Source organism: Hydrogenophaga sp. (assembly GCF_048549895.1).
Classification (GTDB): Bacteria; Pseudomonadota; Gammaproteobacteria; order Burkholderiales; family Burkholderiaceae_C; genus Hydrogenophaga.
Map to the genome: position 1 here is coordinate 1 of NZ_JBLYYB010000248.1, position 46,976 is coordinate 46,976.

The window sequence follows — 46,976 nt, forward strand, 5'->3', positions numbered from 1 at the left end:
ACCCCTGATCCGCCTGCAACAGCAGGCTCCCTCCCCCATCGGCCGGCGGGTGCTGTGGTGCCTGCTGGCACTGCTGGTGTTCCTCATCGTCTGGGCTTCGGTGGGTCGACTCGACATCGTGGCCGTGGCCGAAGGCAAGCTGGTGCCCGAGGACTACCTCAAGATCGTGCAACCGTCAGAGGCGGGCATCGTCAGCGCCATCCTCGTGCGCGAAGGGCAGACGGTTCAGAAAGACCAGGTGCTCATGCGCATGGACGCGCTCACCACCGACACCGACCTCAGCGCGCTCACCACCGAACGCGGGCGCAAGCGGCTCGCGTTGCGCCGCGTGGACGCTGAACTGGCCGAACAGCGGCTGAAGATCGACGCCGATGAATTGCAACCGTTGGCGCAAGAGGCCTTGGCCCAGCAACTGGCAAACGAAGCGGCACTGGCAAGCGCACTGGCCGAAGAGCGCAGCCGCATGCTCAAGGCGCAACAAGAGCTGGCTGCCGCTCAGCAGCAAAGCCAGCGGTTGCAAGCGGTCTTGCCCCACTTTCAGGCGCAGGAAACGGCCTATGCGCAACTCGCCGACCAGGGCTTCACCGGCCAGCTCATGGTCAGCGACAAACGGCGCGAACGCATCGAGAAAGAACAGGAACTCGCCACCCAACAGCACGTGATCGCCTCGGCGCGGGCGAGCATCGACCAGTCGGTGAAGAAACTGGAACAGATACAGGCCGAGCACCGCCAGCGCCTGCACACCGAGCGCGCCGAGACCCGTTCGCAGCTGGAACGGCTGGAGGCGGACTGGCAGAAACAGCAGCACCGCCGCGCCCTGATGGAACTGCGCGCGCCGCACGAAGGCATCGTGAAGGAGTTGGCCACGCACACCGTGGGAACAGTGGTGCAGCCCGGCACCGTGCTGGCCACGCTGGTGCCGCAGCAGGCGCCGCTGAAGGTGGAGGTCTGGATCGCCAACGACGATGTGGGCTTCGTTCGGCCAGGCCAGTCCGTCAAGTTGAAGTTTGCGGCCTATCCGTTCCAGAAGTACGGCATGGCGCACGGCGATCTGCAGTGGGTGAACGCCGATGCACAGACCGAAGAGCCGGGTCGATCGCCGGCGCCCGATGGCGCCCTGCCGCCGCCGCTGCGTTACAAAGCCACGGTGAGCCTGCGCGACGCGGCGCTGGTGCGCGACGATCGACGCCACGAACTCACCGCCGGCATGCAGGCCCAGGCCGAAATCCTGCTGGGCCAACGCACCGTGATGCAGTACCTGCTGTCACCGGTGCAGCGGGCGTGGCACGAGGCTGGGCGGGAGCGCTGAGGCGGTTCAGTCAGCGTCCACCGCCACGGGCACCAACCACTGCACCAGTTGCTGCGCCACCACCGGGCTGGAGAGCAGCTCCAGGTGACCCGTGCGGTGCACGGTGCGCTGGCTGTCTCGGGCAAACACCAGCCTTCGCGCGGCCTCGTCGTGCTGGCCCAGCGCGCTGCGCAGCGGCACCAGGCCGTCGCCGGTGAGGCGGTCGGCCAGCAGGCCGCGCTGCGGCGCGAGCGTGGCGGCCACGGTGAAGCAGGCCACGCCTTCGGGCAGCGGCAGCGGCACGCGGTGGTCATGCGGGGAATCGAACCGTCCCCGCCCCTGCCAGTCGTCGTCCAGCACATGGCCATGGCGCAGGTCGGTGATGCCGGCGCTGCGCAGCATGCCCAGGCGCGTGAACGGCAGGGTGAAAGGCGAAGCGGCGAGCAACACGTCCACGCCGTGACCCGCCCGCTCCAGCGGCGCGCCGTGGTGCGGCGTGCCCAGAAACACCAGGTGCTTGAGTTGCGCGGGCCAGCGGTGGCCCATCTGCCGGCCGTAGAACACAGCGGCGCGCGCCAGCAACCCGCCCATGCTGTGGCTCAGCACGGTGATGGATTCGAGCGCCGGCCAATGCGCCGCCAGGCGTTCGAGCTGGCCGGCGAGTTCGCGGCCGTTGATCGAGGTGTGCAGGCCGCTGTTGTAGCGCGCATAAACCGGCGTGCAGTCCAGCGCTTGGGCCAGAAAGGCACCGTGGTCGTGGCCGTTGCGATGCCACTGCGTGTCGTTCATGCACAGGCCGTGCACCAGCAGCAGCAGGTGGGGCGAGGCGCCGGCCAGCCGTTCGCGCAGGTGGGTGGGTCGCTCCATCGGCAGGGCCTGCCCGGCCAGGCGCAGCTCCATGTGCTGCACCAGCGGGTTGTTGTGTGCCAACAGGCGGTCGCCCATCACGCCGTTGAGCGCGGCGAGCACGGCTTCTCGGCCGGGTGAGGGCGCGGGGTGGGTGGAAGGGTCGTCCAGGATGGGCAACAGGGTGGAGAGCGCGCCGTCCAGCCCGTGGCCGACCATGGCCGTGACGCCGCGAATGCCGCGGTAGATCTGCCCGGTGAAGCCACCCGTGCGGTCGTCTTCCGTGCCCGCCGACAGGCCCAGCTTGCGGCGCACCGACTGGTGCACGCCCTCGGCGATGCCGATCACACCGGTGGTGGCCTGCGTGGCCAGCCGCACCGCGGCCTGCAGGTCACTGGGCCGCAGGTGGCGCAGCACGGCCTGGCGGGTGGCGGAGGGTTTGGCGCGGGTCATGGGGCATTGTGGCCCTCAGGGCTTTGCTTTTGTGCGTCAGGGACTGGCGTGCTCGGGTTTCACTCGGCTTTTTGTGCGAGGGCGGACGGAGCGGGTGCGCGTTCTCCGGCCCTGCTCGCGGGGGTCTGCCCGGCGATTCATAGACCGCTGTGTCAACACGGTGGCTGGCGCTCTGGCTCTGTGGCAACCGCGAATGGGGGCCTGCGCCCGCGCACCCGCTCCATCCGCCCCACGAGGTGTGGGCGCGCAAAGATGGGCGTGCCCACGTTTGCTCACAGGACGGTGGCGGTGCCCGCGGGCGCAGGCCCCCATTCGCGGTTGCCACAGAGGCAGCGCCCAAGAAACGGTGTTGACGAAGCAGCCCATGAACCGCCGGGCAGACCCCCGCGAGCAGGGCCGGAGAACGCGGGCGCCGCCACCGGCCTGGCGCGAGGTCTCAGAGCGAAATCAACGAATCAAAAAGCTTCGTCAGCCCGCAAATACCGCCATTGCCCCACCGGCAGATTGCCCAGCACCACCTGGCCGATGCGCACCCGCTTCAAACCCACCACGTGCAGGCCGACCTGCTCGCACATGCGGCGGATCTGGCGTTTCTTGCCTTCCACCAGCACAAAACGCAGCTGCTCCGGGTTCTGCCATTCCACCTGCGCGGGCTTCAAGGGCTGGTCGTCCAGGCTCAGGCCGTGGCGCAGCCGGGCCAGCTGGTGTGGCGGAAAGATCGCCTGCACGTTTTCCGCGATCACGCCTGCACCCATCGGGCCGTTGGGCGCGAACTGAACACGCACCAGGTATTCCTTTTCCACGCCGCTGCTCTCGCCGATCAGCGTGCGTGCCACGCGGCCGTCTTGCGTGAGCACGAGCAGACCGGTGGAGTCGATGTCGAGCCGGCCGGCCGGGGCCAGGCCGCGTGTGTGTTCGGGTGCGAAACGCCGGCCATCGGCGGGGGTCTTGGCGTCGCCGCGCCACTGGCTCGGTGCGCCGATCAGCGTGGCGGCGGCCTCGTGGCCGTCTTCGGGCTGACCGCTCACATAACCCACCGGTTTGTTGAGCAGGATGGTGACCTGCCCGGCCTGCTGGTGGCGCGCTTGCGGTAACACGGCCACCTGCGCGTCGGGCGCCACCGGCATGCCCATCACCGCGGGTTCGCCGTTGACCAGCACCCAGCCGCGCGCGATCCATTCGTCGGCTTCGCGACGCGAGCACAGGCCGAGGTCGGCCATGCGTTTGTTGAGGCGGATTTCACCGCGCACGTTGCCCACGCGGGCGAGGTCGGGCCGGTGCGGCTGAGGGCGTGGTGCTGGAGCGGGGCTGCGTTGTGGACGCTCAGGCGCTGCGAAACGATCGTCCGCGCGGCGTGGCGCCGGGCGTTCACTCCAGCCACGGTCATCACCACGCGGAGCCGCGCCGGGGCCCGAGCGGGGGCGGTCTGCGCTGTAGCGCGGGCGTTCGCCCTCGGGGCCGCCACGCGGGGTGCCGTAGGGCTTGGCCGGTTCACGTGGAGGTTTGGGCGCCGAGGCTGAAACGCTCTTGGCGCGGGCCGGGCCGGGTGGGCGCACCGGCGCGCGGCGCGGTGCGAACGGATCGGCGGGTTTTTTCTGAGCGGCGCCCGGGGTGAGCTTGAGCGTGCGGGCGGGTTTGTCGGTGGTCATGGGTCGATCATCCCTCATCAAGAACGCCGGAGCGCAGCGCCGCGAGGTCGAGCACGCGCAAACCGCCGTATTCCACGCGTATCCAGCCCTTGGCCGCCAGCGTGGTCAGCGCCTCGTTGGTGCGCTGGCGCGACAGGCCCACCAGGTAGGCCAGCTCTTGCTGGGTGATGCGCAAGATACCGGCCACGTTGGGCGAGAGCAGGGGGTGGAACAGCGCGGCCAGGTTGCGCGCCACGCGCAAATCCGGGCTGTTCAGGCGGTCGATCTCGCGCGCCGCGATGAACTGGCCCAGGCGTTCGTTGAGCTGGTGCATCACAAAACGGTTGAAGCCGATCGAGTGGTCGAGCAGCCAGTCGAAGGTCTCCACCGGCAGACCGGCCACGCGGCTCTTGCGCAGCGCCTGGATGTTGTAGCGGTACTGCTCGTGTTTGAGCACCGTGCCTTCGCCAAACCAGCCACCCGGCGCCACGCCGGTGAAGGTGATCACCGGGCCTTGTGAATCGTCGTTGCTCATCTTGAGCAGGCCGTCCACCAGGCCGAACCAGTAGGTCACCGGCCGGCCGAAGCGGCAGATGATGTCGCCCGCGTCCGCCTCGCCCACCACCAGCGCGTCCACCGCACGCTGCCGATCGCTCGGCGTGAGGCGTTGCAGCCAGGGAATTTCGGCCAGTTCGGCCTCGGTGGGCGCGCGCGCGCGGGTGCGCAGGTCGTTGCCGGAACGGTGGGGGCTGAAGAGGCTCATGGCGGTCTGGGAGGCGCAAACCCGTACGGGAAAGTCCTAGGAGGGATGACCCGCAATTGTCGTCGTACGGACAACATGGCGTCAAACGAAGTCCTACGATCCGCTGCATCAAGACGTGTCCGGTGCGGGACACGCCAGACGCCGACGAAGCGATCGGCTCCAGGAGACACACATGCAAACGACGTTCCCCCAGCTCTTGCTGGACCACGCCCAGCGCCGCCCCGGCGCCCCGGCGATGCGCGAGAAGGAATACGGCATCTGGCAGACCACGAGCTGGGCCAACATGGCCCGCCTCGTCGAGGCGCTGGCTTGCGGTCTGCACCAGGCCGGCTTGAAGCGCGGTGAACACATGGTGGTGATCGGCGCCAACCGGCCCCGCCTCTACGCCACCATGCTGGCCGCGCAGTCGCTGGGTGCGATCCCGATTCCGCTCTACCAGGACGCGGTGGGTGGTGAATGCGTGTTCCCGATCAACAACGCCGAGGTGCGTTTCTGCGTGGTGGAAGACCAGGAGCAGGTCGACAAGATGCTGGAGATCCGTGAGCAGTGCCCGCAGCTCTCACACATTTACTACGACGACCCGCGCGGCCTGCGCAACTACGACCAGCCCGGCCTGGGTGGTGTGGAAGAGCTGATCGCCGCCGGCCAGGCACACGCCAAGGCCCACCCGCAGTTGTTCCGCGAGCAGGTGGCGGCGTGCAAACCCGACGACGTGGCCGCCATGTTTTTCACCAGCGGTACCACCGGCAACCCCAAGGGCGTGGTGCACACCCACCACACGCTGATCAACCGCGCCGACGTGGGCGCGCGCTTCGACAAGCTCACCCCTGCCGACGAGGTGCTGGCCTACATGCCGCCGGCCTGGATCGGGCAGAACATCTTTTCCTACGCGCAGTGGCTGGTGGCCGGCTACGTGGTGAACTGCCCGGAGTCCGGCGCCACGGTCACCATCGACCTCAAGGAAGTCGGCCCCACCTACTACTTCGCGCCGCCGCGCGTGTTTGAAGGCCTGCTCACCAGCGTGATGATCCGCATGGACGACGCCGGCGCCTTGAAGCGCGGCATGTTCCATTACTTCATGGACGTGGCCCAGCGCGTGGGCCCCACGCGCATGGACGGCCAATCCATCGGGCTGGTCGACGCCATCAAATACAAGCTCGGCGACTGGCTGGTCTACGGCCCGCTGCGCAACAACCTGGGCATGAGCCGCGTGCGCGTGGCCTACACCGCCGGAGAAGCCATCGGCCCCGACCTGTTCAGCTTCTACCGCTCCATCGGCATCAACTTGAAGCAGCTCTACGGCTCCACCGAAACAGCCGTGTTTGTCTGCCTGCAGCCCGACCACGAAGCCCGTGCCGACACCGTGGGCGTACCCTGCGAAGGCGTGGAGATCAAGCTCAGCGACAGTGGCGAGATCCTGGTGAAGTCGCCCGGGCTGCTCAAGGGTTACTACAAGAACCCGAGCGCCACCGCCGAGGTGTTGACCGCTGACGGCTGGTACCACACGAGTGATGCCGGCTTCATCGATGCATCCGGCCATCTGAAGATCATCGACCGCGTGAAAGACGTGGGCCGCATCATGGGCGGCGTGCACGACGGCGCCATGTTTGCGCCCAAGTACGTGGAGAACAAACTCAAGTTCTTCAGCTACATCAAGGAGGCGGTGGCCCTGGGCGACAAGCGCGAGCGCGTGTGCGTGATGCTCAACATCGACTTCGAGGCGGTGGGCAACTGGGCCGAGCGGCGCAACCTCTCGTACGCCGGCTACACCGATCTGGCGCAGAAGCCCGAGGTATACGAACTCATCCGCGACTGCGTTGAAAAGGTCAACGCCGACCTGAGCCGCGACGAGCTGCTCGCGGGCAGCCAGATCAGCCGCTTCCTGGTGCTGCACAAGGAACTGGACGCCGACGACGGTGAACTCACCCGCACGAACAAGGTACGCCGCGGCTTCATCAGCGAGCGGTATGCCGCGCTGGTGGATGCGCTCTACAGCGGCAAGACCGAGCAGTACATCGAAACCCAGGTGAAGTTCGAAGACGGGCGCAGCGGCTCGGTGAGCGCCACGCTCAAGCTGGGTGACGCCAAGACCTTCGCCCCGGTGAAAGCCGCAGCCTGAACACCACACCATGAGCAAAAAAATCGGCGACGTCATCCTCGACGTGCACAACATCAGCCTGCGCTTCGGCGGCGTCAAGGCGCTCACCGACATCAGCTTCAACGTGCGCGAGCACGAGGTGCGCGCCATCATCGGCCCCAACGGCGCGGGCAAGAGCTCCATGCTCAACTGCATCAACGGCGTGTACCAGCCGCAAGAGGGTTCGATCAGCTTTCGCGGCCAGACCTTCAAGCACATGAACAGCCGCCAGGTGGCCGAGATGGGCATCGCGCGCACCTTCCAGAACCTCGCGCTCTTCAAGGGCATGAGCGTGATCGACAACATCATGACCGGGCGCAACCTGCGCATCAAAAGCAACATCCTCGCGCAGGCGTTTCGCAATCCCTTCGCAGGCTTGAAATTTTTGGGCGGCGCGCAGAAAGAAGAAGAACAACACCGCGAGTTTGTCGAACACATCATCGACTTCCTGGAGATCCAGGCCTTTCGCAAGACGCCCGTGGGCACCCTGCCCTATGGCCTGCAGAAACGCGTGGACCTGGGCCGGGCGTTGGCCATGGAGCCGCAGGTGCTGCTGCTGGACGAGCCCATGGCCGGCATGAACGTGGAAGAGAAGCAGGACATGAGTCGCTTCATCCTGGATGTGAACGACGAGTTCGGCACCACCATCGTGCTGATCGAGCACGACATGGGCGTGGTGATGGACATCTCCGACCGCGTGGTGGTGCTCGACTACGGCAAGAAGATCGGCGACGGCACGCCCGAAGAAGTTCGCAACAACGAGGAGGTCATCAGCGCCTACCTTGGAACCTCCCACTGAGATGAACCGAAACCCCGTTCGGGCTGAGCCTGTCGAAGCCCTCCACACCAACACCGCCAGAGCCCTTCGACAGGCTCAGGGCGAACGGCCATAAAGGCACTTGATATGGCTTTCTTTCTTGAAGCGCTTCTCGGCGGCCTCATGGCCGGCATGCTGTATTCGCTGGTGGCGCTGGGCTTCGTGCTCATCTACAAAGCCTCCGGCGTCTTCAACTTCGCGCAAGGCGCCATGGTGCTGTTCGCGGCGCTGGCCATGGCGCGCTTCTCCGGCTGGGTGCCGGGCTGGCTGGGCATCGAGGACAAGTTCCTGGGCAACCTGATCGCCTTCGTCATGGCCGGTGCGCTCATGTTCGTGCTGGCCTGGCTGATCGAGCGCCTGGTGCTGCGCCATCTGGTCAACCAGGAAGGTGTGACGCTGCTCATGGCCACGCTGGGCATCACCTACTTTCTGGACGGCCTGGGCCAGACCATCTTCGGCTCGGACATCTACCAGATCGACGTGGGCATGCCCAAGGACCCGATCTTCCTGTTCGAAGGTGTCTTTGAAGGCGGCGTGCTGGTCAACCTCGAAGACGTGTACGCGGCCTGCGTGGCGGCGCTGCTGGTGGCCGTGCTCTCGCTGTTCTTCCAGAAAACGTCCACCGGACGCGCACTGCGCGCCGTGGCCGACGACCACCAGGCCGCGCAATCCATCGGCATTCCGCTCAACCGCATCTGGGTCATCGTCTGGTTCGTCGCCGGCATCACCGCGCTGGTGGCCGGGATCATCTGGGGCTCCAAGCTCGGTGTGCAGTTTTCGCTCACCACCGTGGCGCTACGCGCCCTGCCCGTGATCATCCTGGGCGGCCTGACCTCGGTGCCCGGCGCCATCATCGGCGGCCTGATCATCGGCGTGGGCGAGAAGCTCTCCGAGGTCTACCTCGGCCCCTATGTGGGCGGGGGCATCGAGATCTGGTTTGCGTATGTGCTGGCGCTGGTGTTCCTGCTGTTCAGGCCGCAGGGCTTGTTCGGCGAGAAGATCATTGACAGGGTATGAAGCACCCCCTGCGCCGCTTCGCGTCTTCCCCCTCTCTCGCCTTCGGCGGGAGGGGAACGCTCCCTGTGGCCCGGCAAAGCCGGTTCCACGGAAGCCCCGTGCAAGGCACGGCTCGCCGGACACATTGAGGAGAAGAAAAACATGTTCTACAGAGAAAACGGTCAGTTCAAGACCTCCTACCGCGCCGACCAGCAGATCTTCCCGATCGCGCAGGACCGCTGGGTCATCCTGGCCTTCATCGCGTTTGCCTTCATCGGCGTGCCGCTGCTGGTGGACGAGTACATGTTCCGCGCCATCCTCATCCCCTTCCTGATCCTGGCGCTGGCCGCGCTCGGCGTGAACATCCTCGTGGGTTACTGCGGGCAGATCAGCCTGGGCTCGGGCGCCTTCATGGCGGTGGGCGCCTACATGGCCTACAACACCTATGTGCGCATCGACGGCATGCCGGTGATCATCGCCCTGCTCTCGGGCGGCTTCTTCGCCACGCTGGTGGGCATCTTCTTCGGCATCCCCAGCCTGCGCGTCAAGGGGCTGTATCTGGCGGTGGCCACGCTGGCCGCACAGTTCTTCTGCGACTGGGCGTTCCTGCGCATCGGCTGGTTCACCAACAACACCGCCTCGGGTTCGGTCTCGGTCTCCAACCTCTCGGTGCTGGGCTGGATCATCAACACGCCGATGGAGAAGTACCTCTTCTGCCTGGGCTTTCTGGTGGTGTTTGCGCTGCTGGCCAAGAACCTGGTGCGCTCGGCCATCGGGCGCGAATGGATGGCCATCCGCGACATGGACGTGGCGGCTTCTGTGATCGGCATCCGCCCGATGTACGCCAAGCTCAGCGCCTTTGCGGTCAGCTCTTTCATCATCGGGGTGGCCGGCGGTCTGTGGGGCTTCGTGCACCTGGGTTCGTGGGAGCCCGCGGCCTTCTCCATCGACCGCAGTTTCCAGCTGCTCTTCATGGTGATCATCGGCGGCATGGGCTCCATCATGGGCAGCTTCTTCGGCGCGGCCTTCATCGTGGTGCTGCCCATTTTCCTCAACCAGTTCCTGCCCGCGGTGGGCTCACTTGTCGGCGTGGAAATTTCCACCGCCACGGTGTCCCACACCGAGTTCATGGTTTTCGGCGCGCTCATCGTCTGGTTCCTGATCGTGGAACCCCACGGTCTGGCCAAGCTCTGGAGCATCGCCAAACAGAAGTTGCGGCTCTGGCCCTTTCCGCACTGAGTTCGGAACGGCGTGGGCCGTCCGACATCCAAGGGTCATGGTGTGTTGTGTGTTGATCGGTGTTTGATTCTTACTAGGAGACAACGAAATGAAGCTGCGAAATCTTGTTCTGTCCGTGTCCATTGCCTGTGCGGGCGTGTCCGCTGCGTTGGTGGCGCCGAGTGCCATGGCGCAAGCCAAGGAACAGTTCTTCCCCGTGCTGGTGTACCGCACCGGCGCCTACGCGCCCAACGGTGTGCCGTTCGCCAACGGCTACGTGGACTACCTCAAGCTCGTCAACGAGCGCGGTGGCATCAACGGTGTGAAGGTGTCGTTTGAAGAGTGCGAGACCGGCTACGCCACCGACCGCGGCGTCGAATGCTACGAACGCCTCAAGGGCAAGAACGGTGGTGCCACGGTGTTCCAGCCGCTGTCCACCGGCATCACCTTTGCGCTGACCGAAAAGGCCCCGGGCGACAAGATCCCGCTGATCACCGCCGGTTATGGCCGCAGCGAGTCCGCCGATGGTGGCGTGTTCAAGTGGAACTTCCCGCTCTCGGGCACCTACTGGGTGGCCGCCGACACGCTGATCCAGCACATCGCCAAAAAAGAAGGCGGCATGGACAAGCTCAAGGGCAAGAAGATCGCGCTGGTCTACCACGACAGCCCGTTCGGCAAGGAGCCGATTCCGCTGCTGCAGGAGCGTGCCGCCCAACTCGGCTTCACCCTGAGCCTGCTGCCCGTCACGCACCCCGGCGTCGAACAGAAAGCCACCTGGCTGCAGATTCGCCAGAACCGCCCGGACTACGTGCTCAACTGGGGCTGGGGCGTGATGAACTCCACCGCGTTGAAAGAGGCCCAGGCCACCGGCTACCCGCGCGAGAAGATGTATGGCGTGTGGTGGGCCGGTGCCGAGCCGGACGTGAAAGACGTGGGCGCGGGCGCCAAGGGCTACAACGCGATCATGATGCAGCACGGCTCGCAAGCCGATGCGGCCGTGGCGCAGGAAATCCTGGCCAAGGTGCACGGCAAGAACCAGGGCACCGGACCGAAGGAAGAAGTCGGCCAGGTGCTGTACCTGCGCGGCGTGCAAGCTGCCATGTTCGCGGTGGAAGGCGTGCGCGCTGCGCAAGAGCGCTACGGCAAGGGCAAGGTCATGACGGGTGAACAAGCCCGCTGGGGTTACGAGAACCTGAACCTGACCCAGGCCAAGCTCGACGCGCTGGGCTTCAAGGGTGTGATGCGCCCGATCTCCACCAGCTGCCAGGACCACATGGGTGCTTCGTGGGCCCGCGTGCACACCTGGGACGGCACCAAGTTCGAGTGGACCTCCGACTGGCTGCAGGGCGATGAGCAGATCATCCGCCCGATGGTCAAGGCTGCGGCCGACAAGTACGCCGCCGAGAAAAAACTGACCCGCCGCACCGGCGCGGATTGCCAGAGCTGATGACGGGCTGAACCTGACGGCTCGCAAGAGCCGCCAATTCAAAGACCTGCGCACAGCCGGTCTTTGAATTGGCCACACAGGACACTCCCATGACCACCCCAGAGAGCACCCCCACCAACGTCCTCAACGTGCAAGGCATCGAGGTCATCTACAACCACGTGATCCTCGTGCTCAAGGGCGTTTCGCTCAACGTGCCCGACGGCAAGATCGCGGCCGTGCTCGGCGGCAACGGCGCGGGCAAGACCACCACCTTGCGCGCCATCTCCAACCTGTTGAAGGCCGAGCGCGGTGAAGTCACCAAGGGCAGCATCGAGCTGCGTGGCGAACGCATCGAAAACCTCAGCACCTCCGATCTGGTGCAGCGCGGCGTGGTGCAGGTGATGGAAGGGCGGCATTGTTTTGCGCACCTCACCATCGAAGAAAACCTCATGACCGGCTCCTACACCCGCAAGGACAAGGCCGAGATCGCGCGCAACCTGGAGAAGGTCTACAACTACTTTCCGCGCCTGAAAACCCGGCGCACCAGCCAGGCCGCCTACACCTCGGGTGGCGAGCAGCAGATGTGCGCCATTGGCCGGGCGCTGATGACCAACCCCAGCGTGATGCTGCTGGACGAGCCCTCCATGGGGCTGGCGCCGCAGATCGTGGAAGAGGTGTTCGAGATCGTGAAAGACCTCAACCAGAAAGAGAAGGTCACCTTCCTGCTGGCCGAGCAGAACACCAACATGGCGCTGAAGTACGCCGACTACGGCTACATCATGGAGAGCGGCCGCATCGTGATGGACGGTCTGGCCAGCGACCTGCGCAACAACGAGGACGTGAAGGAGTTCTACCTCGGCATGGGGGGAGGCGAGCGCAAGTCGTTCAAAGACGTGAAGAGCTACAAGCGCAGAAAACGCTGGCTTGCTTAGCCCACCCCCGCGCCGCGCTTTCAGCGCGTCACCCCCTCAAGGGGGCGATGCCTGCGGCCCGGCGAAGCCGGTTCCGTCGTCATCCCTGAAATCACTCCCCCTCACACAGACGTATCTGGATCGCCATGAACGAATTTTTCGACGCTCTTGAAACCCGGTCTAGCGATCAGCGCGAAGCAGCTCAAATGGCCGCGCTGCCTTTGCAGATCGCGCACGCACAGCGCAACAGCCCGGCGTTTGCCGACATCCTGAAAGGCGTGGACGCCGCCAGCATCACCAGCCGCGCGGCGCTCGCCCGCCTGCCGGTCACGCGCAAGAGCGAACTGCTGGAGCGCCAGAAGGCCTCGCGTGCGCAAGGCGGTGATGCGTTTGGTGGCTTTGCCGCGCTGGTGCGTGGCCCGGCCATGTCGCGCGTGTTTGCCAGCCCTGGCCCGATCTACGAACCCGAGGGCACGGGGCGCGACTACTGGCGCGCTGGCCGCGCCTTGTTCGCCGCGGGCTTTCGCGCGGGCGAGCTGGTGCACAACAGCTTCAGTTACCACATGACCCCCGGCGCCTTCATCCTGGAGTCGGGTGCGCACGCCGTGGGTTGCACCGTGTTCCCCGCCGGCACCGGCCAGACCGAGCAGCAGCTCGACGCCATGGTCGACCTCAAGCCCGACGCCTACACCGGCACGCCGAGCTTTCTGCGCATCCTGCTGGAGAAAGCGAAGGAAGCGGGCACCGACATCCGCAGCCTCAACAAGGCCTCGGTGGGCGGCGAAGCCTGTCCGCCCAGCCTCACGGCCTGGTTCAAGGAACAGGGCGTGGACGTGTACCAGACCTACGCCACGGCCGACCTGGGCCTGGTGGCCTACGAGACCGCGTCGCGACAGGGCCTGGTGCTCGACGAAGGCGTGATCGTGGAGATCGTGCGCCCGGGCACGGGCGACCCGGTGCCCGAGGGCGAGGTGGGTGAACTGGTGGTGACCACGCTGAACACCGCGTACCCGCTGGTCCGTTTCGGCACCGGGGACCTCTCGGCCATCTTGCCGGGCACCTGCCCCACCGGCCGCACCGCCCCGCGCATCAAGGGCTGGATGGGCCGCGCCGACCAGACCACCAAGGTGCGGGGCATGTTTGTGCACGCCGCGCAGGTGGCCGACATCGCGCGGCGGTTTCCGCAAGTGCACAAGGCACGTCTGGTGGTCAGTGGCGAAATGGCCAACGACCAGATGTGCCTGAAGGTCGAGGCCAGCGAGGCCGATGAGGCCCTGCGCGACCTGATCGCCGCAGCCGTGCGCGACATCACCAAACTGCGCAGCGATGTGCAACTGGTGCCCCCCGGCAGCCTGCCCAACGACGGCAAGGTGATCGAGGACGCGCGCAGCTACCAGTAATACCGAAGTCATCAAAGAGCGCCCGGCTGCGGTGCAGCAAAGGGTTTTCCCATGCAGCCGGCTAAGTAATTTCCGCGATTTCCTGCTGTCACGTGGGGGATACCATGACGGGCACTTAAACCCCGTTGGAGACCTCCATGAAAAAACTGCTCGCCGTCGCCCTGGCAGCCACCGTCTCGGTTGGCGCCTATGCACAGGCCTTCCCCGCCAAGCCCATCACCTTCGTGGTGCCCTTCGCCGCTGGTGGCCCGACCGACCTGGTGGCCCGCCGCCTGGCCGAGGCGATGCGCAAACCCCTGGGTGGCGCCAACATCGTGGTGGAAAACGCGGCAGGTGCCGGCGGCACCATCGCGGGCACCAAGGTGGCCCGCGCCAACCCGGACGGCTACACCCTGCTCGTGTGGCACATCGGCATGGCCGCCACCACCAGCCTCTACCGCAAGCAGCAGTTCAAGCCACTCGAAGACTTCGAGTACCTGGGCATGATCAACGACGTGCCCATGACCTTGCTGGGCACCAACAAGCTCAACGCCAACACCTACCGCGACTTCGAAGCCTACATCCGCGCCAACGGCGGCAAGCTCAACCTGGCGCACGCCGGTCTGGGATCGGCCTCGCACATCTGCGGCCTGATGTGGCAGTCGGCCGTGAAGCTGGACAAGTCCATGACCACCATCGCCTACCGTGGCACCGGCCCGGCCATGAACGACCTCATCGGCGGCCAGGTCGACGTGATGTGCGACCAGACCACCAACACCACCTCGCAAATCGAAGGCGGGCGTGTGAAGGCTTTCGCCGTGACCACCGCCAAGCGCCTGGACGGCCACAAGCTGCTCAAGGACTACCCATCGCTGCAGGAAATGGGCCTCAAGGGCTTCAACCTGACCATCTGGCACGGTCTGTACGCACCCAAGGGCACGCCTCCCGAGGTCACCAAGCGACTGAACGACGCACTGCAGGTGGCCTTGAAGGACCCCGAGTTCATCAAGAGCCAGGAAGACCTGGGCGCCATCGTGGTGACCGACAACCGCGTGACCCCCGCCGGTCACAAGGCTTTTGTGGCCAACGAGATCACCAAGCTCAAGACCGCCATCGACGCCGCCGGCCAGTTCGCCGACTGAGCGTTGACCGCCCCTGAATACAGCCCGCCCGTGCGGGCTGTATTTGTTTGGGCCGTGCGCGTGCTGTCTCAAAGGAGCACACACACCGCACAAGCCGCCGCTACATTCACCCGACAAACACAGCAGGAGACAACCATGACCCTTTCACGTCGCACCCTCATCGCCCTGGCCGTTGCCACCTCCACCCTGCCCGGCCTGGTTGCAGCCCAGGCGGCCTGGCCGGGCAAACCGATCCGCATCGTGGTGCCGTTTGCCCCGGGCGGCACCACCGACATCCTGGCCCGCACGCTGGCGCCCGAGCTGACCAAGGTGCTGGGGCAGCCGGTGGTGGTGGAAAACCGCGCCGGCGCGGGTGGCAACATCGGCGCAGACATCGTCGCCAAATCACCCAACGATGGGTACACCCTGCTCATGGGCACGGTGGGCACGCACGGCATCAACAAGTCGCTGTATTCGAAACTGCCCTACGACCCGCAGAAAGACTTCGCGCCCATCACACTGGTGGCCGGCGTGCCCAACGTGATGGTGATGAACACCAAGCGCGCACAGGAACTGGGCATCAACAACGTGGCCGACTTCATCAAGTACGCCAAGTCCCGCCCCGGCAAGCTCAACATGGCCTCCAGCGGCAACGGCACCTCGATCCACCTGGCGGGCGAGCTGTTCAAGTCGCGCACCGGCATCTTCATGACGCACATCCCCTACCGCGGCTCCGGCCCGGCCATCACCGACCTGCTGGTGGGCGCGGTGGACGTGATGTTCGACAACCTGCCCTCGGCCATGCCGCACATCCAGTCGGGCGGCTTGAAGGCCTTTGCGGTCACCAGCGCCGTGCGCTCCAGCGCCCTGCCCGACACCCCCACCGTGGCCGAAGCCGGCGCGCTCGCCGGCTTTGAAGCCAGCTCCTGGTTCGGCCTGCTGGCCCCCGCCGGCACCCCACCCGAGGTGGTGAACCGCCTGCAACAGGAAACCGCCAAAGCGCTGGGCCTGCCCGCAGTGAAAGAACGCCTGGTGGGCCAGGGCGCCATCCCCAGCGGCAACACGCCCCAGGAATTCGCCAAGCTGATCGAGGCCGAGATTGCGAAGTGGGCGCCGGTGGTGAAGGCCTCAGGCGCGAAAGTCGACTGACCCCCGCCGCGCTTCGCGCGCCCCCCTGAAGGGGGCGATGCCTGCGGCCCGGCAAAGCCGGTTCCGCGGCATCTCTGGGTGAAGGCACCCCGCTCCGGAAGCCGCCCAGTCACCGGCATTCTTTCGAAGCAAAAAAATGCACCTCGGCGCACGTGTCCCAACCCAGGGACACCGAGGGTCCGGCTCCGCCGGCCCCAGGTGTCGCCCCCCTCCCGCCGCAGGCGAGAGAGGGGGGAGCGGCGAAGCCGCGCGGGGGGTGCTTCCCCTACACCCCCCAGACGATGTCCACGCCCGCCTTCTCGCAGCGCTGCATCATCTCGATGAACGGCGCACTGCGCATGCGCAGGCTCACCTGATCGAACTCGGGTGGCACATCGCCACGCTCAGCGGCTTCTTCGCGAAGCCGCTTCTGCTCGGCTTCTTCCAGCACGATGGCATCGCGGATGGCCTGCTGGGCCGCCGGCATCTGCTGGTGCATCACCACGCCCGGACCTGACGGGTCCTTGCCGAGGATTTCCAGGAGGCGCTTGCCGTGCTGCGCCAGCATCACCAGATCGCCGGTTTCGCGGGATTTGAATCGGTACACGGACATAGGGGCCTCCTTGGGGCTGTGCTTCATTGTTGCACCGAAGTGCGCCATACGGGCACGGGTACCCATGGGATGCGGGTAAACCCGATTGAAGCTGAATAATTCAAGTCTAAACTAATTAGGCATGAACACTCCAGACTCAGCGCTCCAACGCATCCTGTGCATCGGCGGTGGCCCGGCCGGCCTGTATTTCGCCTTGCTGATGAAGCGGCGAGATCCCTCGCTCACCGTGACCGTGGTCGAGCGCAACCGGCCATTCGACACCTTCGGCTGGGGCGTGGTGCTCTCCGACCAGACGCTGGGCAACCTGCGCGCGGCCGACCCCGAATCGGCCACGCTGATCGGTGAAGCCTTCAACCACTGGGACGACATCGAGGTCTTCTACAAGGGCGGGCGCGTGCGCTCGGGCGGCCATGGCTTCTGCGGCATCGGCCGCAAAAAGCTGCTCAACATCCTGCAAGACCGTTGCCTGGCCCTGGGTGTGAACCTCGTTTTCGAAACCGATGTGACCGACGACCAGGCGCTCGCCGCGCAGTACAACGCCGACCTGGTGATCGCCAGCGATGGCCTCAACAGCCGCATCCGCACGCGCTACGCCGAGACCTTCCAGCCCGACATCGACACGCGCGAATGCCGCTTCGTGTGGCTCGGCACCAGGAAGACGTTCGACGCCTTCACCTTCGACTTCGTGCAGACCGAACACGGCTGGTTCCAGGCACACGCCTACAAGTTCGACGGCGAGACCTCGACCTTCATCGTGGAAACGCCCGAGGCGGTGTGGAAGGCACACGGCATCGACCAGATGGAGCAGGCCGAGGGCGTGGCCTTCTGCGAGAAATTGTTCGCCGACCGGCTGGAAGGCCACGCGCTCATCAGCAACGCGCAGCACCTGCGTGGCTCGGCCAACTGGATCCGTTTTCCGCGCGTGATCTGCAAGACATGGGTGCACAAGACTGAGGTGGCTGGACGTCAGATCCCCATCGTGCTCATGGGCGACTCAGCGCACACCGCGCACTTTTCGATTGGCAGCGGCACCAAGCTCGCGCTGGAAGACGCGATCGACCTGGCCAACGAGTTCACGCGCCACGCCAATGCCGATGTGGCCGAGGTGCTGCAGGGCTACGAAGCGCGCCGCAGCGTGGAGGTGCTCAAGATCCAGAACGCCGCGCGCAACTCCACCGAGTGGTTCGAGAACGTGGACCGCTACACCGGCATGGAAGTCGAGCAGTTCGCCTACTCGTTGCTCACGCGCAGCCAGCGCATCAGCCATGAAAATTTGCGCTTGCGCGATGCCGGTTGGCTCGAAGGCTACGAAGCCTGGCTTGAAGCCCAGGTCAAGCCCGACGCGCCGGTGAAAAAACACCCTACTCCGCCCATGCTGCTGCCGCTCACGGTGCGCGGCCTCACGTTGAAGAACCGCATCGTCGTCTCGCCCATGGCGCAGTACAGCGCGGTCGACGGCGCGGTGGGCGACTACCACCTGGTGCACCTGGGTGCGCGCGCGCTCGGTGGCGCCGCGCTGGTGATGGTGGAGATGACCAGCCCCACACCCGAAGGCCGCATCACACCGGGCTGCCCCGGCTTGTGGAACGACGCGCAGCAAGCGGGCTTCAAGCGCATCGTGGACTTCACCCACGCGAGCCACGCGCACATCGGCATCCAGCTCGGCCACAGCGGCCCCAAGGGTTCCACGCAGCTCGGCTGGGAGCGCATCGACGAACCGCTGGAGGCTGGCAACTGGCCCGTGATCTCGGCGAGTGCCGTGCCCTACGGCCCGCAAAACCAGGTGCCGCGCGCCATGACCCGCGCCGACATGGACGCGCTCACGGCCGCCTTCGTCGAGTCCACCCGACGCGCAGCCGCCGCCGGCTTCGACTGGCTCGAACTGCACGCCGCGCACGGCTACCTGCTCTCGGCCTTCATCTGCCCGCTGACCAACCTGCGCACCGACGAGTACGGCGGCACACTGGCCAACCGCTGCCGCTACCCGCTGGAGGTGTTCACCGCCATGCGCGCCGCGTGGCCGGCGGACCGGCCCATGAGCGTGCGCATCTCCGCGCACGACTGGGCGCCCGGTGGCAACACGCCGGACGACGCGGTGGAGATCGCGCGGCTGTTCAAGGCCGCGGGCTGCGACGTGATCGACGTGTCCTCGGGCCAGACCACGCGCGCGGCCAAGCCCGTCTACGGCCGCATGTACCAGACGCCGTTTGCCGACCGTGTGCGCAACGAGGCCGGCATCCTCACCATGGCGGTGGGAGCCATCAGCGAGGCCGACCACGCCAACAGCATCATCGCCGCCGGCCGCGCGGACCTCTGCGCCGTGGCCCGCCCGCACCTGGCCGACCCGGCCTGGACACTGCACGAGGCCGCCAAGCTGCAAACCCGCGCCCTGCAATGGCCCCGCCCGTATGAGAGCGGGCGTGACCAGCTCTACCGCGAAACTGCCCGCCTGCAAGCCTTGAAAGACAACACCCCATGAACGATTCACCCCTGGACCTGGAAGCCCGTGCCCACAGCGAACACGCGCACGAGTTGCGCCTGTGGCTGCGCCTGCTCACCTGCTCGCAGCTGATCGAAAAACGCGTGCGCGCCGGCCTGCGCGAGCAGTTCGACACCACGCTGCCGCGCTTCGACCTCATGGCCCAGCTGGAGCGCCACCCCGAGGGTTTGAAGATGAAGGAGCTCTCGCACCGGCTCATGGTCACCGGCGGCAATGTGACCGGCATCACCGACCAGTTGGTCAACGAAGGCCTGGTGGAGCGGCTGGACGTGGACGGCGACCGCCGTGCGTTTCGCGTGGCCCTCACCGACCACGGCCGCACCACCTTCACCGCGATGGCGCGCCAGCACGAAGAGTGGATCGTGGACGCCTTCGAAGGCCTGAGCCCGCGCGACCTGGAGAGCCTGCACAAGCTGCTGGGCAAGGTGAAAGCGCACCAACTCGACATCAACCAACGCATCGAAGAATGAAACACCCCATCCCCGACCACAACCCCATGCGCGGTCAGTACACCGCCATGGCCGATGCACGCCCCAGCCACTTCGCGCTCAGCGTGAACGACGGCGTGGCCACCGTCACGCTCAACCGGCCCGAGCGCAAGAACCCGCTGACCTTCGAGTCGTATGCCGAGCTGCGCGACTGGTTTCTGGCCCTGCAGAAAAGCACCGACATCAAGGCGGTGGTGCTCACCGGCGCGGGCAACAACTTCTGCTCGGGCGGTGACGTGCACGAGATCATCGGCCCGCTCACCACCATGACCATGCCCGAGCTGCTGGCCTTCACGCGCATGACCGGCGCCCTGGTGAGCGCCATGCGCGCCTGCCCGCAGCCCATCGTGGCTGCGCTCGACGGTGTGTGCGCCGGCGCCGGCGCCATGATGGCGCTGGCTTCCGACCTGCGGCTGGGCACGCCGCAGGCCACCGTGGCTTTCCTCTTCACCCGCGTGGGCCTGGCGGGTGCCGACATGGGCGCCTGTGCGCTGCTGCCCCGCATGATCGGCCAGGGCCGCGCGAGCGAGCTGCTGTTCACCGGCCGCGCCATGACCGCCGCTGAAGGCCACGCCTGGGGTTTCTTCAACGCGCTGCACGAGAACGCCGCGCTGCTGACCGCCGCGCACCAGCTCGCCACCCAGCTCGCGCAAGGCCCCACCTTCGCGCACGGCATGACCAAGACCATGCTGCACCAGGAATGGGCCATGACGCTGGACCAGGCCATCGAGGCCGAGGCGCAGGCGCAGGCGATCTGCATGCAGACGCAGGATTTCAAGCGCGCGTACGAAGCGTTCGCGGCCAAGCAGCGCCCAGTCTTTGAGGGAGATTGAGATGACGCAATATCCGTTCGGGCTGAGCCTGTCGAAGCCCCTCCAGCCCACATCGCAAAAGCCCTTCGACAGGCTCAGGGCGAACGGGAACGAGGGTGTCTGAGATGGTCGCCTTCGAACACCCCCACGGCATGCACCCACCGCAAGCGCAGTGGGAACTGCCCTTCTTCGACGCGCACCACCGCGCCATGGCGCCTCGCCTGGCCGACTGGGCTGCGCTGCAACAGGTGGACGAGGCCGACGACCGCGCCGCCTGCAAGGACTGGGTGGCGCGCCTGGGGCGTGACGGCTGGCTGCGCTACTGCGTGCCCGCGGCGCACGGCGGGGAGCTGCCTGCACTCGATTCGCGCTCGCTGGTGGTCCTGCGCGAGACGCTCGCTTTCCATTCGCCCCTGGCCGACTTTGCGTTTGCGATGCAGGGCCTGGGCAGCGGCGTGATCACGCTGGCGGGAACACCCGCGCAACAAGCCAAATACCTGAGCGCCGTGGCCAGTGGCCAGAAGATCGCGGCCTTTGCCTTGAGTGAACCCGACGCCGGCTCCGACGTGGCCGCCATGGCCACACAAGCCGTGCAGACCACCAGCGGCTGGACATTGAACGGCACCAAGACCTGGATCAGCAACGGCGACCTGGCCGACTTCTATGTGGTCTTCGCCAAGACCGACCCGCAGGCCGGCGCGCGCGGCATCAGCGCCTTCATCGTCGATGCCGCGCAGCCCGGCCTGGACAGCAGCGAACACATCCACGTGATGGCGCCGCACCCGCTGGCCACACTGCGGTTTTCGGACTGTGCGCTGGGCAGCGACGCCCTGGTGGGTCCACAGCACGGTGGCTTCAAGCTCGCCATGCAGACGCTGGACATCTTCCGCGCCTCGGTGGCCGCGGCCGCGCTCGGCATGGCGCGGCGCGCGTTTGCTGAAGCGGTCGCGCAGGCCAGGCAGCGCAAGATGTTCGGCCAGACCCTCGCCGACTTCCAGCTCACGCAGGCCCGCCTGGGCGAGATGAGCGCCCTCATCGACGCCGCTGCCCTGCTCACCTACCGCGCGGCCTGGCAGCGCGACTGCAGCACCACCCAAGGCATGGGCACGCCCGCCTACACCACGGCTGCGGCCGCCGCCAAGCTCACCGCCACCGAGAACGCGCAGCGCGTGATCGACATGGCGCTGCAGATGTTCGGCGGGCGCGGCGTGCAGGTGGGCCAGAAGGTGGAGAGCCTGTACCGCGACATCCGCTCGCTGCGCATCTACGAAGGTGCGAGCGAAGTTCAGCTTCTGATCCTGGGCAAAGCGGCATTGAGATGAACAAGATCGCCGTTCCTTCCGCGCAGGTCGACTCCTTCGTGCACGACCACCTGCCACCCATCGAGCAGTGGCCCGAGCTGCGCTTTGACCTGCCCGAGCTGCAACTGCCCGCGCAGGTGAACGCGGTGCAGGCGCTGTTCGAGCGCGCCACCGCCGCCGGCCACGCCGACCGCGCGCTGTTTCGCAGCGACGAGCGCACGCTGAGCTACGCGCAGGCGCAGGCCGAGGTCAACCGCATGGCCAACGTCTTCACCGTGGAACTGGGCCTTGTGCCGGGCAACCGCGTGCTGCTGCGCGGCGGCAATTCGGTGGCCATGGCGCTGGCCTGGCTGGCCACGGTGCAGGCCGGGCTGGTGGCGGTGGCCACCATGCCGCTGCTGCGCGCCAAGGAGCTCGGCGCCATCCTCCAGAAGGCGCAGCCCGTGCTGGCGCTGTGCGACGTGAAACTGCAGGACGAACTCAAGGCCGCGCTGGCTGCCGACCCGGCCACCGCCGGCATGGCGATGCTGGTGTTCAACACCGGTGGCGCCGAGGTGCCGCACTCGCTGGAAGCCCTGGCGCAGCGCCAGTGCGCCCACAGCGCGCCCTGCCCCACGGCAGCCACCGACATCGCCCTGCTCGCCTTCACCTCCGGCACCACCGGCACGCCCAAGGCGGCGGTGCACACCCACCGCGATGTGTTGGCCGCCTGCGAAACCTGGCCACGCCACGTGTTGCGCGCCACGCCGGACGACATCGTCATGGGCTCACCGCCGCTGGCCTTCACCTTCGGCCTGGGCGGCCTGCTGGTGTTTCCCATGTGGGCCGGTGCCTCGGTGTATTTCCCGTCCGTGCCCTACACGCCCGAAGGCATGGTGCAGCTCATGGCCCGCGTGGGCGCCACCATCTGTTACACCGCGCCCACCTTCTACCGCCAGATGGCGGCGTTCGCACAGCAGCACGGCATTGGAAAACTGCGCATCAGCGTGAGCGCGGGCGAAGGCCTGCCCGACGCCACGCGCCAGCTCTGGAAAGACGCCACCGGGCTGGAGATGCTGGACGGCATTGGCGCCACCGAGATGTTCCACATCTTCATCTCGTCCCCACCCGAAGCGGTGCGCCGCGGCGCCATCGGCCAGGTGGTGCCCGGCTACCAGGCGCGGGTGGTGAACGACGATGGTGAGCCGCTGCCGGTGGGTGAGGTGGGCAAGCTCGCGGTGATCGGCCCCACCGGTTGCCGCTACCTCGACGACGCGCGCCAGACGAACTACGTCAAGGGCGGCTGGAACCACCCCGGCGACGCCTTCCGCATGGACGCCGACGGCTACTTTTTCTACCAGGCCCGCACCGACGACATGATCATCACCGCCGGCTACAACGTGGCCGGCCCCGAGGTGGAAGCCGCGCTGCTGGAGCACCCGGCGGTGGCCGAGTGCGGCGTGGTGGGCAAACCCGACGACGAGCGCGGCCAGATCGTGCAGGCCTTCGTGGTGCTCAAACCGGGCCACGCCGCCGACGCCGCGCAAATGAAGGCGCTGCAAGACCACGTGAAGCACAGCCTGGCCCCTTACAAATACCCGCGCGAGGTGGTCTTTTTGGCCCAACTTCCGCGCACCGAAACCGGCAAGCTGCAGCGGTTTGCTTTGCGCCAGCAAACGCGCACAACCCCCTGAAAAAAAATCCAACCCGACATGAAAATTCTTCAACCGCCCGGCTGGGCCACCCCAAAAGGTTATGCCAATGGCATCGCCGCGCGCGGCACCCACGTGTTCGTGGGCGGCCAGATCGGCTGGAACGCCAGCCAGACCTTCGAGAGCGACGACTTCATCGCGCAGACGCGCCAGGCGCTGCTCAACATCCGCGACGTGCTGGCCTGCGCCGACGCCGGGCCGCAGCACATGGTGCGCATGACCTGGTACATCACCGACCGCGTGGAATACAACCACCGCCTGCGCGAACTGGGCGAGGCCTACCGCGAGGTGATGGGCAAGAACTTCCCCGCGATGACTTGTGTGGAGGTGAGCGCGCTGGTCGAAGAGCGGGCGAAGGTGGAGATCGAAGTGACGGCGGTGGTGCCCGACTGAGCGCCCGCAGCACACCGCGCTCGATACCCTGAGGGGGTAGAGAAGTCGCGTAGCACGACCGGCGGGCATTTCAAGCGGCGCAACAGTCATTCCCCCACCAACCATGGGGATTGCAAAGTGGCCCTGTTTCCCTTGAGAATGATTTTCTCGAAACGTTACTTTCGAGATCTAAATCACACAGAGGAGACATATGAAAAGCACCAAACTGTTGCTGGCCTTGATGGCCTGCGGCCTGGCCACAGGCGTCCTGGCACAAGCTGGCAAGGACAACCTGTCCACACTCAAGCAGATGAAGGTCTCAGGTGTTGACCTGAACATTCCACCGGTCCCGCAGGAAGGCAAGAACGCCGATGCGATCCGCGCCAACCTCAAGGCCGTGAAGCTGCCGCCCGGCTTCAAGATCGAGCTCTACGCCGTCGTGCCCGATGCGCGCCACATGGCGGTGGCCCCCAGCACCAACATGCTCTTCGTGGGCACCCGCAAGACCCGCGTGTGGGCCGTGACCGATCGCAATGGTGACGGCGCGGCCGACGAGGTCAAACCCTTCGCACCGTCGATCAACTTCAAGGTGCCCAACGGCGTGTGCTGGACCAAGGACGGTTTCCTGGTGGTGGTCGAGCACAACCGCGTGCTCAACTTCCCCGCCGCCGAGTTCTTCTATGAAGGCCCGGATGTGGCCGTGATCGAGGTGGTGCCCCAGGGCGGCCTGATCCCGGTGGAAGAGGAGTCGTTCAACCACGGCGCGCGCACCTGCCGCGTGGCCGACGACGGCATGCTGTATGTGACCCTGGGCCAGCCGCACAACGTGCAGCCGGCAGGCAAGGTCGACCTGTACGACAAGATCGGCATCGGTGGCGTGGTGCGCATGAACGCGTTCGACGGCTCCAAGCGCGAGGTGTTCTCTCGCGGCATGCGCAACTCGGTCGGCATGGACATCAACCCCAAGGACAAGTCGGTGTGGTGGACGGACAACCAGACCGATGGCCTGGGCGATGATGTGCCACCGGGCGAACTCAACCGCGCCACCAAGGTCGGTGAGCACTTCGGTTACCCCTACTGGAACGGCAAGTTCAAGGTGGCGGGCACAGCGGCAGCACCCGATCTCAAGGACATGAAGGAGCCCGCCAACGCGGTCTTCCCGCAGGTGGAGTTCCCGGCCCACCAGGCCCAGCTCGGCATGACCTTCTACAACGGCAAGCAGTTCCCGGCCAAGTACCAGGGCGGCATCTTCGTGGCCTCGCACGGCTCGTGGAACCGCAGCCAGGCCACCGGCGCGCTGATCAACTTCATCCCGCTCAACGCCAACGGCACCGCAGGCAAGTCCGAGGTGTTTGCTGAAGGCTGGCTGGACGGCAACGGCGTCTACAAGGGCCGCCCGGTGGACGTGGCGCCCATGAAAGACGGTTCGCTGCTGATCTCTGATGACTACGTCGGCGCGATCTACCGCGTCACCTACTCGCCGAACTGATTTCGGCGTCCCTCCGGGATCGGTCCCGATCCCTCGCGCAGGCGGCCCACGCGGGCCGCCTGCGCGACCTCACGTTTGAACGAACCCTCATTCCCATGCGAACTTTTCTTCTGATGGCCGCCGCTGCATTGAGCATGAGCGCTGCCTCTGCCGCCGACCCGGCGGTCGGCCGCACCAAGGCCAACATGGCCTGCGCGGTCTGCCACGGCCCCAACGGCATGTCGATGATGCCCAACGCACCCCACCTGGCGGGCCAGCCCGCCATCTACCTGGTGGAGCAGCTCAAAAACTACCGCAGCGGCAAACGCGCGCACGAGGTCATGGGCGTGATCGCCAAGCCCCTGACCGACGCCGAGATCGAAGACCTCGCCGCCTGGTACTCGTCGTTGCAGATCAGCGTGCAAGCACCCTGACACCCCCGATTTTCAAGACACCGTCCCACCATGCAAGTGCGCTCCCTGGTTCTTTTCCCCCTGGCCGTGCTGCCCGCGTGGCTGCACGCCCAGACCACGCCACCACCGCCCGACGCCGATGGTGGTGCGCTGGCCCCGGTGGTCATCACCGGCAGCGGCTCGGCCGACCAGCGCTGGCGCGGCGCGGCCACGGTGGACGTGGTCGACGGCAGCGAGCTGCGCAACGGCCAGTTGCAGATCAACCTGTCCGAGGGACTGGGGCGCGTGCCAGGCCTGGTGATCCGCAACCGTGAGAACTACGCGCAAGACCTGCAGGTGTCGATTCGCGGCTATGGTGCGCGCTCCACTTTTGGCGTGCGCGGCGTGCGCCTCTTTGTCGACGGCATCCCCGCCAGCGCGCCCGACGGCTCCGGCCAGGCGGCCAACTTCCCGCTGGGCAGCGCCGAGCGCATCGAGGTCGTGCGCGGGCCGTTCGCATCGCTCTACGGTGCCTCCAGCGGCGGCGCCATCCTGCTCTACACGCAAGACGGTGGCAGACCCGGCGAAGTGCGCGCGGGTGTGGCGGCCGGCGCCAACGGTCTGTGGCGTTTTTCCACCCAGGCGAGTGGCCAGACCGGCACGGCCGAGGCGCCGGGTTGGTCGTACACGCTGGACGTGGGCAAGTTCGCCACCGACGGCGCACGCCCGCAGTCGTCCGCGCACCGCAGCACGGCCAACGCCAAGCTCTCGCGCGCGCACGAGGGTGGACGCACCACCATCGTGTTCAACCGGCAGAGTGCGTTTGCGCTGGACCCGCAGGGGCTCAGCCGTCCGCAGTTTGACGCCGGTACGCCGTTGACGACGCCTCAGGCCATTCAGTTCAACACCCGCAAATCGGTCTCGCAAACGCAAGCTGGCGTGGCGTGGGATCAGGCACTGGGCAACGGCCACAAGGTCGAGTTGATGGGTTACGCCGGGCAGCGTCGGGTGATTCAGTTCCAGTCGATCCCGGTGGCCAATCAGAACCCAGCCCTGTTCCCCGGCAATTCCGGCGGCGTGATCGACCTTGATCGCGACTACTGGGGTTTCAACGCCCGCTGGCGTCTGCAGCGCGAGTGGCAAGGTGGTCAGTTGAACCTGAGCGCTGGCCTCGCCGGCGACCGCCAGACAGATCTGCGGCGTGGCTACCAGAACTTCGTGGGCAGCACGGTCGGCGTGACGGGCGCTCTGCGTCGCGACGAGACCAACACTGCGACCACCCTGGACCCTTACGCGCAGGCGGCCTGGCAAATACAGGACTGGACGTTCGAGGGCGGATTGCGTCGTGTCGGGGCGCGCTTTGAATCGTCCGACGTGTTTCTCTCCAACGGCGACCAGAGTGGGGGAAACCGCTACAGCGCCTGGCTGCCCGTGCTGGGCGTGCGCTGGCAGCTTTCACCGCAGACGCAAGCCTTCGCGTCGATCGGCCGCGGCCTGGAGACACCCACGCTGAACGAATCGGCCTACAGCGTCGGGGGAGCAGCAGGCTTCAACACCGACCTCAACGCAAGCAGGAGCACACAGACAGAGATCGGTCTTCGTGGTCGCAACGCAGCTGGCCTGTGGAATGCCACGCTGTTCGACATTCGCACCCGAGACGAGATTGTCTCGGCGGGCACGGTCGATGGTCGGGCAAGCTTCACCAATGGAGGCAGCACGAAACGCCAGGGAGTTGAGCTGTCGGCCGAGTACGGCATGGGCAACGTCACGCTCAGCGGTGCATACACCTACCTTCGCGCGCGCTACGGAAGTGGCACCGCCAGCATCCCGGCCGGCAACCGCCTGCCGGGTCTGCCAGAGCACCAGTTCTTCTCCCAGCTGGCCTGGGCTCCGGCTTTCGCATCGGGCATTGGCGGTGTGTTCACGTTGGAGGCACGGCACACCGGCAGCGTGTTCGCCAACGATGCCAACAACCCCACCACTGCACTGGCCGAGAGGCACACCCTCCTGGGCATCGGCGCCCGCTTCGAGCAAACCACCGGCGCCTGGACCTGGCGCGAGTTCGTGCGCATCGACAACCTCACCGACAAGAAGCACGCCGGTTCGGTGATCGTGAACGACGGCAACAGCCGCTTCTTCGAACCCGGTCTCGGCCGCTCGCTCTCGGCCGGCGTCGAGCTCACGCGGCGCTTCTGAGCGCAGGCCGCGCAGCCCTCAAGCGGGCAGCCGGCCGAACTCGCTCTCGGGGTCGATCACCTGCGCGGGCAGGCTGATGGCAAAGGTGCATCCTGCGCTGGATGCCTGCTCGCACCAGATGCGCCCGCCATGGCGCTCCACAATGCGCTGGGCCAGCGCCAGGCCGGTGCCGATGCCCTCGTAGTCCATCGAGTGGTGTTGTCGCTGGAACAGGGCAAAGAGGTTGGGCGCATGCTCCAGGTCGAAGCCCACGCCGTTGTCCCGCACGAACACCACCCGCTCGCCGGTGCTGTCGGTCCACTGACCGATCTCGATGCGGGCCGCCGGCCGGGTGCGTGTGAAGTTCACCGCGTTCTCCAGCAGGTTGCGCAACACCTCGGCCAGCAAAATCGCGTCGCCGCGCACCTGCGGCAGGTCGTCGTCGATCACCCATTCGATCGAGCGTGCCGGGTGCTCGGCCTGAAGGTGCCGCACCACGCCCTGCACCAGCGGGCTCAGCGGCACCTGCTGGCGTGCCAGCGAGACGCGGCCCATGCGCGCGTACTCCAGCAAGCCCTCGATCATCAGACCCATGCGCTTGCTGGCTTTGGCGATCGAGGTCTGGTACTGCAGCAGCTGGCTGTCCGCGGTGGGGCCCAGGCGCTCCTGCGTGAGCGCCACAAAACTGGAAATGTGGCGCAAGGGCGCGCGCAAATCGTGCGAGACGCTGTGCGAGAACACGTCGATGTCCTTGTTCGCGGCCATCAGCTGGTTGGTGCGCCGGGCCACGCGCTGCTCCAGTTCGCGCTTGAGTTCGGCCACGCGGCGTTCGGCCTGGCTGCGCGCGGTTGCGTCCAGCACCACCGCGCTGGCGGACGCAAACTTGCCCTTCGCATCGAGCACCGGCTCGGTGCCGACCTCAACCCTGAACACGCGGTCGTCGGGGCCTTGGATGTCGATCTCCAGCGGTGCGCTGTGGCCGCCGCGCGAGAGCAAGGCCAGGTGAGAACCGAGCAAGGCGCGGGGATGCGGATCGGTCTGGTGCACCAGGCTCAGGAAGTCGGTGGGCTTGGTGGGTCGTCCGCCGGTGAATTCAGCGGGGTCCAGCGCCAGCCATGCGATCAGCGTCTGGTTCATGTGGACCACGCGCAGCTCGGCGTCGATGCTGAGCAGTCCACAGGGCGCTCGGTCGTAAGGGGTGCACGGCCCGCCGGAGGGTTCGTGGGAGGCTGTCGTGTTGTCCATGGCGTCTGGTTCCAGAGGAGACACAGGGAGGGCGATCAGCGGCCGCACACACCAGCTTCGCAGGGTCTGCGGATGCGGCTGCGCGTTTCAGTATCGACCAAAAGCCGGCGCGGCGGTGCGACTATTTTGCCGGGCACCGCCCGGCACGCCAGCCTGTGGGCATTCACTTGGGTTTGAGGTTCCAGTCCGGAATGTCCCGGGGCGCCGGCATCACGTTGCGTCCGTCAAGCCGCATCGCTGTGAGCTTGGCGGTCATCTCCAGCGTCTTCAGGTCTTCCGGGTTCGGGTTGTCCTGGGGACTGAACGAGAAGCTGCACAAGGTGCCGTAGACCTCGCCGTTCTTGAGCACGATCGGCGTGCTGATGTGGGTACCGATGGAGAACGGCAACTGGTCCATCAACGCACTGGCCACCGGGTCGGCGCGCGCATCGGCCATGAAGCGCGGCAGGCGTCCGTCCACCACGCGCTGGCACCAGCTCTGCTCCAGCTCGTCCGAGTCACCCACAGAGACGGTCTGGCGCACGCCGCTGGTGGCCACCTGGCGAAACACGCGGCGTCCATCGACAAACTCGGAGCAGAACACCACATCCATGTTCATGCGGTCGCGCAGGGTCTTGAGCACGTCGGTGATGGTGCGGTCGAGCATGTCGTCGGACTGGTCGGCGGTGGCCACCATCAGTTCGGAAATGGTGACGTGCAGGTCGGTGGGCTCGTAGCCCAGATCGTGAATGTTGGCTTTCATGGCATCTATTGTCTCGACGAACCCCGCCTGGATCGAGGTTCGATGGTGTTTCGAAGTGTGTTCAACGCTTCACATGTCGTCCGCGCTGATGATGCCTTCGCGGATCGCCAGGCGCACCAGGGCCGGCACATCGTGCACATCGAGCTTGGCCATGATCCGGCTGCGGTAAGACTCCACCGTCTTGCGCGAGAGGTGCAGCTGTTCGCTGATGGCCACACTGGTGAGGCCGCGCACCACCAGCTGGATCACCTGGCGCTCGCGCCCGGAGAGGGCCTCGATCGGCGTGGGCGCGTTGTCCTGCGCCATCAACTCGATGGCGAGCTGTGCCACCTCGGGGCCCAGGTGCTTGCGGCCCGAGGCCACCGCCTCCACCGCCTTGAGCACCTCGGTGGCCGGTGAGCCTTTGAGCACATAGCCGGCAGCGCCCAGGCGCAAGGCCTCGGCCACATGGCGCGGCTGGGCCGACATGGTCAGCACGATGGTGCGCGCGGTGGACTTGCGTTTGTGCAGTTGCTCCAGCACCTCGAAGCCCGAGCGCTGGCCCAGTTGAAGATCGAGCAGCACCACGCCGGGCGAGAGGCGCAACACCTCCGAGAGCGCCTGGGTCGGCTGGTCGGACTCGCCCACCACATGGTGTCCTGCGTCTTCGAGCACGGCGCGCAAACCATCACGCACGATGGCGTGGTCGTCGATGAGGTAGATGTCGCTCATGGCTTCAAGTCGTTTCAGAACGGTGTTCGGTCCATGACACGGACCGGGTACCAGCAGGCCTGCGTGTCCATGTCAGCGAGATTTCGGTGCCTCCCGAGGCAGACGCCTGCACCTGCAGCTGTCCGCCGATGGCCAGCGCCCGCTCGCGCATGCCCACCATGCCCAGGTGACCGGGGCGGCCAAAGCTCAGGCTGTCGTTCAGCCCGATGCCGTCGTCGCTCACCCGCAGCCACAGCTCATCGGCGCTGCCTTCGAGGTGCAGCTCGATGGCGCTGGCCGAGGCGTGCAGCAGTGCGTTGCCGGTGGCTTCGCGCGCGATCATGAAGGCCGCGTACTCCACCTCGGCGGGCCAGCGCAGGCCTTCGGTGTCTGTGCCCACGTCCAGCGTGAGCACCACCGATTCGGCCTCGATCGAGCGCACGCGGACCTCGTTGTCCAGCGCGGCCTGCAGGCCTTGTTCCTGCAGCAAGGGCGGGCGCAGCTCCACCAGCGCCTGCCGCACCTCCTGCACCGCCTGTTCGATCAGCTGACCGATCAGCCGCAGGCGTTCCTGCTGCCGGGGTTCGAGTTGCTCCACCCCGCGGCGGCTGAACACGTCGAACGACAGGCGGGTGGCGCTCAAGGTCTGGCCCAGCTTGTCGTGCAGCGTCTGGGCCAGGCGCTGGGTGGTGACTTTTTCCTGGTCGAGCAGGCGCTGAGCGAGGTCGGAGAGTTCGGTGCGGTAGCGGGCCATGGCCTGCTCGACACGCACGCGCTCGGTCACGTCGCGCAGGATCGCGGTCAGCAGTTTCTTGCCGCGCACCGTGACCTGCGAAATGGACGCCTCCAGCTCCAGCAACTGGCCGCTGGCGTGCAGGCCGCGCACATGGCCGGCGGCCATGGGCCGGGTGGTGGCGCGGGAATCGGCAAACCGGTGCATGTAGCCGCGGTGGTGGTCGCGGTCTTCCCCCGGCAGCAGGATGTCCAGGTTCTGGCCGACCATGGTGTGGGCCGGATGGCCAAAGATGCGTTCGGCGGCCGGGTTGAAGAGGCTGACGCAGCCCTCGACGTCCACGCTGATGACCGCATCGCTGGCCGAATCGATCACGGCGGCGAACACCTCGCCCTGCTCGCGCTCGTGGCGCTCGGCGGTGAGGTCGTGCACCTGCGCCAGCAAGCCGAACGAGCGGCCATCCACGCCCACCACTTTGATCAGCCGCCAATCGCCCCACATCTCGCTGCCATCGCGGCGCAGCATGTGGCCCACGAACTCCCACGGCCCGCGACCAGCAGCGACCTCGGCGCGTATCGCTTCGCGCTCCTGTGCACCCGAGGCACTGGGCAGTACCTCGGTGACCGGGCGCCCATGGGCCTCGGCGGCGGTCCAGCCAAACACCTTCTCGCAGGCCAGGTTCCAGAACACCACACGCAGGTCGTCGTCCACCAGGTACACCGGAGCGGGCAGGTGCTGCAGCACCGCCTGCAGGCGGCCGGTGTCGTACAGCACTTGCGCCAGCAACTGCTCACCGGGCGAGGTGCCCGAGCCGGGTTTGGGCAGGCGGCGCAGTTGCTCGGCAATGACCTTCAAATACGTGTCGGGGGTGTCGGTGGTCTGGGGGCCGAGCTGGTCGGCCACCGCGTCCAGCATCTGGCTGTACGGACGGGCCAGCCGGCGCGAGAGCCAGAAGCCGGCCGCGCCCAGGATCAGCACGGCGGTGCCGCCCACCATCAAGACCGTGCGCTGCAACTGGACCACCGGCAACAGCACCGCGTCCAGCGGCTGGCTGGCCACCACCCGCCAGCGGGGCCGCAGGCTGGAATCGGTCGGGCTCACCGCCTGGCTCGACAGCACATGCTGGCGTCCGTCGGCGCCCTGGTGCACCAGCAGCGTGCCCGGGCTCGCCGCCACAGCCTCGCGCCAGCTCTCTCCCATGCCGGGCTGCAGCGCCCCCTGCAGCAGCGTGCCCTGTTCGTCGAGCAAGGCGAGCTGCAGGGAACGCTGCGCGAATTCGGGCCCCAGCGCTTCCTTGCGCAAACCCTCGAAATACGCAGCATCCAGGTGCGCCGCCATCACGCCCTGCAACAGGCCGTTGGCCTGCACCACCGGCATCGCCAGATCGGCCAGCTCGGCAGGAACCGGCAGGTTGGCGCGCTTGAGCGGCTCGATGAGGGCCTTCGGGGGGTGAAAACTGCCGAACCACAGCCCCTGGCTGCCGTTGACAAACACCGGCCGCTGCTGGATCGAGGCGCCTTCGAGGATGCTGTTGGTGGCCAGTTGCACCACGCCGTCCAGATCGGTGACACCAATCCACACATACGAGTTGGTGACGTCCTTGAGCCGACCCAGCTCCGAGCGCAGCAGATCGGGCGGCACATTGGTGGCGGCCAGCCGCGCGACCAGTTCGAGCTCGACGACACGACGCGCCAGCACACGCTCGATGCGGTCGGCGTACTGCTGCGCCGTCTGCTCGACGCGGTACTCGGCGCGGCGCTCCAGCTCGCGGCCGACGATCCGGTCGGTGGCCACCACCAGCAGCCCGAGCAGCAGCAGGGCCAGCAGCGCGGGCAGCAAGGGCAGCAGCCAGTGAACGGCGCGCTGACGTTGTCGGATGGCAGCCATGTCGGAAGCGGTCCTCCTTGGGGTGGGGCCCGATGGGCCTGCAAAAAACCGTTGCAGAACATCATGCCCCAAAACCGGGGAGGGTATTTCTCGCGACAGGAATCCAGCTTTCCCTACACAGGTTGCACTGCAGCATGCCGATTCACCTTGCATGTGCCAGAGAAGACCCGGGGAGGGCGCCAGGGCACTCCACCCGGCATTGCGCTCCATTGAAAGGAAGTCCGATCATGAACAACCACCTTGCATCACTGCTCCGCCCGGCCCACCGAGGCCTGCGCCACACCCTGTCATGGCTGGTGCTGCTCACCTTGCTCGTTGCCGCCCAGAGCGCCCGGGCACAAACCAGCACCACGACCTTCACCGTCACCGCCACCGTGCTGCCCAGTTGCACCGTCTCCGGCGGCGTGCCGCTGGCGTTCGGTGTGGTCACCCCCGGCGTGCAGCAAGACGGCAACGTGCTGATCTCGGCCGTCTGCACCGTGGGCACGCCCTACACGCTCGGCCTGGACGCGGGCACCGGCACCGGCGCCACGGTGGCATCACGGCGCATGACCAGCGGTGGCGACACCCTGGAATACGCCCTGTTCCAGGACGCCGCCCGCACCACCCCCTGGGGCGACGGCACGGTGGGCACCAGCACCCGCAGCAGCACCGGCACCGGCCTGCAGCAATCGTTCACGGTCTATGGCCGGGTACCTTCCAGCGCCGCTGCGGCGGTGGGAACGTACTCGGACACGATCACCGTGACAGCCACCTACTGAGCCCCGCCATGACCGCCCGCAACGCGTTCGCTCAAGGCCTGGCCGCTGCGGCCTTGCTCGCGGGCATCGCGGCGTGGCCAGCAGACGCCCTGGCGTTTCAGGTGCGCCCGGTGCGCCTGGACCTGGGCAACCGCCAACCCACCGCCCAGCTGATGGTGTCCAACCCCACCGCACGCCCTTTGCTGATCCAGGCCGAGGCCTTTGACTGGTCGCAGGACCAGGACCGCGACCAGCTCCAGCCCAGCCAGGACCTGATCGTGAACCCGCCCATTTTTGAACTCGCCCCCGGCGCCCAGCAGGTGGTGCGGGTGGGTTTGCGCCGCGCGGCGCAGGACGGCGTGGAGCGGCCCCACCGCATCTGGCTCAGCCAGGTGGCCACCACACCGGCGGATGGCGACAGCGGCGTGCAGATGCTGCTGCGCCTGAGCTTGCCGGTGTTTGTGGTGGGCACCGGCACCGGTGCAGCACAGGCACGGTGGCAGCGCCACGCCCAGGACGGCGTGGTGGAACTCAACAACCCCGGCGCGCGCCACCTGCATGTGCGCGAACTGCGCCTGCAGGCCGAGGACACCGCACCCACCAGCCTGGGGCCGTGCTACGCGCTGCCGGGCGGTCGCTGCCGCTGGCCACTGCCGGCCGCGCTGCGCCACAAGACCTTGCGCATCGAGGCCGACAGCGATGCCGGCACCCTGCGCAGCCAGTTCGATGCCGTGGTCGCGCAATGAGCGTCGGGTCGTCCTGACCGCCGCACTCCTGATCGGGCCGGGCCAGGTGCTCGCCGCCCATCAGGTGCGCCTGCTCGATGTGTGGATCAACGGCCAGTCGGCTGACGCCAACGCCTTCATCGTCGAAGAAGACGGCCGCTTCTTTGCCTCGGCCAAGGCCATGGCCGCCTGGCGTCTGAAGCCGGTGGACCTGGCGCGCACCATCGACGGCGAACCCCACCACGGCCTGTATGCCTGGAACCCGCAGCTGCGCGCCAGCACCCAGCGCTTGGAGCTCATGGCCGCGTCTGCCGCCTTCGCGAACCAGGTGATGAACATGGCCGAGTCGGGCAACGCGGCCGCCGCGCTCAGCCAGACCAGCCTGGGTCTGGCGCTGGACTACACCCTGAACATGGACCGCGACAGCAATGGCAGCCAGTCCACCGCGTTCCTCGATCTGCGCGCCTTCGGCCTGACGGGCCAGGGCGGGCTGCGCCACAGCGGTGTGCTGCAACTGGGCGCGGTGCCCGGCAGCGAGCCGCGTTTTCGCCGGCTCGACACCACCTGGCACCACGCCGAGCCCGACACCTTGTGGCGCACCACCGTGGGCGACGCGCTGAGCTGCGGCGGCGAGCTCGCGCCCACGCTGCGCTTTGCCGGCGTGCAGATGCGCTCCGACTTCGGCCTGCAGCCCGAGCAGGTCCACCACCCCCTGCCCTCGGTGCAGGGCAGCGCCCAGGTGCCCAGCGGCATCGACCTGCTCATCAACGACCGCCCGGCCGGCAGCGTGGCGGTGGGCTCCGGTCCGTTTTCGCTGGACACCCTGCCCACCGTCACGGGCGCGGGCGAAATCCGCATCGTGCAACGCGATCTGCAAGGCATCGAGCAGGTGCGCTCGGTGCCCTACTACACCAGCCCGCGCCTGCTGCGCTCGGGTCTCACCGACAGCTGCTTTGAAGCCGGCATGCTGCGGCTCAACCAGGGCCTGCCCGGCGACCGCTACGAAGGCCGCTTTGCCGCCGCCTCGGTGCGCCACGGCTGGAGCAACACCGTCACCACCCAGGCGCGGGTGGAGACCAGCGACCTGGTGCGCAGCCTGCGCCTGGGCGGGCACTGGATTCCCGCGCAGTGGGGCGTGCTCAGCGGGCAGGCCGCGCTCAGCCAGGCCGACGGCGTGGGCAGCGGACACAGCCTGCGCCTGGCGCTGGAGCGCATCACACGCCAGTACCACCTGAGTGCCAGCATCGAGAGCGCGGACGAGCACTTCCGCCAGCTCGACGGCACCCGCGCACCCGCCCGGCGCACCGCGCTGTTTGGCGGCTGGAACGCCGGCCTCACCAGCTGGTCGGCCGGCGGCATCTGGCAGACCGGTGCCACCGGCCTGCGCACCCGCGTGCTCACCGCCTCGGTGCAGCGGCGCATGGGCGCCGACTGGCACATGGGCCTGAGCGCTCTGCACCGTGAAGACCGCTGGAGCGTGGCCCTGATGCTCACCCGCCAGCTCGACCGCGAAACCACCGCCGCCGTGCGCGCCCAGAGCGGCCCGGAGAACACCCTGGCCGTGCAGGCGCAGCGGCACGAGCCGGTCACCGGCGGGCCGGGCTGGCGGGTGCAGGCCGGCACCGGCCAGGCGCGCGCGCTCGGTGCCGTGAGCTGGCTGGGCGACGCCGGGCGCGTGGAGCTGCAGGCCGCACGCGTGGGCCGCACCAACGACACCGCCCTGCGCGCCACCGCCAGCGGCGGCGTGATCTGGCTGGGCGGCGGCATGCCGGTGGCCGGCCGCGCGCTGGGCGAGGGCGTGGCCGCACAGATCGAGGTGGAGGGCATGCCCGGGGTGGGCATCCGGCTCAACCACCGCGAAGTGGCCGTGACCGACGAGAGTGGCCGCGCCTGGGTCCATGGTTTGCAACCCTGGGAAGACAACGTGATCGGCGTCTCGGCCGAAGCGCTGCCCATGGACATGCTGCTGTCGTTTCCCGAGATGCGGCTGCGCCCGCGCGCGCAGTCGGTGGTGCAGGCGAAGTTTCCGGCGCGGCGCAGCCGCTCGGTGCTGCTGGCCGTGCGGATGCCCGATGGCGAACCCGTGGCAGCCGGCTCGCGCGCGCGCCGCGCCGACGAAGCCCCCGGCAGCGGCGCACCGTTCGCCCAGGGCGGCAAGGTGTATCTGAACGATGTCGAGGACATCAACCGCATCCGCATCGACGGCCCGCAAGGCGTCTGCCACCTGCTCTTTCAGGTGCCGGACGCCGCCACCATCCAGCCCGAGATCGGCCCACTCACCTGCCAGGCGCACCCACTGTGATGAAACGAACCGTCCTCGCCGGCCTGATGCTGCTGGGCACCCTGGGCACCCTGGGCGCCATGGACGCCCGCGCCAGCAGTTGCGCCGTGGCGGTCACGCCGCTGGCCTTTGGGGGCTACACCTCGCCCGGCGGACCCCGCGTGGACAGCGCCGCCAGCGTGGTCGTGACCTGCACCCCCACCTACCTGCTGCTGGCCTGCAACGTGGCCTACACGCTCTCGCTCTCCAGCGGTCTGGTGGGCACCCCCGGCAACCGGCAAATGGCCAGCGGCGCAGGCCGCCTGCACTACTCGCTGACCAGCGATGCCGCCCGCAGCACGCCCTGGGGCGATGGCGGGGCGGGTGGTGGCACCGTCGGGGGCGCCATCTCCACAGGTTTGCTGGGTTTGTTGTGCCTGCAGGGCACCCGCGCCCACACCGTGTATGGCCGCATACCGGCCAACCAGAGCGTGCCGGCCGGCACCTACCTCGATCAGGTGACCCTGACCATCACTTACTGAACCGTGGGTGGCCTCTGCTGCGCCTGCGCGCGGAAATGGCGCCGGACCCACCAGTCCGTGGCCTTGTCCAGCTCGGACCAATGCCAGTGGCTGTCGGGCGCATCGCCGTGCATGCCGCTGGGCGCGTCAAAGTTCATCACCACCAGATCGGGGCTCACGCTGCGCAGGCGCGTGCTCAGCGACGAAGCACAGGCGCGCTCCAGCCGCGCGTCCACGATGGCCAGCTGAGGCACAGACGCCCGCGCGTGCTGCAGCGCATCTTCGGGGTCGGGAATCCAGTGCACGTGCGCAGCCTGCGGCCAGCGGCGGGCCAGGCAGCGCACCTTCTGCAGGTGCTCACCCCGCGCGCACACAAGCAAAACCTGGAGCAACGGGGCGCTGGGCAACGGAATCAGCGGAACATCGGACGGCGTGACGGGGACTTGCATGACGGACTTTCGGGGCGAATGCAGATACATACGGTTGCATCTTCAGCAGGGCTCCACTGTCTCGCGCATCGGCTCGCCCGGCTGCCGGGAATGCTGGATCACCGCCGCCGGGATCACCCTTCCATCTCAGGCCCTGGGGCTCTGCCCCTGATGCTTCATTAGCGATTCTGATGAATCAGGCACTTGGAACGCCCCACACTTAAAATACGGGTTAACCCTTAGAGAGTTCCCATGTTGAAGTTGTTCAAGACCTTTTTCCAGACACCCCGCTTTCAGACCGGCGTTCGCGTCAACCGCCTGCACCTGGGCAGCCTGGACCGCACCGACGGTCGCGTGGTCGCCCACACCGACCAGGGCGTGCTTGTCGAGTGGCCGCGCAACGGCTCCGGCTGGGAGCGGCCCACCGCGCTCTGCCAGCAAGGCTGAGTCCGGCGCCTCCCGGCCGGGAAACAAAAAACGCCAGCATCTGCTGGCGTTTTTCATGGTGCTGTGCGGCTCAGGTGCGCACGCGTCCGTCGCCCGTGAGCATGGAGAGCTCGGCGTAGCGCGAGGCCACGTGGTTGGTCGGGCTCAGCGACACCGAGTAGCCACCGATGGAGGTGGTGCCGATCGATTCCAGACCACCGATGAAGCTGTCGCGCGTGAGGCGCGAGCCCGAGCGGCGCAGACCTTCGGTGAAGAGCTTGGCGGCGAGGAAACCTTCCATGCTGGAGAAGTTGGCCTGCACCTTGTTGCCGCCCTTGCCGATGGCCTCCTGAAACTCGCGCGAAATCGGTTTGGACGCCGTGTACGGCGTGGGCATCACCTGCGACACCACCACACCGGCGCCGTCTTTGCCCAGCTCGTCGGCCAGCGCCTGCGTGCCCACAAACGACACGTTGTAGAAAGTGCCGCCGTATCCCGCCGCCTTGGCCGCACGGATGTAGGCCGCGCACGATTTGTAGGCGCTGATCTGCACCACCGCGTCGGGTTTGGCCGCGTTGATCTTCTCCACCGCCTGGGCCACGTCCACCGAATTGCGCTCCACCGTGGCGGTGGCCACCGGCTCCAGGTTGCGCGACTTGAGCGCCAGCACCGTGCCGTCCAGGCCGGCCTTGCCGTAAGCGTCGTTCTGGTGGAACACCGCGATCTTCTTCAGCCCCAGGTTGGTGAGCTGGCGCACGATGAGTTCGGTCTCGTCGTTGTAGGACGCGCGCAGGTGGAAGGCGAGCCGGTTGAACGGCTGGCGCAGGCCCATGGCGCCGGTGAAGGGTGCGAAGAAGGGCACGTCGGACTTGAAGGCCAGCGGCAGCGCGGCCACGCTGGTGGGCGTGCCGATGTAGCCGAAGAGCGCGAACACGTCGGCCGCGATCAGCTTGTTGGTGTTCTCCACGCAGCGGTCCGGCTCGTAACCGTCATCGAGCTGCAGTATTTCCACGCGCTGCTGGTTCACGCCGCCCTGGCCGTTGAGCTGGTCAAAGAACAGCTTGGCACCCGCATGAAACTGGATGCCCAGCTGCGCAGCGGCACCGGTGAACGCGGCCGACTGGCCCAGCAGGATGCGGTTGCCCGACTGCGCACGCAGACTGGAGGCACCGAGCGTGGCCACACCAGCAACAAGGCCGCTGAAGCGGCGGCGTGAGATGCCGGGAACGGTGGTGGATGTCATGGGGTGGTCGGCTCCAGAAAAGGCAACGGAGGCGGGTGCGATCTGCACCGGGCCTCCGAAGGCGTTGCAAGAAATTGTGTTTCCTGATGCTACCCACCCCAGTACCGGATCGGAACGCACTTGGTCCCGTCAGTGAACCGCTCATCGGGCTGCGGGCGCCACAATCCCCGCCCGGACGGTCGGAGCCTCAGTCGTCCTGGCGCAGGTTCGGAAAGTCGCTTTCCAGAAACTCCCCTGCTCCGCGCGCGCCGGCCACCTGGCGCTCCACCTCTTGCGCGCGCAGCTGCACGCGGCGGATCTTGCCCGAGATGGTTTTGGGCAGTTCGCTCACGAACTCGATGCGGCGCACCCGCTTGTAGGGCGCGAGCTGCTGGCGCGCGAACGCAAAAATGGCCTCGGCCAGCGCCGGCCCCGGCGTGAATCCGGGCGCCAGCAGCAGGTAGGCCTTGGGCACCGCCGTGCGCACCGGGTCCGGGCACGGCACCACCGCCACCTCCACCACCGCTTCATGCTCGATGAGCGCGCTCTCCAGCTCGAAGGGACTGATGCGGTAACCCGAGGCCTTGAACACGTCGTCGGCCCGACCCACGAAGGTGAGGTAGCCGTCGGCGTCGCGCGCGGCGGTGTCGCCCGTGTGGTAGTGGCCACCACGCATCACTTCCGCGTTTTTCTCGGGCGCGTCGAGGTAACCCACCATCAGGCCCAGCGGGCGCGCGCTCAGGTCGATGCAGACCTCGCCTTCGTCGGCCTCATGCCCATCGGCGTCCAGCAGCGTGATCTTGTAGCCTGGCAGCGGCAGGCCCATGGAGCCGGGTTTGAGCGGCAGGCCCGGCGCGTTGCCGACCTGCGCGGTGGTCTCGGTCTGGCCGTAGCCGTCGCGCAGCGTGAGGCCCCAGGCCTTGCGGATCTGCTCGATGATTTCCGGGTTCAGCGGCTCGCCCGCGCCGATCACCTCGCGCAGCGCCAGGCGCCCTTGCCACGCGGCCAGGTCTTCCTGGATCAGCATGCGCCACACCGTGGGCGGCGCGCACAGACTGGTGATGCGGCAACGCTCCAGCTCGGCCAGCAAGCCCTGCGCACTGAAGCGCGGCGTGTTGTAGATGAAGACGCAGGCGCCCGCGTTCCACGGCGCGAAGAAACAGCTCCAGGCGTGCTTGGCCCAGCCCGGCGAAGAGATGTTCATGTGCACGTCGCCGGCCTTCAAGCCGAGCCAGTACATGGTGGAGAGGTGGCCCACCGGGTAGCTCTGGTGCGTGTGCAGCACCAGCTTGGGCTGCGAGGTGGTGCCCGAGGTGAAGTACAGCAGCATCGGGTCGGTGGCGCGGGTCGTGCCCTGTGGGTCGAACGCGGTGGCCGCGTCTTTCGATGCGGCGAAATCCACCCAGCCCGGCTGCGGCGCGCCCACGCAGATGCGCGAGAAACCGCCCGCAAGGGCTTCGAACTTGGGCACCTGCACGGTACCCACCACCACGTGTTTCACATGGCCACGTGCGATGCGGTCGCGCAGGTCGTCGGGTGTGAGCAGCGAGGTGGCCGGAATCAGCACCGCGCCCAGCTTGATGGCCGCCAGCATGGTCTCCCACAGCGCGATTTCGTTGCCCAGCACCATGAGCACGCGGTCACCGCGCTGCACACCTTGCGCGCGCAGGAAATTGGCCACCTGGTTGGAGCGTTGCGCGAGCTGCGCGAAAGAGAACCGCGCCTCGGTGCCGTCGGCGTCCACGATCCACAGCGCAGTGGCATCGACGCCCGCGGCCATGGCGTCGAAGTGATCGATCGCCCAGTTGAAATCGGTGAGCTCGGGCCAGCGGAACTGCGCGCTGGCCGCAGCGGGATCACCGCGCAAGGCCAGCAACTGGTCGCGGGACTTCAGAAAGGCTTGGGCACTGGCACTGGGCGGGTGGTTCATGTTGTCTCGTTCGTTTGGGATGGCGGTGACTCGGACGATCGTAGACGCCGCACAGGCGCGACAGCCGCTCAGTACTTTCCCTAGGCCGCATGTGGACCGCAGCGGTACACATTCAGACGCTCACCCGACATGCCACACCCACCCAAGCTCCCTTCAGCGTTCGGCCATGCCGCGCCGCCGCGCACCGCAGGCCTGTTTTTTGCCACGCCCGAGCAGCGTGTGGCGCTCGCGCGCGAGATGTTTTTTGACGAAGGCCAGCGCCCCTCGGGTCTGGTGCCGGAGCTGGTGATCCAGTCGTGGATGCGCTGCACGGTGGCCAACCGCCGGCCCTCCGAGTCGATCAACCTGGAGCCGGTGACAAAGGCGCGCATTGCCAGCGCGCTGGCGCGCAACCGCCTGCTGCTGCAAGCGGCCAGCCACGATCTGCAGCAGCTTGACGCCGCGCTGGCCGGCACGCCGTGCAAGGCCTTGCTCACCGGGCCCGATGGCGTGCTGATCCAGGCCACGCCCACCGCACGCGGCGAGGGCAGCCTCATGCCGCATGTGGCTCGCGTGGGCGTCAACCTGGACGAAAACCACATGGGCACCACCGCGCCCAGCGTGGTGGCGCGCACCGGTGAGGCCTGCGTGGTGCGCGGCGCGGAACACTTCTTCACCGGTGTCTCGGTCATGCAGTGCGCGGCCGCGCCCATCCGCAATGCGCGAGGCGATCTGGCCGGCGTGCTCGATCTCTCCACCGAAGGCGAGGCCTTCCGCTTTGATGCCGCCGCCATGGTGCGGCTCTACGCCACCGCCATTGAAAACCGGCTGTTTGAAGCGCAGTCGGCAGCCCTGCTGTTGCTGCGTTTCCAGTCGAGCCCGGCGCTGCTGCACACGCCGCTGGAAGGCCTGGCGGCGGTGGACGGGCTGGGCCGCGTGGCCTGGCTCAACCAGACCGGTGCGAGCCTGCTCGGCGCCGAGCGCGTGCCCGCCCGGCCCACCGATGCCGAGGCCTTGTTCGGGCTCGGTCTGGAGGACCTGCTGGCGCTGTCCCACCGGGGCCAGGCACAGCCCCGCCAGTGCCCCAACGGCCTGACCCTGTGGCTGCAGGCGCGCCACGAAGCGCCCCACGCACCCGCCATCGAACAGCCGCCACCTCAGGCTGACGAGGTGACCACGGCCACCGATGCGCCGGCCATCCCGACGCTGCACCACGCCAACCGAGCCCTGATCGAAGCCACGCTGGCGGCCTGCGACGGCAACGTCTCGCGCGCCGCGCGCCAGCTCGGTGTGTCGCGTGGTCTGCTGTACCGCCGCCTGGGCGAGTGGCGCGGCGGACACTGAAACTGTTCCACGCCAGAACAATTGACCGGGTGGGAAAACCCGAAGTGGTGGGCATCGGCAAAACGGTTGACCATGCAAAGGTTCACCCACGGCGACCGACGACTTCCGACCACAACACTGGAGACAACGACATGAACCTGAAACGCCAGATCATGAGCGGTTTGATGATGGCCACTCTGCTGGGCGGTGTGCAGGCCCAGAGCCTCACCGACCTGCGCAACGATAACGTCACCCCCGGCGACGTGCTGACCTACGGCATGGGCTACAACAACCAGCGCTACAGCCCGCTCAAGCAGATCAACACCGGCAACGCGGCCAAGCTGAGCCCCACCTGGGCCTACAGCCTGAACAACCCGCAGGGCCAGGAGTCGCAGCCCATCGTGCATGACGGGGTGATGTACATCACCACGCACAACACCACGGTGGCGCTCAACCCGCTCACCGGCAAACAGATCTGGAAACAGGAAATCGAGTTGCCGCAGGACGTCTTCAAGATGGCCTGCTGCGGCATCCTGAACCGCGGCGCTGCCATCTTCGACGGCAAGCTCTACCGCAGCACGCTGGACGCCCACGTGATCGCGCTGGACCTCAAGACCGGCAAACAACTCTGGAAGAGCAAGGCCGCCGACTACCTCGACGGCCAGGCCATGACCAGCGCACCCCTGATCGCCAACGGCGTGGTGCTCACCGGCATCGCCGGTGGCGAATACGGCACGCGCGGTTTCATCGACGGCTGGGACCCGGCCACCGGCAAGAAACTCTGGCGCTTCTTCACCACCGCAGCACCCGGCGAGAAGGGTGGCGACACCTGGCCCGGCGACACCCACCTCAAAGGCGGCGCGCCCACCTGGCTGACCGGCGCCTACGACCCCGAGCTCGACCTCGTTTACTGGGGCACCGGCAACGGCGGCCCCTGGAACCCCAACGTCCGCCTGGGCGACAACCTCTACATCAACACCGTGCTGGCCATCCGGCCCAAGACCGGTGAGCTGGTGTGGCACTACCAGTTCTCGCCCAACGATCCCTACGACTACGACTCCACCGAAGTCGGCATGCTGGTGGACATGAAGATCGGCGGCAAGAACCGCAAGGTGCTGACCCAGGCCAACCGCAACGGCTTCTTCTACGTGCTCGACCGGGCCACCGGCGAACTGCTCGCCGCCAACCCCTACGTCAAGGTCAACTGGGCCGAGCGCATCGACCTCAAGACCGGCCGCCCCGTGCTCTCGGAGGCGGACAAGAAGGCGCGTGCCGGTGAAGACGTGGAAATCTTCCCCTCGGTGCTCGGCGGCAAGAACTGGACCCCGATGTCGTGGAACCCGGCCACGGGTCTCGCCTACGCCAACACCCTCAACATCAGCTGGCCCTACCAGCTGGCCAAGCCCGAATACAAAAAGGGCGAGTGGTACCTGGGTGTGAACTTCCGCGGCGTGAACATGCCCAAGGACCAGCCGCACGGCTACTTGAGCGCCATCGATCCCATGACCGGCAAGAGCAAGTGGCAGATGGCCTGGCCCGGCCAGCCGAGCATGGCCGGCACGCTGTCCACCGCAGGCAACCTGGTGTTCACCGGCGCGGCCACGGGTGAGTTCATGGCGGTGGATGCGCGCAACGGCAAGAAGCTGTGGGAGTTCCAGACCGGCTCCGGGATCATCGGCCTGCCCGTGACCTGGGAACACAAGGGCTAGCAGTACGTGAGCGTGGTCTCGGGTGCTGGTGGCGTTTGGGCCCTGCTGGGCGACGAACGCATGGGACAAACCCCCGCTGGTGGATCGCTCTGGACCTTCTCACTCAATTGATGATCATCTGACGATGCGACAACCGCTGATGTGGTTGTGCGGCGCGGCCCTGATCGGGGCCGCGCACGCACAGACAACCCCACCGCCGACCTTCGATCTGGCGGCCATTGAAAAAGGCCGCGAGCAGTACCACCGCACCTGCGCGCAGTGCCATGGTCGCAACATGGTCAACGCCGGCACCACCGTGTACGACCTGCGCCGCTTCCCGCAAGACCAGCCCGACCGCTTCATACAGTCGGTGGTCAACGGCAAGGGCAACATGCCCTCGTTCAAGGACGCGCTGGACATGCAGGCGGTGCAGGCGCTCTGGGCCTATGTGGGCTCGCGTGGTGGCAAGGAGCCCTGAGATGAAGCCTTACCTGACCGGCCTTTTGCTCAGCCTAGCGGCCATCACCGTCCACGCCGCCGAACCACTGACCGTGTGCATGAGCGAAGAAAACGCGCCACTGTCATACAGAACCAAAAGCCAGGTGGCCGGCTTCGATGTGCTGCTGGCGCGGGCGATTGCCAGCGAACTTGGCCGCGACCTGCGCGTGGTGCCGTTCGAGTCCGAGGTGGAGAAGGAGACGATGCTGACCCACGAGGTCAACGCCCTGCTCTCGGCCGGCATCTGCGATCTGGTGAGCGGCTTCCCGCTGCTGGCCAGCGACCTCGGCGCCCCCACACGCGAGCGCTTCAAGACACCCGACTACCCCGGCGCCAAACGCCAGCGCGACCGCCCCTTCGTGCCGCTGGGCACGCTGGTGGCCAGCCGCCCTTACCAGGGCACGGCGCTGTCGATTGCGTTGCGATCCGGGCAGCCACCCGTGCGCACGCTGGCCGACCTGCGCGGGCGCAAGGTGGGCGCGGTGGCCGGCACGCTCGAAGGCACCTTGATCTCCATGTACCGGGGCGGCTATCTGCACACCAGCATGGTCTCGATGGGGCAACGCGAAGACGCCTGGGGAGCGCTCGACACCGGCCGCGTGGACGCCATGCTCATGACCAGCACCGCCGTGGACGCCCGCCGCCTGTTGCACCCCACCAGCCCGGTGCAACTCGCCGACTTCCAGCGCTCGCTGGGCATCAACCTCGGCTTCGTGGCGCTGCAGGGCCAGACCACGCTGCTCGACGCCACCAACCGCGTGATCGCACGCAGCCAGACCAGCGGCGAGATGCAACGCTGGGCCGCCGAAGCCGGCTTGCGGTGGCTGCCGCCCAGCCAGCCCGACGTGACGAGCACGCTGTCGTTGCCGGCATTGATGGCCGACTGACAACACCGCAGGTCGGCTCATCCCCCACCTGTGGTGGGCGCAGACACGCGTGCGTGATAGTTTTGGCACTCCGCATCAGCGCAGTGCCGCCACATGAACCTTCAACGCTTTCTCGACGCTCAAGCCCCCGTCTACGACCAGGCGCTCAACGAGCTCAAGGCGGGCTACAAACAAAGCCACTGGATCTGGTTCGTGTTCCCGCAGCACCGCGGCCTGGGCTGCAGCCAGCGGGCCCAGTTCTACGGCATCGAATGCCTGGATGAAGCCCGGGCCTTTCAGAAACACCCCGTGCTCGGCCCGCGCCTGCACGAATGCACCACCGCCGTGCTGCGCCACACCCAGAAATCGGCCAGCCAGATCCTGGGCGCACCCGACGACCTGAAGTTCTTCTCGTGCATGACGCTGTTCAGCGAAGCCGCGCCCGAAGAGCTGGTGTTTCGCCTCGCGCTGCAAGCCTTCTTCAACGGCGCCAAAGACCCCGAGACCTTGCGGCTGTGCGAGCTCACCTCGCGCAAACCCCTGGTCACACGCGCTGCCCCCGGCGGCCACCAGCACAGCCTGTCTGCGGTGTCCGAGCTGCACATGCGCTGAGGGGCTGCGCAACAGCCCGCGCATGGGTCGGGCGGCGTGGCGGTCTGATAAGGTCAAGTGCATGCCACACACAGGCCCTTGCACAGGCTCTGTCAATCAACATCCTTGACCTCATGCTGCCACTCCGACCCAGGGGCACCTCGCCATGACCGAAACCGAACTGCGGCGCATTCTGGCCAGCGGCGAAGACAGCCGCCACCAGTTCAAGCGCGACGCCACCAACGCCGACAGCCTGGCCGCCGAGCTGGCGGCCCTGGCCAACAGCGGGGGCGGTTGTTTGCTAGATGCAGCGCATGTTCCAGCGCGCGGGGCTGCTACAGGCCGATCAGGTGCCGGTACGCAATGCCACGTTGACGGACATCGACGAGCGGGCTTTGGGTCGCTATGTCGAGCGGCGGTATGGCCAGAACATGGAGGCGGCCGGCTTGCCGCTGGCGCAGCTGATGGAAAACCTGCAACTGGCGCAGGACGGCGTGCCCAACCTGGCGGGGCTGCTGCTGTTCGGCAAACAGCCGCAGCGCTTGCTGCAGGTCTGCCA

The 46,976-nt window shown here is 67.1% G+C and carries 40 protein-coding genes and 1 pseudogene; 30 read left to right on the top strand and 11 right to left on the bottom strand.

Annotation, left to right across the window (positions count from 1 at the left end):
* On the top strand, window positions 1-1,309 hold a 1,309-nt coding region (locus ACN4F8_RS22385; RefSeq protein ID WP_419475590.1), incomplete at its 5' end, for an HlyD family type I secretion periplasmic adaptor subunit.
* 6 nt (window positions 1,310-1,315) lie between these two features.
* Here the strand turns inward: ACN4F8_RS22385 and ACN4F8_RS22390 are convergent.
* From ACN4F8_RS22390 to ACN4F8_RS22400, 3 genes are all read right to left on the bottom strand, one after another.
* Complete coding sequence (locus tag ACN4F8_RS22390) at window positions 1,316-2,587, bottom strand: esterase/lipase family protein (protein ID WP_419475591.1); 1,272 nt, start codon at window positions 2,585-2,587, stop codon at window positions 1,316-1,318.
* Window positions 2,588-3,042: 455 nt separating this feature from the next.
* Window positions 3,043-4,236 (bottom strand): pseudouridine synthase, encoded by a 1,194-nt coding sequence (locus ACN4F8_RS22395; protein WP_419475592.1) that lies wholly within the window; start codon window positions 4,234-4,236, stop codon window positions 3,043-3,045.
* Window positions 4,237-4,243: 7 nt separating this feature from the next.
* Window positions 4,244-4,978: a Crp/Fnr family transcriptional regulator gene (locus ACN4F8_RS22400; RefSeq protein ID WP_419475593.1), complete on the bottom strand. Its 735-nt coding sequence runs from the start codon at window positions 4,976-4,978 to the stop codon at window positions 4,244-4,246.
* A gap of 172 nt (window positions 4,979-5,150) precedes the next feature.
* Here ACN4F8_RS22400 and ACN4F8_RS22405 point away from each other — a divergent pair, with 172 nt between their 5' ends.
* From ACN4F8_RS22405 to ACN4F8_RS22445, 9 genes are all read left to right on the top strand, one after another.
* Window positions 5,151-7,097: an AMP-dependent synthetase/ligase gene (locus tag ACN4F8_RS22405; RefSeq protein WP_419475594.1), complete on the top strand. Its 1,947-nt coding sequence runs from the start codon at window positions 5,151-5,153 to the stop codon at window positions 7,095-7,097.
* Between the two features lie 10 nt (window positions 7,098-7,107).
* A complete protein-coding gene (locus ACN4F8_RS22410) occupies window positions 7,108-7,914 on the top strand; it encodes an ABC transporter ATP-binding protein (protein ID WP_419475595.1) in 807 nt (268 codons plus the stop codon).
* A 105-nt stretch (window positions 7,915-8,019) separates the two neighbouring features.
* Window positions 8,020-8,949, top strand: coding sequence for a branched-chain amino acid ABC transporter permease (locus ACN4F8_RS22415; protein ID WP_419475596.1), 930 nt, complete (start codon window positions 8,020-8,022; stop codon window positions 8,947-8,949).
* A gap of 141 nt (window positions 8,950-9,090) precedes the next feature.
* Entirely contained in the window at window positions 9,091-10,167 is a 1,077-nt protein-coding gene (locus tag ACN4F8_RS22420) for a branched-chain amino acid ABC transporter permease (protein ID WP_419475597.1), read from the top strand.
* 88 nt (window positions 10,168-10,255) lie between these two features.
* Window positions 10,256-11,593 carry an ABC transporter substrate-binding protein gene (locus tag ACN4F8_RS22425; RefSeq protein WP_419475598.1) on the top strand — a complete coding sequence of 446 codons (1,338 nt, stop codon included), beginning with the start codon at window positions 10,256-10,258 and terminating at the stop codon, window positions 11,591-11,593.
* Window positions 11,594-11,682: 89 nt separating this feature from the next.
* On the top strand, window positions 11,683-12,504 hold the full coding sequence (locus ACN4F8_RS22430; protein ID WP_419475599.1) for an ABC transporter ATP-binding protein: 822 nt from the start codon (window positions 11,683-11,685) through the stop codon (window positions 12,502-12,504).
* Window positions 12,505-12,629: 125 nt separating this feature from the next.
* The gene (locus ACN4F8_RS22435) at window positions 12,630-13,883 is read left to right on the top strand and encodes a phenylacetate--CoA ligase family protein (protein WP_419475600.1); all 1,254 of its coding nucleotides are present in this window, start codon (window positions 12,630-12,632) and stop codon (window positions 13,881-13,883) included.
* Window positions 13,884-14,020: 137 nt separating this feature from the next.
* Complete coding sequence (locus ACN4F8_RS22440) at window positions 14,021-15,004, top strand: tripartite tricarboxylate transporter substrate-binding protein (RefSeq protein ID WP_419475601.1); 984 nt, start codon at window positions 14,021-14,023, stop codon at window positions 15,002-15,004.
* A 135-nt stretch (window positions 15,005-15,139) separates the two neighbouring features.
* The gene (locus ACN4F8_RS22445) at window positions 15,140-16,132 is read left to right on the top strand and encodes a Bug family tripartite tricarboxylate transporter substrate binding protein (protein WP_419475602.1); all 993 of its coding nucleotides are present in this window, start codon (window positions 15,140-15,142) and stop codon (window positions 16,130-16,132) included.
* Window positions 16,133-16,397: 265 nt separating this feature from the next.
* Here the strand turns inward: ACN4F8_RS22445 and ACN4F8_RS22450 are convergent, their stop codons facing one another.
* Window positions 16,398-16,724 carry a DUF1840 domain-containing protein gene (locus ACN4F8_RS22450; RefSeq protein WP_419475603.1) on the bottom strand — a complete coding sequence of 109 codons (327 nt, stop codon included), beginning with the start codon at window positions 16,722-16,724 and terminating at the stop codon, window positions 16,398-16,400.
* A 121-nt stretch (window positions 16,725-16,845) separates the two neighbouring features.
* Here ACN4F8_RS22450 and ACN4F8_RS22455 point away from each other — a divergent pair, with 121 nt between their 5' ends.
* The 9 genes from ACN4F8_RS22455 (at window position 16,846) to ACN4F8_RS22495 (ending at window position 27,944) form a co-directional block, all read left to right on the top strand.
* Window positions 16,846-19,203 carry a bifunctional salicylyl-CoA 5-hydroxylase/oxidoreductase gene (locus tag ACN4F8_RS22455; protein ID WP_419475604.1) on the top strand — a complete coding sequence of 786 codons (2,358 nt, stop codon included), beginning with the start codon at window positions 16,846-16,848 and terminating at the stop codon, window positions 19,201-19,203.
* A gap of 11 nt (window positions 19,204-19,214) precedes the next feature.
* Complete coding sequence (locus ACN4F8_RS22460; RefSeq protein WP_419475629.1) at window positions 19,215-19,694, top strand: MarR family winged helix-turn-helix transcriptional regulator; 480 nt, start codon at window positions 19,215-19,217, stop codon at window positions 19,692-19,694.
* Window positions 19,691-20,545, top strand: a complete 855-nt coding sequence (locus ACN4F8_RS22465; RefSeq protein WP_419475605.1) for an enoyl-CoA hydratase family protein — start codon at window positions 19,691-19,693, stop codon at window positions 20,543-20,545. The genes ACN4F8_RS22460 and ACN4F8_RS22465 overlap by 4 nt, the downstream gene beginning before the upstream one ends.
* Window positions 20,546-20,649: 104 nt before the next feature.
* Window positions 20,650-21,846 carry an acyl-CoA dehydrogenase family protein gene (locus ACN4F8_RS22470; protein WP_419475606.1) on the top strand — a complete coding sequence of 399 codons (1,197 nt, stop codon included), beginning with the start codon at window positions 20,650-20,652 and terminating at the stop codon, window positions 21,844-21,846.
* Window positions 21,843-23,498, top strand: coding sequence for an AMP-binding protein (locus tag ACN4F8_RS22475; RefSeq protein ID WP_419475607.1), 1,656 nt, complete (start codon window positions 21,843-21,845; stop codon window positions 23,496-23,498). Before ACN4F8_RS22470 ends, ACN4F8_RS22475 begins: the two co-directional genes overlap by 4 nt.
* An 18-nt stretch (window positions 23,499-23,516) precedes the next feature.
* On the top strand, window positions 23,517-23,909 hold the full coding sequence (locus ACN4F8_RS22480; RefSeq protein ID WP_419475608.1) for a RidA family protein: 393 nt from the start codon (window positions 23,517-23,519) through the stop codon (window positions 23,907-23,909).
* Window positions 23,910-24,099: 190 nt separating this feature from the next.
* The gene (locus tag ACN4F8_RS22485; RefSeq protein WP_419475609.1) at window positions 24,100-25,377 is read left to right on the top strand and encodes a PQQ-dependent sugar dehydrogenase; all 1,278 of its coding nucleotides are present in this window, start codon (window positions 24,100-24,102) and stop codon (window positions 25,375-25,377) included.
* A 95-nt stretch (window positions 25,378-25,472) separates the two neighbouring features.
* Window positions 25,473-25,790: a c-type cytochrome gene (locus ACN4F8_RS22490; RefSeq protein ID WP_419475610.1), complete on the top strand. Its 318-nt coding sequence runs from the start codon at window positions 25,473-25,475 to the stop codon at window positions 25,788-25,790.
* Between the two features lie 30 nt (window positions 25,791-25,820).
* Window positions 25,821-27,944: a TonB-dependent receptor family protein gene (locus tag ACN4F8_RS22495; RefSeq protein ID WP_419475611.1), complete on the top strand. Its 2,124-nt coding sequence runs from the start codon at window positions 25,821-25,823 to the stop codon at window positions 27,942-27,944.
* 18 nt (window positions 27,945-27,962) lie between these two features.
* Here the strand turns inward: ACN4F8_RS22495 and ACN4F8_RS22500 are convergent, their stop codons facing one another.
* The 4 genes from ACN4F8_RS22500 to ACN4F8_RS22515 all read right to left on the bottom strand — a co-directional run bounded on the left by ACN4F8_RS22500 (window position 27,963) and on the right by ACN4F8_RS22515 (window position 33,220).
* On the bottom strand, window positions 27,963-29,168 hold the full coding sequence (locus ACN4F8_RS22500) for a sensor histidine kinase (protein WP_419475612.1): 1,206 nt from the start codon (window positions 29,166-29,168) through the stop codon (window positions 27,963-27,965).
* A gap of 163 nt (window positions 29,169-29,331) precedes the next feature.
* A complete protein-coding gene (locus tag ACN4F8_RS22505) occupies window positions 29,332-29,910 on the bottom strand; it encodes a GAF domain-containing protein (RefSeq protein WP_419475613.1) in 579 nt (192 codons plus the stop codon).
* Window positions 29,911-29,979: 69 nt separating this feature from the next.
* Entirely contained in the window at window positions 29,980-30,621 is a 642-nt protein-coding gene (locus ACN4F8_RS22510; protein WP_419475614.1) for a response regulator, read from the bottom strand.
* A gap of 4 nt (window positions 30,622-30,625) precedes the next feature.
* On the bottom strand, window positions 30,626-33,220 hold the full coding sequence (locus ACN4F8_RS22515) for a PAS domain S-box protein (RefSeq protein WP_419475615.1): 2,595 nt from the start codon (window positions 33,218-33,220) through the stop codon (window positions 30,626-30,628).
* A gap of 227 nt (window positions 33,221-33,447) precedes the next feature.
* Between ACN4F8_RS22515 and ACN4F8_RS22520 the strand changes: the two genes are divergently transcribed.
* From ACN4F8_RS22520 to ACN4F8_RS22535, 4 genes are read left to right on the top strand one after another with little or no spacing between them, the layout of a single operon-like run.
* Window positions 33,448-33,981, top strand: coding sequence for a spore coat U domain-containing protein (locus ACN4F8_RS22520; protein ID WP_419475616.1), 534 nt, complete (start codon window positions 33,448-33,450; stop codon window positions 33,979-33,981).
* Window positions 33,982-33,989: 8 nt separating this feature from the next.
* Window positions 33,990-34,706, top strand: a complete 717-nt coding sequence (locus ACN4F8_RS22525) for a molecular chaperone (RefSeq protein ID WP_419475617.1) — start codon at window positions 33,990-33,992, stop codon at window positions 34,704-34,706.
* Complete coding sequence (locus tag ACN4F8_RS22530) at window positions 34,660-36,987, top strand: fimbria/pilus outer membrane usher protein (RefSeq protein ID WP_419475618.1); 2,328 nt, start codon at window positions 34,660-34,662, stop codon at window positions 36,985-36,987. Before ACN4F8_RS22525 ends, ACN4F8_RS22530 begins: the two co-directional genes overlap by 47 nt.
* Window positions 36,987-37,487, top strand: a complete 501-nt coding sequence (locus ACN4F8_RS22535; RefSeq protein WP_419475619.1) for a spore coat U domain-containing protein — start codon at window positions 36,987-36,989, stop codon at window positions 37,485-37,487. Before ACN4F8_RS22530 ends, ACN4F8_RS22535 begins: the two co-directional genes overlap by 1 nt.
* On the opposite strand, the gene ACN4F8_RS22540 is transcribed toward ACN4F8_RS22535, so the two are convergent.
* Window positions 37,481-37,915: a hypothetical protein gene (locus tag ACN4F8_RS22540; protein ID WP_419475620.1), complete on the bottom strand. Its 435-nt coding sequence runs from the start codon at window positions 37,913-37,915 to the stop codon at window positions 37,481-37,483. The two genes, ACN4F8_RS22535 and ACN4F8_RS22540, sit on opposite strands and share 7 nt — an antisense overlap.
* A gap of 231 nt (window positions 37,916-38,146) precedes the next feature.
* On the opposite strand from ACN4F8_RS22540, the gene ACN4F8_RS22545 reads away from it, so the two are divergent.
* Window positions 38,147-38,341 (top strand): hypothetical protein, encoded by a 195-nt coding sequence (locus ACN4F8_RS22545; protein WP_419475621.1) that lies wholly within the window; start codon window positions 38,147-38,149, stop codon window positions 38,339-38,341.
* Window positions 38,342-38,411: 70 nt separating this feature from the next.
* Here the strand turns inward: ACN4F8_RS22545 and ACN4F8_RS22550 are convergent, their stop codons facing one another.
* Window positions 38,412-39,563, bottom strand: coding sequence for an ABC transporter substrate-binding protein (locus ACN4F8_RS22550; RefSeq protein ID WP_419475622.1), 1,152 nt, complete (start codon window positions 39,561-39,563; stop codon window positions 38,412-38,414).
* A 187-nt stretch (window positions 39,564-39,750) separates the two neighbouring features.
* The gene (locus ACN4F8_RS22555; RefSeq protein WP_419475623.1) at window positions 39,751-41,472 is read right to left on the bottom strand and encodes an AMP-binding protein; all 1,722 of its coding nucleotides are present in this window, start codon (window positions 41,470-41,472) and stop codon (window positions 39,751-39,753) included.
* 129 nt (window positions 41,473-41,601) lie between these two features.
* On the opposite strand from ACN4F8_RS22555, the gene ACN4F8_RS22560 reads away from it, so the two are divergent.
* The 6 genes and pseudogenes from ACN4F8_RS22560 to ACN4F8_RS22585 all read left to right on the top strand — a co-directional run.
* The gene (locus ACN4F8_RS22560) at window positions 41,602-42,795 is read left to right on the top strand and encodes a helix-turn-helix domain-containing protein (protein ID WP_419475624.1); all 1,194 of its coding nucleotides are present in this window, start codon (window positions 41,602-41,604) and stop codon (window positions 42,793-42,795) included.
* Between the two features lie 131 nt (window positions 42,796-42,926).
* Window positions 42,927-44,483, top strand: coding sequence for a PQQ-dependent dehydrogenase, methanol/ethanol family (locus ACN4F8_RS22565; RefSeq protein ID WP_419475625.1), 1,557 nt, complete (start codon window positions 42,927-42,929; stop codon window positions 44,481-44,483).
* A gap of 124 nt (window positions 44,484-44,607) precedes the next feature.
* On the top strand, window positions 44,608-44,940 hold the full coding sequence (locus tag ACN4F8_RS22570; protein WP_419475626.1) for a c-type cytochrome: 333 nt from the start codon (window positions 44,608-44,610) through the stop codon (window positions 44,938-44,940).
* Window position 44,941: 1 nt separating this feature from the next.
* Complete coding sequence (locus ACN4F8_RS22575; protein ID WP_419475627.1) at window positions 44,942-45,847, top strand: substrate-binding periplasmic protein; 906 nt, start codon at window positions 44,942-44,944, stop codon at window positions 45,845-45,847.
* Between the two features lie 93 nt (window positions 45,848-45,940).
* The gene (locus ACN4F8_RS22580; RefSeq protein WP_419475628.1) at window positions 45,941-46,438 is read left to right on the top strand and encodes a DUF1810 domain-containing protein; all 498 of its coding nucleotides are present in this window, start codon (window positions 45,941-45,943) and stop codon (window positions 46,436-46,438) included.
* A 293-nt stretch (window positions 46,439-46,731) separates the two neighbouring features.
* Window positions 46,732-46,976, top strand: a pseudogene (locus tag ACN4F8_RS22585) (transcriptional regulator); the annotation flags it as partial.

Coding starts and splice junctions, on each gene's coding strand:
- ACN4F8_RS22390 (WP_419475591.1), bottom strand. CDS start 2,587: ATGACCCGCGCCAAACCCTCCGCCACCCGCCAGGCCGTGCTGCGCCAC.
- ACN4F8_RS22395 (WP_419475592.1), bottom strand. CDS start 4,236: ATGACCACCGACAAACCCGCCCGCACGCTCAAGCTCACCCCGGGCGCC.
- ACN4F8_RS22400 (WP_419475593.1), bottom strand. CDS start 4,978: ATGAGCCTCTTCAGCCCCCACCGTTCCGGCAACGACCTGCGCACCCGC.
- ACN4F8_RS22405 (WP_419475594.1), top strand. CDS start 5,151: ATGCAAACGACGTTCCCCCAGCTCTTGCTGGACCACGCCCAGCGCCGC.
- ACN4F8_RS22410 (WP_419475595.1), top strand. CDS start 7,108: ATGAGCAAAAAAATCGGCGACGTCATCCTCGACGTGCACAACATCAGC.
- ACN4F8_RS22415 (WP_419475596.1), top strand. CDS start 8,020: ATGGCTTTCTTTCTTGAAGCGCTTCTCGGCGGCCTCATGGCCGGCATG.
- ACN4F8_RS22420 (WP_419475597.1), top strand. CDS start 9,091: ATGTTCTACAGAGAAAACGGTCAGTTCAAGACCTCCTACCGCGCCGAC.
- ACN4F8_RS22425 (WP_419475598.1), top strand. CDS start 10,256: ATGAAGCTGCGAAATCTTGTTCTGTCCGTGTCCATTGCCTGTGCGGGC.
- ACN4F8_RS22430 (WP_419475599.1), top strand. CDS start 11,683: ATGACCACCCCAGAGAGCACCCCCACCAACGTCCTCAACGTGCAAGGC.
- ACN4F8_RS22435 (WP_419475600.1), top strand. CDS start 12,630: ATGAACGAATTTTTCGACGCTCTTGAAACCCGGTCTAGCGATCAGCGC.
- ACN4F8_RS22440 (WP_419475601.1), top strand. CDS start 14,021: ATGAAAAAACTGCTCGCCGTCGCCCTGGCAGCCACCGTCTCGGTTGGC.
- ACN4F8_RS22445 (WP_419475602.1), top strand. CDS start 15,140: ATGACCCTTTCACGTCGCACCCTCATCGCCCTGGCCGTTGCCACCTCC.
- ACN4F8_RS22450 (WP_419475603.1), bottom strand. CDS start 16,724: ATGTCCGTGTACCGATTCAAATCCCGCGAAACCGGCGATCTGGTGATG.
- ACN4F8_RS22455 (WP_419475604.1), top strand. CDS start 16,846: ATGAACACTCCAGACTCAGCGCTCCAACGCATCCTGTGCATCGGCGGT.
- ACN4F8_RS22465 (WP_419475605.1), top strand. CDS start 19,691: ATGAAACACCCCATCCCCGACCACAACCCCATGCGCGGTCAGTACACC.
- ACN4F8_RS22470 (WP_419475606.1), top strand. CDS start 20,650: ATGGTCGCCTTCGAACACCCCCACGGCATGCACCCACCGCAAGCGCAG.
- ACN4F8_RS22475 (WP_419475607.1), top strand. CDS start 21,843: ATGAACAAGATCGCCGTTCCTTCCGCGCAGGTCGACTCCTTCGTGCAC.
- ACN4F8_RS22480 (WP_419475608.1), top strand. CDS start 23,517: ATGAAAATTCTTCAACCGCCCGGCTGGGCCACCCCAAAAGGTTATGCC.
- ACN4F8_RS22485 (WP_419475609.1), top strand. CDS start 24,100: ATGAAAAGCACCAAACTGTTGCTGGCCTTGATGGCCTGCGGCCTGGCC.
- ACN4F8_RS22490 (WP_419475610.1), top strand. CDS start 25,473: ATGCGAACTTTTCTTCTGATGGCCGCCGCTGCATTGAGCATGAGCGCT.
- ACN4F8_RS22495 (WP_419475611.1), top strand. CDS start 25,821: ATGCAAGTGCGCTCCCTGGTTCTTTTCCCCCTGGCCGTGCTGCCCGCG.
- ACN4F8_RS22500 (WP_419475612.1), bottom strand. CDS start 29,168: ATGGACAACACGACAGCCTCCCACGAACCCTCCGGCGGGCCGTGCACC.
- ACN4F8_RS22505 (WP_419475613.1), bottom strand. CDS start 29,910: ATGAAAGCCAACATTCACGATCTGGGCTACGAGCCCACCGACCTGCAC.
- ACN4F8_RS22510 (WP_419475614.1), bottom strand. CDS start 30,621: ATGAGCGACATCTACCTCATCGACGACCACGCCATCGTGCGTGATGGT.
- ACN4F8_RS22515 (WP_419475615.1), bottom strand. CDS start 33,220: ATGGCTGCCATCCGACAACGTCAGCGCGCCGTTCACTGGCTGCTGCCC.
- ACN4F8_RS22520 (WP_419475616.1), top strand. CDS start 33,448: ATGAACAACCACCTTGCATCACTGCTCCGCCCGGCCCACCGAGGCCTG.
- ACN4F8_RS22525 (WP_419475617.1), top strand. CDS start 33,990: ATGACCGCCCGCAACGCGTTCGCTCAAGGCCTGGCCGCTGCGGCCTTG.
- ACN4F8_RS22530 (WP_419475618.1), top strand. CDS start 34,660: ATGCCGGCACCCTGCGCAGCCAGTTCGATGCCGTGGTCGCGCAATGAG.
- ACN4F8_RS22535 (WP_419475619.1), top strand. CDS start 36,987: ATGAAACGAACCGTCCTCGCCGGCCTGATGCTGCTGGGCACCCTGGGC.
- ACN4F8_RS22540 (WP_419475620.1), bottom strand. CDS start 37,915: ATGCAAGTCCCCGTCACGCCGTCCGATGTTCCGCTGATTCCGTTGCCC.
- ACN4F8_RS22545 (WP_419475621.1), top strand. CDS start 38,147: ATGTTGAAGTTGTTCAAGACCTTTTTCCAGACACCCCGCTTTCAGACC.
- ACN4F8_RS22550 (WP_419475622.1), bottom strand. CDS start 39,563: ATGACATCCACCACCGTTCCCGGCATCTCACGCCGCCGCTTCAGCGGC.
- ACN4F8_RS22555 (WP_419475623.1), bottom strand. CDS start 41,472: ATGAACCACCCGCCCAGTGCCAGTGCCCAAGCCTTTCTGAAGTCCCGC.
- ACN4F8_RS22560 (WP_419475624.1), top strand. CDS start 41,602: ATGCCACACCCACCCAAGCTCCCTTCAGCGTTCGGCCATGCCGCGCCG.
- ACN4F8_RS22565 (WP_419475625.1), top strand. CDS start 42,927: ATGAACCTGAAACGCCAGATCATGAGCGGTTTGATGATGGCCACTCTG.
- ACN4F8_RS22570 (WP_419475626.1), top strand. CDS start 44,608: ATGCGACAACCGCTGATGTGGTTGTGCGGCGCGGCCCTGATCGGGGCC.
- ACN4F8_RS22575 (WP_419475627.1), top strand. CDS start 44,942: ATGAAGCCTTACCTGACCGGCCTTTTGCTCAGCCTAGCGGCCATCACC.
- ACN4F8_RS22580 (WP_419475628.1), top strand. CDS start 45,941: ATGAACCTTCAACGCTTTCTCGACGCTCAAGCCCCCGTCTACGACCAG.